Source organism: Streptomyces sp. NPDC031474 (assembly GCF_055581185.1).
On the sequence record NZ_JBVIJX010000035.1, the window covers coordinates 1 to 50,437 of the forward strand.

Here is a 50,437-nt window from a genome sequence, read left to right on the forward strand (position 1 = left end):
CCAACCGAACCCACGGATCTACCCACCTGAAGCAGACCGGCGGACCCGTGGGTTCAAGCTGAAGGACCTTCGGCTTCCTTGAACCCACGGGGATCCTGGGGTATCGCCGAGGTGAGCCCAAAAGGGGCCATGGGATGATCTTGGTTACTGCCCGAGGTTGCTGACGCGGTTCGCGTACTCGCGGCGGGCCTTGCGCTGGGCTGGGACCGCCAGGGTGCCGTCGAGGGGCTGGCATCGGGCGAGGAATTGGCGGTGGACCGCGGGCACGGCGGTGACGCGCAGGGTGTAGCCCTGCCCTCGCCGTACGGTGACGCCCTGGTCGAGCGCGGCCCGCTCTACATCCCCCAGGTCGCCAGCGCGGAGGAAGTCGGCGACCTTGCCCGGCATGTCGAGGACGACCGGCAGCTCCGGGGCTGGAGCGCCCGGGTCGGCGGCCGTGTACTCGGGCAGGAGGTCCGCGACGGCGGTACGGATGGCACCGCGGCTGACCTCCTGGTCGCGGGCGAGTGCGGCTATCGAGCGACCTTCCAGGTACGCGGCACGCACGTCGTCGGTCCTCGCGGCGACGACGGCCGGGCGGCGCCCACCCTTGTTGCCCTTGGCCTCGGCGGCGCGCAGTCCGTCGTACGTCAGCTCGCGCTGGAGGCCTCGCTGGAGTTCGCCGGCAGCGGCGAGGGTCTGCACCATGAACTTCACGGTGGACAGCAGCTCGCCGGTGCGCGGCTGGCGGGCGGTGAGGTCCATCGCGGAGAACGCGCCGTCGTGGATACGCAGGGCGAGGCGGCCCTAGTGCAGGAGGTCGAGCACGTCCAGGATGTGCCCGGTGCCGCGGACGAGGCGGAACATCTCGGAGATGTGCACGGTGTCGCCCGGCCGCGCGTAGGTGAGCAGCTCGCGGAACTTCGGCCGCTGGAGGGGATGGAGGCGGCTGGAAGTGCCCGGGTCCTCTTCGAAGACGACCGGGCCCTCGATCCCGGCCTCCTCCAGGACGAGGTTCTGCCGGGCCGTTGACTGCCGGTCGGTCGAGACCGCTTGTAGACCAGGTTCGCGACCGAGGGGCCCCTTCCGTACGGAGGAATGGACCCTATCTGTCGTCAAACCCTGTCAGCAATCGCCATCGGATCTGATTGGATTCGAGCCGCCGCGAACCCCCGGATTGCACGGGTTCATTGGACGCGTCGGCTGCCTGTCGGCAAACGATTGTTTGCCGACAGGCCGAGCACCCACCGGGAGGGCAACGCCGTCCGTAGCGGGCGGAGGTCAGGGGGTTGGGCGCAGGTGGTGGCGGGTCCAGGTTTCGAATGAGGTGAGGGGGATGCCCAGGGCCGTGGCGTACTGCGGTCGGGCCGGCTGGCCCGTCACGTTCAGGCGGTCGTGCGAGGCCCCCATGGGGGGCATGCCCGCAGCGAGCGCCTCGGCCTCCGTCATGTCCGGCGCGCTCAGCGGCACCCCCAGCACCCGCGAGAGCACATCGGCGATCTGCGTCATTGTCAGGTAGTCGCTCGCGAGCTCCAGCTCGACGCGGTGGAACCGATCCGGGTCGGCGACCGCCGCGGCCGCCGCCGCGCCGATGTCGTCCACCGCGGCGAGGGACAGGTGCGTCGTGGGCTTGAGGACGCTCACCACGCCGCCCGCCATCCCGCGAGGGAACAGGAACGCCATGGACGGGCGGAAGTTGTCCATGAAGAACCCCGGCTTGAGCAGCGTCCAGTGCGGGAAGCCGGCCTCGCGGACCCGGTCCTGGATCGCGGTCTTGGCCCCCAGCGTGGCCTCCGACGACGCCCACCGGCCCTCGGCCCAGCCGGGCTCCTCTACGTGCTGGCCGGCGCCGCTCACCGAGGTGTGCACGAACTGCGGCACCCCTGCGGCCAGCGCCCCCTCGATGAGGTTGACGCCCTGTCGTACCTCCCCCTCGAAGTCGAAGCCCGTCCCCGTGAATTGGGGCATCTGAACGGAGAAGACCGCCCTGGCCCCCTCCGCGGCGCGCTTGACGGACTCGCGGTCGTGGAGATCGCCGGTGACCAGTTCCGCGCCGAGCGCCTCCACGGCCTTCGCGCGGTCGGTCGCCGGGTCGCGCACCAGGGCCCGTACGGGAATCCCCGCCGCGAGCAGTGCGCGGGCCGTGGCACCGCCCTGCCTGCCGGTGGCGCCGGTAACCAGGACCGGCGCCTGTACCGATCCTGGGGCTGCGCCTGAGTCTGTGGGCATACGGGTGCTCCTCCGAGGCGTTGCGGCAAAAACGGCGGGGCCCGCCGTTTCCTCTCGACTAAGATACGGCGGGGCACGCCATTTAACAAAGGACGAGGTGAACTCCATGGCAGAACGCCAGCGCGCAGACGCCAGACGCAACTACGCGCGCATTCTCACCGTGGCCGAGGAAGAGGTCGCCGCCCACGGGGCCGACGCGTCCCTGGAGCAGATCGCCCGTACGGCGGGGGTTGGGTCCGCGACCGTGCGCCGGCACTTCCCGACGCGCCGCGCACTGCTCGAAGCGGTGTCGCACAAGCGGATCGCCGCACTGAGCGTCCGCGCGCAGGAGCTGACCGGCGAGGGCGACAGCCGGGACGCGCTGCTGGAGTGGCTGGGAGAGGTCGTCGCCTACTGCGTGGCCGCCAGCGGGCTGGCGGCGGCGCTGTCCTACGACGGGTCCGCGCCCGACTCCGTGCACGAGAACTCGTGCTCGGCCGCGCTGGAGCAGGCGGGGGTCCCGCTGCTGCGGCGAGCCGTGCGGGACGGCGCGGTGACGGCACAGGTCACGGTCGCCGACCTGATCACTCTCGCCGTCGGCATCGTCCTGGCCACGGAGCACCACCGCGACCCCGCCGCCGAGGCGGACCGGCTGTTCCGGCTGGCCGTGGAGGGGCTGAGTCCCTCGGGGAGGTCCTAGAGGTTCCCCATCGGCTCGTTGTCGATCTTCACGGGTGTCCCCCCAGATGCGCAGCACCTCGTAGTCGGTGAACTCGTGGACCAGGTGGTAGGCCATGGTCGGGCGAGGGCCCCGGCGCTGCCAGGTCTGGCCGGTACAGGCACCGGCCCGCCGTCACGAGGTTGTTCATCGTCTCGCCGTTCGCTCCGGCCGCGCCCGGCATCAGGCCGCCTTGCCGAGGCCAGCGGCGGTCAGGTCCTGCTCGCGCAGCGGGGTGAAGTCGACGTCGAGTTTCGGGTCGTAGGCGTCGGGCTGGATGCCGAGCTCGTGCGTGGAGTACTGGCCGAACCGGTTGATGTGCTCGGTCAGGTACGGCGAGATGTGGGCCAGGTCCTCCGGGTCGATCTCCCAGCCCTCTTCCAGCAGCTGGCGGACGATCTCCGCGATGTCCAGGGCGTTGTGGAAGATCACCGCGTTCGTGAGCAGAGCGTTGAACTTCATCGCCTTCTCCTGCTCGACGGGGTCGTTGTCGGCGATTACGCCGCGGTTGCCGAAGCCGATCCACTGGGAGAACCGGTTGAACGACTCGACCTTGTTCGTCGCCGCGGTCACCCGCCGGCGCAGCGGGGCGTCGGTGATATAGCGCAGGAGCTGGACGGTGCGGATGACTCGGCCGACCTCACGGAAGGCGGCGTAGGTGGCGTTCTTCTTGGAGCCCGAGCGCAGCCGCTTGAGCAGCGTGGAGGAGGAGATCGCGCCCTCGCGCACGGAGACGGCCACCCGCATCAGGTGACGGAACTGGGACTCGAATCAGGTCGAAGTCGATCGCGTTCTTGCCCGCCTCGCCGAACAGGGCGTCGATGTGCACGTACTCCGTGGTCTTGCTGGGCCGGTAGAACGTCATGCCCTTCCAGTTCCTGATCCTGGGCATCAAGTCGAAGCCCAGCAAGTGGGCGAGCGCAAAGACCGGCTGGGACTGGCCCTGGGTATCCGCGTGCACCGTGGTCGGCTGCACCTCACTGGTGTTCTTCAGCAGGCCCTCGATGATGTAGACGGCCTCCCACACCCCGCACGGGATGAAGTGCGTGAACAGCGCGATGTAGGTGTCCGAGACGTGGTGGTAGGCGATGCCGCCCGGCTTGCGGGCCCTGGCCAGGGCAAGGACAGCCGGGGAGACCCGGCCCTCCAGCCGCCGCGCGACCTCGTCGGCGGGCGCCGCCTCGTCCAGGCCCTCCAGAGCCGCCCGGACCTCGGCGGTCATCGCCTTGGCCTTCTCCAGCGCCTCCTGAGCGGGACCGCCCTCGTCGATGCTCTTGAGCACGGTGCGGTAGTTCCCGATCAGGGCCTCTACGATCTCCCGCTCGGCCAGCCGGATCTCCTCCAGCTCCGACTTGGCCTTCTTGGTCTTCATCGCCACGCGCTTGCAGAACATCGTCGCCAGGTCGTCGCGGACCCGCATCTGCGCCTTGTGCGTCAGACACGCAACCAGCGCGAGGCGCTTGACGGGCTGGTAGTCCCGCAGCTCCGCCACGTCGGCCGCGTCCGCCTCCCCGGCGAAGTCGGTGATCTTCCCGGCCGCGATGCCGTCCATCCACAGGCCCGTGTCGCCGAGCCCGTCCACCCATTCCAGCCGCTTGGCCAGGTTCTTGAAGTGTGACCAGGTCGGGCCCTGAGCGGGCTTCTTCAGCCGGTTGTACAGCGTCGTGCCGTCGCTCTCGCGCTCCTCCAGCAGCCGCAGCACCCCCGCCCGCTCCGGCGCGCTCATCCGGTCGTGGATGCCCGCGCAGATCGAGGCGTTCACCTCCTTGCGGTCGGTCGAGGCCATCGCGTCGAAGGTGGAGAACGCCGGCAGCTCCAGCCGGCCTCCACCACCTTCTCCAGCGCGATGTTGATCAGGTCCGCCGGCCGGTTCTTCGACGCGGCCTCCCTGCGGATCGACTCCTCGGCGATCCGCCCGGCCCTGCCCTGGTCGTAGGCCACACCGACCCGCTGCCGTACCAGGCCCCGGTGGTTCTTCATCGTCTTCGCCGCCCGGTACACCGGCAGCGTGCCCTCCGGCAGCTCCACCGCCCGCCGCACGAACTCCGCCACCGCCTCCGGGATGTCCTCCGCCCTCGGGAAGCACCCCATCCGCTGATACGACTCCAGCGTCAGCAGCCAGGCCAGCAAATGCTCATCACTGTCCGTACGGTCAGCGGCCCACTGTTGGCCCCTTTTGGGCTCACCTCGGCGATACCCCCTGCTGGACGCCGCCGGGGGCGATGAGCTTCCTCGGGTGGCGGGCTGGCGTAAGCCACGCTGGTGCGACGCGCTGGCCAGAGCGGCCGCCGCCGGGTCCGACTCGGCCGCCACCGCGCACTGGGCGGAGCTGGCCGAGTCCTGTGCCGGGCAGCTCCCGTCGCCCGGCCGACGGGCCTTCGCGCATCGGGCGCGCATGTGGGACCACGTCGCACGAGGCGACATCGACAGCGCCCTGCACAGCGCGCGGGAAGCCGATGCCGTCTGCCCTGACTGGCCGGTGTTGGCTGTCAGTTGCCGAACAGCTGCAGGGCGCTGAGCCAGATTGCCCAGGGGTTCACGCGCTCGGGGTAGCGCTGCTTCATCGCGTTGAAGAATTCCGCGGGGTTCGTGGACTGCTCGAGGACGACGGCGCCGGCGTCGAGATAGCGCCGCGTTTCGTCGATGTCCGATGCGGGATTTCCGCGTTGGGTGTCCTTGTGACCGGCCACCACGAACCGTGGCTTCAAGGCAGCGACCTTGTCGAGGGCCCGGTGCCACGCGTCCAGGCCGCCGTCTCGGCCTTCTCCGAGGTACTGGTGGAAGTTGTTGTAGACGACATCACCGGCTATGACCAGGTCCAGTGAGGGCACGTGCAGCACGCTGGTGTCGTCGGTGTCGGAGTGGCCGACCTCGTGCGCGACGAGCTCGTGCCCGTCGAGGAGCAGCCCGCCGGCGGGGAACACGGAGCCCTGGACAGTCAACGGAGGCTCGGGAAGGGCGTCGCCGAAGATGTCCCTGTACACGCCGGCCAGCACTCCGCCAGGTGTCTGGCGGGCGATGCCCGCGAGCACCGCGTCGCTCGCGACAACCGTCACGTCGGGGAACCGGCGGAGCAGGTAATTCGTGGTCGCGAAGTGGTCGAAGTGCGCGTGGGTCACATAGATGTAGCGCAGAGCCACATCATGGCTTTCCACCCATTTGATGAGCGTGTCGGCCTGCCCGCGTGTGACCGGCGGGTCGGTCAGCAGCGCCTCGTTCTTCCCGTAGATGAGCGCGTGCGACATCGATGACCACAGCGACGGCCCGTCGTCCGGCCGTGGCGGAGCCGCAACCGTGACCGGCTCCATGTCCGAGACGAAGACCTCATAGCGAAGATCGGTGCCGCTCATCGGATTTCCGCCCGTCCGCCTGCCGCCGCGAGGCTCTCCCGCCGCGGGAAATGCTTGCCGTACGCGGTGCCGGCGACGTGCATCGCAACACCGTCCTGGACCACACCGCTCGCTGCGGATGCGGGCGCATTGGCCGTCCGCCCCAGGCCGGGATTCCCTCTCTCCGGGTGAGTGATCACAGTCAATCCTCTCCATCGTTGTGACATAAGCATATGGCTGACACTTCTGTCAATGCAAGGGCGGAGCTCCCTGTCTTCGTAAAGAAGTCGTCGGCGTGGCGCATGCAAAATGCGTACACTTGTGTCATGGAGAAGTACGGGAAGGGCGATCCCGACGTCGGCGCCGCGCATGCGGGCAGCGACGGCAATAGTCGCTTCGGCGTCGCGGTGGCGCCTGGTGAGCTGCGGATCGTTCAGGACCTGCTGAACACCGCTTCCATCCGGGGGGCCGGTGGCGATGTTCCGGACCTCCTGGACGCGCCGGATAGCGCGGCGCGGTGGCTGGATGCCTACGGAGTCGCGGGCGACAGCCCGGGCATGGGCGATCTCCGCGCGCTGCGTGACGCGATACGGCGGTCGTTGGCCGAGCGCGACCACGGACCGGATCGCGACGACGGCGCCAGGCCGGCAGCCGTCGAATCAGTCGCCCGCGTTCGCCTCGAAGCAGACGGAACCGTGAGACTCGTGCCGGGCTCGGTAGGCATTCCCGCGCTCGGCCAACGGGTGCTCCTCGCGATCTACGACGCCCAACTCGCTGGAACGTGGCGTCGCTTGAAACTGTGCCGTAATCCGCTGTGCGCGGTGGCCTTCTGGGACAGCTCCCGCAACACCAGCGGTGTCTGGCACGACGTGCGCACCTGCGGCAACGTCGCCAACCTGCGGAAATCGCGTGCGCGGCGGGGGCGACCGGGCCGGAACCTCCCGACTGGTTGACCGGACCAGTGGGTGGGTGGGGCAGGTTCCGGGCGGCGGGCGAGGGGTGTCGGCGACGCTCCTGCCACGGGATGACGGTGTGCATCACGTGCAAGATCCCGAACAGGCAAAAGGGCGCGGCAGGTAAGCGGAATCAACCGTGCGCCCCCTCGCAAAGACCGGTCAAGGAGGCGCAGCTGGGGTATCCGCAGCGGACGCCGTACAGGGGCGGTGTTGCGGGAACAGTGGCCGGCCAGCCATCACGGGCGGCCGCCCGCTCCGGATTGCACGGAGCCTGCAAGGCCTGGCGGCGTTCGTTCCCGGCCGGTCGTTGAGCCTGGGAGGGTCGCGCGGAACTGGGAGGGGCGCTACTTCCGGCTTGGGAAGATGGCGGTCGGGATCAGTGCCACGGAGCTTTCGTCGACTTCGTTTCCGTCATCGTCGATGAACCCGACGTGCACCGGTCGTTCGGAACCCTCGACCTGGCGCAGGATGCTCGGCCCGTCCGGCCACGGCAGGTGCTTGTCGCCCCATTGCTGTAGAGCGAGCAGGACGACGAGGAGTTCCCGGCCCGCATCCGTGAGCACGTACGAGAAGCGAGCCCGCTCTCCTGGTTCCCGGTAGGGCACCTTCCCCATCACGCCGTATGTGACCAGCGTGTTCAGGCGTTCGGTGAGAACGTCCGGCGCCACACCGAGCCCGCTGCGGAACTCCGAGAATCGGCTCGACCCCGCCACGGCCTCGCGCAGGATCAGAAACGTCCAGCGCTCGCCCAGCACGCCCAGGCTGCGGGCGATGGCGCAGCTGTCATTCGGAATCTTGCCCATGCTGCAAGCCTACCCTGGGTTGCTTCTTCCAACCCAGAGGGTCTAGGTTGGAAAAACCTATCCAGCAGGGAGTTGTGCCATGCAGATCGAAGGACAGACCGCACTGGTCACCGGGGCGAACCGTGGCCTGGGCCGTCACCTGGCGAAGCAGTTGCGCGACCGCGGCGCGACCGTCTACGCAGCCGCCCGCAATCCCGCAGCCGTCGACCTCGACGGCGTGAAGCCGATCGCCCTCGACGTGACCGACCCCGCCTCCATCGCCGCAGCGGCAGAGGCGACCGGCGACGTGTCGATCCTGGTCAACAACGCCGGTTCGGCCACCTCCGCGTCGCTGCTGACGGGCGACCTGGCGGACATCCGCCTGGAGATCGACACCCACTACCTCGGCACCTTGGCGGTCACCCGGGCATTCGCCCCCCAGCTCGGCGCTCACGACAGCAGCGCGGTGCTGAACATCCTGTCGGTCGCCTCCTGGGTCAACTTCCCCGACTTCGGTGCCTATAGCGTCGCCAAGTCGGCCGCCTGGTCCATGACGAACGGGCTGCGCCAGGAACTCGCCCCGCAGGGCACCCAGGTCTCGGCGCTGCACGTCGGGTACATGGACACCGACATGTCCGCCGGCGTCGACGCGCCGAAGGCCGACCCCGCCGACATCGCACGCATCGCCCTCGACGGTGTCGCCGCCGGCACCCCTGAGATCGTCGCCGACGAGACGAGCAGGACCGTGCTCGCGGGTCTGTCCGGAGGCGTCGGCGCGCTCTACCCGCAGTTCGGGACGGGGAATCGCACGCCCGCTTACGTCGTCGTCAACTTCGATGTGCTCGACCAGGAGGCCGGCGCGGCCTACGCGGCCGTGGCCCAGCAGTCCATCCGCAACCACGGCGGCCACTACCTGGTCGGGGGACCCACACCCAAGCCCGTCGAAGGCACCTGGGACTCCTCCGGGTTCGTGATCATCGAGTTTCCCGACATGGACACGATCCGGGAGTGGTACGACTCCGCCGAGTACCGGCGGGCCCGGGAGATACGAGAAGGCAAGGCCCGGGTGACCATGCTGTTCGCCGAGGGCGCACCGCCTGAGGGCCTCTCCCGCCCCGCCTAGCCCTGCCACTGGACCGGAGAGCACTGCCGGGAAGGGCTCAAGGTGTCCGACGCGGTGCACGCCGAGGGTTGATTCGCCAAGATCGACCGCCTATCGGGCCCTACCCGCGTGTACACGTCCGGGCTGACGGCCGCCAGGCCGTCCCTGAACCAGTGGGGCCTGCCGATGACGGTCTCCGGGTGGAAGCAGGTCTTCGCCGATGCCAACGACCGGTGCCGTGCCCGAGGCGTCGGCGTTGCGGCGACGCCGCACATGCTGCGCCATTCCTACGCGGTGACCACGCTGGAGCTGTTGTGGCGGGGACATCCGCAGGCACTGGGCGAGATGAACGCGCAGCAGCGGCTGACGTATCAGCGGGTGTTCGGGGACCCGTTGAACTGGGTGCGGATCAGGCTGGGTCACAGGTCGGCGACCACCACGGCGATCTACCTGCACACTCTGCAGGAGCTGGAGATGCGTACGCGCCTGGAGCTGGTGCCGGAAGGGGCGTCGGAGCCGGCGGGCTTCAGCGAGGAGGGCTGGCTGGAGCGGTCGGCGGTGGCCGCGTGAGCAAGGATTCGCCGCGCGCGGGCCGTGGGCGTGCGGCGGCTGTACCCGAGGGGCTCTATCAGCCGCCACCGGCGGTGGAGGTTCCCGAGGACGGGGGATCGCCGGTAGCGCGATTCATCGGGGAGGACGGGCGCGAGTGCGTGTTCCGGTTCGAGGAGTTGCCGCTGCCGGGGATGCGCTTGGACTTCGCGCACGCGCTGGGGGTGCGGATCGGGCCTGGTGGCGGGTGCCGGACGCAGCGGGCGGCGAGCGGCCAGTGGCAGTCGATCAAACGGTTCCTCCTGCTCCTGGACCGCCTTCCTGTTCCGCCGCAACGGGTGGAGGACCTGCGGGCGCGTCACCTGGAGCGGTATCTGATGTCACGGCGGGAGACGTGCTCGGAGAAGTCTGCTCGCAGAGACCTCCAGGGGTTGCTGCGGATCGTGCGCGCCTTGCCTGGCCAGGACCGTCTGGAGCGGGCGGCAGCGGACTACGCCGGGCAGCGCGGCCACGGGGTGGATGCCCGGCAGGAGATGCGTCCGGGGTACTCGGACCGCGAGTTCCAGACCGTCATGGCCGCCGCCCGGTCGGACGTGGCGGCCATCCGTGACCGGATCTCGGCGGCCGAGAGCCTGCTGCGGCGTTTCCTCGACGCTCCCGATTCCCTGACTCCCGCCGAACGTGAGCAGGGCGTACGGCTGGAAGCGATGGCGCGTACGGGCCGGGTCCAGGTGGACTACCGAGGGCTTTCGGCGGGCGAGTATCCGGCGGCCTGCTACGCGCAGGCGCGGCAGCTGTTCGTCATCGACCCGGACCTCGCCCCGCTGTTGATCTACGCGGCAGGGCTGAGCGGCAGGAACCCGGAGACGCTCAAGGAACTGCCGGCCGAGCACCGGCTGCTGGAGGAGCGGGCTGTCTCGGTGACGCTGACCAAGCGCCGCCGGGGCAAGGCCAATTCCCGGGCGACCGTGCACTGGAGTGTCGATCCGGACCGGGATCTGAGGACGATGGGCGGCTTCTACCTGCTGCTGCACCGGATGACGGCGCGCAGTCGCGCGTTCTCCCATACCGCCGCGGTGTGGTCGATCTGGGCGGGCAGCGGTCGTGGCGGCGCCCGGCATGCCGCGACCGCACCCTGCGGGAGCTCGACGGTGAGGACCTGGACGACTATCACCGCGAGATCACGGCGCTTCGGCTGTCCGGCGGTGCCACCCGATGCAACCGGCGAGCAGTGCGGATGTTCTGGGCCTACAGGAACGTCCTGCCTGACCACCTCGGGCAGGACCCGCTGCGACGGCCCCTGTGGCAAGCATGGGGACGCGTTCACCGCCGCGCCGGCGGAGAGAATCTCACCGACCGCATCCCCGAGCAGGTCGTAGCACCGCTGCTGAGCTGGGCGATGCGCTGGGTCGACGACTTCGCCGACGATGTCCTGGCTGCCCGCGCAGAGCGTGACGCCATCGATGCCCGGCCGCCCGCCGACCCCGACCTGCCCACCGCGCCGGCGGAACTGCTGGACGCCTTCCGCCGCCGTCAGCGCCCCCTACCAGCGGCGCCCGCACGCCTGGCCTCCGCCCGCCGAGGTAAGCCCTTCCCCAGCACAAGCTACCTGGCTCGGCTTCTGGGCTGTCCCGTTCACCGCCTGGACGAGGCCCGGCCCCGACAGATGATCGCGGAGGCCGCCGACGACGTCGGAGTCGACACGGACTGCCCGCTCGCGCACGCTCCCCAGGGGCAGCTGGAGGGCCGGCCGTGGCTGGAGCGCATCTCGTACTACGACGTCGCCCGCATGGAGCGGCTGCTTCTGGTGTCCTGCTGGATCGTGATCGCCTACCTCTCCGGCATGCGCGACTCCGAGATCAAGCACCTCCAGCGCGGATGCCTGAGCGTCCAGCAGACACCGGACGGGCATGTCTACCGGCATCGGCTTGGCAGCCTCGCCTTCAAGGACGAAGACATCCACGGCGCGGAGGCCACCTGGACCGTCACCGCCCCCGTCGCCCGGGCCATCGCCGTCCTCGAACGCTTCCAGCCCCAGGACCAGCCCTACTTGCTCGCCCCCGCACCCAGCACCCGCCGCCGCAGCACATTCCCGGTGCCCAACAGCAACACCACCAACAAGGACATCGCCTTCCTGATCTCCTGGATCACCGCCTACTGCGGCGACCGCAGCCGCCCAGACGGGATCCCCTGGAACGGGGCCAGCTGTCTCGGCTGACCACGCGCCAGTTCCGGCGGACCCTGGCCTGGTTCATCGCCCGCCGCCCCGGCGGCGCCATCGCGGGAGCCCTGCAATACCGCCACCAGTGCATTCAGATGTTCGAGGGCTACGCCGGCACCAGCGACTCCGGCTTCCGCGATGAGGTCGAAGCCGAGCAAGCCCTCGCCCGTGGCCAGCTCCTCGCCGAGATGGGCGCCGACGAAGACCGCCCAACGCTGACTGGGCCAGCCGGCGCCGAGGCCGAAGCCCGGCTCGCCGAGTTCGCCCGGACACCGCCTTCGACGGCCAGGTCGTCACTGACGAAGCCCGCCTGCGCCGCATTGTGGCCCGCCACGACCCGCACGTGTACCTGGGGACCTTCGTCACCTGCGTCTACAACCCCGACCGCGCCCTGTGCCGCACTCCCGACGCCCCCGGCGACGGCCGGCCCGTCCTGGCCGACTGCCAGCCCCTGGCCTGCCGAAACACCGCCCTCACACCTGCCAACCGCCAGGCGCTGAACGGCCACCTGACCAAGCTGGAGGAGGCCCTGGCCAACCGCGATCACCTCGTCCCCTATGTCTGCCATCGCCTGGAGGAACAGCACCGGGAAACGGCCGCGTTCCTCGCTCGCCACGGCCCGGAGCCCGCCGAGTGAAACGTGCCCTGCCCGACGCCGACACCGTCAAGGCCGCCATCGACACCGTCCTCGAAGAAGCAGCCACCAGAGGACACCGCCCGACCGTCACCGCTGTCGAGCGGCACCTCGGCATCCCCCACGCCACCTTCCACCGCCACTACGCCGACCTGATCGACACCCGCTTCCGGCCCCACATCCCTGCGACCGCCCCACCGGTGGTCCAAGCAGAGTCCTCCGGGGCCGACGAGCGGCGGGAGGCGAATCTGGCCCGGCTGCGAAAGGAGAACACCGAGTTGCGCCGCACCCTCACCCTCTACGAGGAAGCCATCCGTAAACTCGCCCTCGAAAACGAGGCCCTGCGCACCGGCGCCACCGTCATCCCCCTCCAAGCCCGATTCCGGCGCACCTCGCAGCCCCTCCTGAACCGGGACCCATGGGAGGGCAAGGCTCAGCGTGCACGCCAGGGCGTGGTCCGCTCCCGTCGGGTGATCGTCGCCGCCCGGGGCCGCACCGCCATCCCCTCGGACGGTGGTGCACCGGCAAGAGCGACGGCAACGCTGACCGATCGGGGACCTGACGGGATGACGAATGTGTCCATCGCTGCCTGCCTGGACGAGGACTTCGCTCGCCGCCGCAATCACCGCGGCCGCGGCGCCTGCCGCGGCTGGGCTGGAACCTGCGCCTCGTCTCCGGCACCGCGATGATCACCGATGCCGTGCCGCTGGCCACCCGCGCCAAGAACCAGGGCATGGCCGACGTCTCCATCGCCATCGCCGACTCCACCGGGGGCTTCAGCTCCAGCCTCGTCGTCTCCGCCTCCGGCTACCCCGTCCTCGCCCTCACCGGCGGCATCCTCACTCTCGCCGTCCTCCCCGCGATCGCCACCAGTGCGAGCAGCCGGTGACCTGGCCTGCCCCATCGGGGAAGCCGGCCGCTGCCACGCCGGTGCGGTCACTTCCAGGCGCTGTTCGATGGCGCCGTCGCTGTTGGCTCCGTCTCTTGGGCGGCCGCTTGCTTGTGCTCGATGAGGGCCGTGGTACCGGCTACCACCGCAGAAAGAGCCACGGCGGCGGACAGCATGGCCGAGGTACGGCTGACGTCGCGCCGCAGGCCCGCAGCCAGGAAAGCGGCGGCATCGACCGAGTCCATGACGATGTTCACCGCAAGAAACTGCTGCTGCTGGGGTCGGGTGAAACTGTCCAAACGTTGCAGTCCAAGCCCGAGAGCAGCGTTGCGGATCGCGAACATCCGCGAATAGGGGATCGCGGGGGTACCGCTAGCCGTGAGCTGGAAAACCCGCGCGGCCAGCCGCGGGGTGAACAAGTGGGTGGCCGCGACGATGAAGCGCCCGGTCGTCAGCGCTCTGCGGGAAGGAACCAGGTGGAGGGGGAATTTGGACATGGAGAATCCTTTCAATCCGGAACGGGCCGGTCAGCTGTGTTTCATGGGGTTCAGAGCTCGGCGACGACGCGTCGCAGTGTGCCCGGCGCGATGCGCAGCATGGCGGGCATGACTTTCGTCTGACCGGGGAATGCCATGTTCCGCCTGCGCCGAAGAGCCTTCATCGTGACCGCCGCCACCTGCTCGGGAGTCAGTTTCTTCCCCGTGGCTTCGGCGTTCATGGGCGTGTCCGTGGACGGTGGGAGGACCTCGAGGACATGGGTGCCCTGCGGGGCGAGTTGACGGCGCAAGCCATCCGCAAAGCCGTGCAGGCCGGCCTTCACCGCGCCGTGGGTAGGCGCGCGAGTAGGCGAGACCAAAGCGAACCCCGAGGTGATGAACACGATCGCGTCGGGCTCTGGCCACCGCTCGAGCACTTCACCCGTCAAGTGGATGGGGGCACTGAGGTTCAACGCCACCTCGTCATCGAGAGTCGCGTTGGGGTTCTTGCCGGCGGCATAGTCCCGTTCCTCGAACGTACCGGCGTTGTTCACCAACACGTCCAGACGCCCGAAGCGATCAGCGATTGCTTGCAGCAACGCTGCCCGATCAGCTGCGTCCGTCACATCGGCCCGCACGGCCAGCGCCTGCGGGTGTACCTGCGTGAATCGGTCAAGCGCAGCCTGCGAACGTCCGCAGACGACGACGGACGCCCCGAGCTCCACGAAGGACTGCGCGAGGCTCAAGCCGATGCCTGAGGTTCCGCCAGTGATGAGTACGGTCTGTGACATGATGTCACCCTTCGTTATAGCGTACCGATTGGTACGAAACACGTTAGCACATCCGTACCGATCGGTACCGAAGGGGTAGGATGAAGAAATGCCCTCGACGACACCGTCCCCTCCTGGCAGGCCTCGCGCGTTCGACATCGACGAGGCACTCGATCGTGCAGTCCTGGTGTTCTGGTCAAAGGGGTTCGAGGGCGCCAGCCTTGACGACCTCACCGAAGCGATGGGTATCAGCCGTCCCAGCCTGTACAGGGCGTTCGGCAGCAAAGAAGACCTCTTCTACAAGGCGCTGGAGCGCTACACCGAGGGCTTGACCGCCTACTTCGCCCGAGCTCTGGCAGAGCCCACAAGTCGAGGAGTGGCTACGGCTGTGCTCCACGGGACGGTCGAGGCGGCAACCATGCCGGGACTCCCCACGGGCTGTCTTGGCGTGCTGGGTGCGTTGGCTACCGGGGATGAGAGCCGCCCGGTCCGAGACGCACTCATCGCATGGCGTGAGGATGGGATAGCCCACTTGACGCGCCGGTTTCAACAGGCGGTGGACGCCGGTGACCTTCCGCCTTCCACAGATCCTCATCTGCTTGCGCTCTACCTGAGAACAGTCGCCAACGGGATCGCCGTCCAGGCCGCGAGTGGTAGTTCCCGCCCTGAGCTGCTGCAAGTCGCGAACCTCGCGTTGGGCAGCTGGCCAAAGCCGTAGTCAGCTGGTTAGCCCGGGACCTGATGTCGACGCGGCAGACGTGCGCGGAGAAGTCAGCCCGCCGGAACCTGTACGAGGAGGCCATCCGCCGGCCGGCCCTCGAAACGACGCCCTGCGCAGCGGCGGCACCGTTCTTCCACTGCCACCCGCAGCACGCCCGCGCCGTCCTGAAGCCGAACCGGCCCCGGAGGCGTCTGGCGTGCGAAGGAACGCTGGGCGTGGCGCGCAGCCAACTATCGATGATCAACTGTTCATCAAGCCGTGCGTGCCGGCGGCATCCCGGCTCCCGCCCTTGTCGCGTCGGTGCCCCAGCTGGCCAGCAGTCGGAGTGCCTCCGCCGACGGGGAACCGGGTTCGGCGCAGTGCGTCGCCAGCGTCTGTTCGTGGTCGTTGGCCCGACGGCCATCGGGAACTCGTCGACGACCAGAACGTGGCGCGGGATCTTGCAGTACGCGAGTTTCCCGGTGGCGTAAGCGCGGAGAGTCCCGGTCGTCACCTCACCGGCGCCGCCGCAAAGCCTGCCCCAGGCGCAGCGTTCTTCGCTCACCCTTGTGCGCAGGCGGTCAGTGACCAGTGCGTGTAAGCGGGGACGTCGGGGCCAGTGGCGAATCGCCTTGCCGGGGCGCGGGTTACTGCCGCACGGCGCACGCACGTCGGGCGGCCGGCCTCGCCCGGCTCGGCCGTGGCCTGCCGGCGAGCGTGGTGGAGTTGGATGCGGCCGGTTTCAGGTGGGGCGGCGGATGGCCTGTACGGCGGTGTCGTAGAGGTCGAACATGTCGGTCTGTCCGCCCAGGCGTACCCATTCCTCGTTGGCTGCCTGCAGGCAGATGATCGCTGCGGCTGCGATCGCGCGGGCTTGCAGGGTGCGGCGGTCGGAGTCGGGCAGTCTCGGCTCGATCAGCGGTGCGAACAGGTCTTGCCAGCGGGCCTGCTTCTCGGCGTGTCCGGCGCGGAGGGAATCGTTGCCGAACAGGAGCGTGATGAACTCCAGGCGCCCTTCGACTGTCATGTCGATCTCCTCGAGCACCTGGAACGCCGCGCGCAGCGCCGTCCAGGCATCCTCGTCGGCCGGGCGCTCGGCGAGGCGCGCGGCGATCAGTTCGCCCTGTTCGTCCAGGCCGCTGAGCGCGAGGTCTTCCTTGTTGCGGAAGTAATTGAACAGGGTCCGCCGGGAGACGCCCGCGGCTGCGGCGACCTCATCGAGGGTCGTGTCGTCGTAGCCCTTGGCGGCGAACAGCTCGATAGCCGTCCGCGCCAGCAGTGATCGGACCACGGAGCGGGTTTGTTCCCGGATAGGTGTCGGTTTCTGCGCCATGCACCGATGGTACGTCGCATCACTCGATGCAGATAATTGCACTCAGTGCAAAAGCGTGCGTAGAGTGAATGTCATGAGCGAAATCGACTACCACCGCCAGACCGTCATCGTCACCGGCGCCAGTTCCGGCCTCGGCGCCGAATTCGCCCGCCAGCTGGCCCGCCGCGGCGCGAACCTCGTGCTGGTGGCCCGCCGGGCGGACCGGCTTGAGAGCCTGGCCGCCGAACTCACCCGCGCCCACGGCGTCACGGTGACCGCCGTCGCCCGCGACCTCGGCCTGCCCGACGCCGGCCGCACGCTGCGCGCCGAACTCGAGTCCCGCGGCATCGACGCCACCGGACTGGTCAACAACGCCGGCTTCGGCACCCACGACGCGTTCACCGACGAGGATCCCGACCGCCTGCAAAGCATGATCGCGCTGAACGTCAGCGCGCTGGTCGACCTCAGCCGCGCCTACATCGACCCGCTGTCCTCCGCCGACACCGGCGTCCTGATCAACGTCGCGAGCCTGCTGGGCTTCCAGCCGACTCCCTACCTGAGCGTCTACGGCGCCACCAAGGCATTCGTCCTCAGCTTCACCGAATCGCTGTGGGAGGAGACCCGCGGCACCGGCCTGCGCGTCCTGGCCGTGTGCCCCGGCGCCACCCGGACCGAGTTCTACGACGTCGCCGGCAGCCAGTCCGCCGACTACGGCACGAAGCGGGCCACCCCCGAGCAGGTCGTGAAGGTTGCCCTCGACACGCTCGACCGCCGATCCGCGCCCCCGTCGGTGATCACCAACGGCCGGTCGCTCGCCCTCGCCGGCAAGCTCCTGCCGCGCCGCTCGATGGTCCGGCTCATGGGCTGGATGGCCCGCCGCCAGCGCCCGCAGCACTTCGTCGCCCGCACAAACAGCCAAGGAACGCCGTCATGACCGTCACCGACGTCACCAGACAGCCCACCGACGCGGAGCGCTTCCATCACATCCTCCAAGCTCAGCGCGCCGCCTACCTCCGCGACGGAGCGCCCTCCCTGGTGCTCACCCCGAGCGGCAACGTCGAGCACCAAAACGCACTACCACCCATGCAGCGGCCAGGGCCTGGCCGAGGCGAACACCTCCGGAAGGAAGCCACCGATGGCTGATCACGACCTCGTTCTCGTCACCGGCGCAGGCGGCATGGGCCGCCTCGTCACCGAGCGGCTGCGCGCGCAGAACGTGCCGGTCCGCGTCCTGATCCGCCGCGAGGACGCCACGCGGCCGAGGTGCGGGCATGGGGCGCCGAGGTCGTCACCGGGGACCTGACCCGGCCCGAAACGGTGGCGGCCGCGCTCGACGGCGTCCGCCGGACGTACTTCGGGCTCAGTGTGTCCCCGGACCACCTGCTAGCGGCGACCGTCATGGCCACGGTCGCGAAGGCACACGGCGAACTCGACGTGCTGGTGGACATGTCGCAGATGACGGTGTCGCAGATGACCGCCACCAGCACCGCGGAATCCCACCAGCAGCGGCTGCACTGGCTGGCGGAGCAGGTGCTGGACTGGTCGGGCCTGCCCGTAGTGCACGTGCGCCCGACGACGTTCCTCGACAATCCGCTGTTCACCGCCCTCGCGGCGCGGTCGATCCGCGAGAACGGCACGCTGGCGCTGACGGGGCTGCACACGGTCAGGGTGCCCGTCGACGGTCCGCACGGCAGCCGGATCGTCATCACCTCCAGAGCCCACCGGCCTGTGCTCACCGACGCCCGGCTTTGGGACGCGGAAGGGCTCCGGGAGTTGTGGCAGCACCTGCGTCTTTCACGTCCACCACGTCCTGTCCGTCCTGCTCATCGCGCTCGGCTGCATCGCGTACATCGCCCTGATAGTGAACCTGCCCTTCCTCCTGTGACCGACCCCAGACCCGTTGCGCAGGCGGCACTGTCACGGGCGGCCAAGGAAGACCGGATTCGTCAACGCCGCCATCACCCCCGGCAGCCGCCAGCGGTTTGACGAGGGCAAGGGGTGGGCTGTGGTGGTTGAACGCCTCGCTGACGCGTTCAGATCTCACAGCAGGGCTTTGGGCACTGGCTGCCCGCTGCCCACTGCCCACTGCCCGCTGCCCGTCAAATGGCGGAGCCGGCGGCCCGCAGCTCTCGCACCAGAGCGCGCACGACGGCGGAGCCGGCGAGCTCCGGGGTGGTCACATAGCCGATACGGCGCGTCGGGCGCTCCGGACCGAGATCGGTGATCTCGATCGAGTCCGGTGCTCCGACCAGGGAGAGCGCGGGCATGATCGCCATTCCGTGCCCCCCGCTCACGAGCGAGAGCACTGCTCCGTCGTCCTCGGCCTCGATCATGGCCCTCGGGATCCAGTCCTGCGCGCCCCACCAGGCGCGGGTGTACGAGCCGCAGTTCTCGACCCAGTCGACCAACGGCAGCGAGCACGGAGCCGGGTGTCCGGCCGGATGCACCAGGGAGTAGCTCTCTTCGAAGAGTCCGCTCGCCAGCAGCCCCGCCGGCAGCCGCGCTGCGTCCAATGTGGCAATGGCGAGATCCGACCGCCCGTCGGCCACCTCGCCCGCCGTGCCGCGCCCGAGCTCACGGACGATCCGTACCTGCGGCTCGATCCCGGGATACCGCGCGCGCAGCCGCTGCAGGACGGGCGGCAGCAGGTGCAGCGCTGTGCTGCGGAAGGCCGCGATCCGCAGCGGGCCCTCCGGCCCCTGCGTCGCCTCGGACGGGGCGGCTTGCCGCGCCTCGGCGACGAGCACGTCCAGCAGCCGCAGGATACGGCGCGCATGCGCCACAGCCTTCTCCCCCGCCGGAGTGGGTCTCGCACCGCTGCGGCCGCGTTCGAACAGAACGGCGCCGATCTTACGTTCGCTGCCGCGCACCGAGTGGGAGATCGCGGACTGTGTGAGGCCGAGCGTTTCGGCCCCGGCCGAGAAGCCACCGGCGTCCGCAACCGCCACCAGGATGCGCAGTTCGTGCGGAGCGAGATCGGTGTCGGTCGTGCCGGCCACAGGGCGCTCACCTCAGGGTATGAGAACTACTCATGGAACAGGGCGTCACATGAGGCCAACCGCCTGCCCGAGGGCTCCATTCCCGTCCTACGGTCCCGTCATGACCGAGAACGCGATCACCGTCCAGCAGACCGCCCGCCCCCACGGCTTCCCCACCACCAAGGATTTCGCCTTCGTCGAGTCCGCGATTCCCGATCCTGCGGTCGGCACCGCGCTCGTGGAGAACCTCTACTGGTCCGTCGACCCGTACCACCGCGAGATGATGGACGACGTGCCCGGCGGCTTCGCGCTCCACACACCGCTCGAGGGCCGCACTCTCGGGCGCGTCGTCGCCTCGCGGACGGCGGAGCTGACCGGGGGCGAGATCGTGTTCCACCGGCAGGGCTGGCGCACGCACTCCGTGGTCCGACCCGAGGAGATCCGCAAACTCCCCCGCTTCGACGGGGTCCCCCTGACGGCCTACCTGAGCGTCCTCGGCGGCACCGGACTGACCGCCTACGTGGGCCTCACCCGCATCGTCCGGCTCCGCGAGGGCGACGACCTCTTCGTCTCCGCCGCAGCCGGCGGCGTCGGCACCGCCACCGGCCGGTTCGCCCGGCTGTTGGGCGCCGGCCGACTCGTGGGCAGCGCGGGCTCGGCGGCCAAGGTCGACCACCTGACCCGGGAGGTGGGCTACGACGCGGCGTTCGACTACCACGACGGCCTCGCCGCTGAACTGCTCGCCAAGGCTGCACCGGACGGCATCGACGTCTTCGTCGACAACGTCGGCGGCGAACAACTGGCCGCCGCGGTGGGCGCACTGCGCGAGTTCGGGCGCATCGTCCGGATCGGCACCATCAGCCGCTACAACACCCCGGACGCGCCCCCGCCGCACGTCAACTACTCGGACATCGTGGAGAAGAGCCTCCGCATGGAGGGCTTCCTGGTCAGCAACTACCGCGATCTGCAGGACGAGCTGTACGAGTTCGCGGTTCCCCATCTGCAGAGCGGCCGGCTGGCGCTGGACCAGACGGTGGTGGACGGGTTCGAGCACATCGTGGACGCATTTCTGGGCATGCTGCACGGCAAGAACACCGGAAAGATCATCGTGCGGGACCGTGCGTAGGCCTGGTCCGGCCGTCGTGCGCGTGCCGCATCGCCGGCGCCGGTCCCCAACTGGTCCCCAAGAATGATCGAGGGCCGGTTTCGGATACCTCCGAAACCGGCCCTGACCTGCGACTTCGTAAAGTCGGGACGACAGGATTTGAACCTGCGACCCCTTGACCCCCAGTCAAGTGCGCTACCAAGCTGCGCCACGTCCCGAGGCGTTTCCGCGGCGGTGAGCTGCGAGAACGCGTAGGTGAACCTTACCGTACGGGGGTGGGTGCGGCGGTCGGCGCCGGGGTGACGGGGGCCGACGGGCGGGCCGGGCGCCGGGCGGGGACCAACAGGGCGGCGAAGGCCGCGCACAGGCAGAGCAGCGTCAGCAGGATGAAGCCGTGGGTGTAGCCGGAGTCGTAGGGCAGACCCGAGGGCTGGAGGCGGCCGGTGACCAGGACGCTGGTGACGGCGGCGCCGATGGAGCCGCCGATGGTACGGATGTTGGCGTTCATGCCGGTGGCGGCACCGGTCTGCGCGGGAGGGACGCTGCCGACGATCAGGTTGGCCATCGAGGCGAAGGCGAGCCCGATGCCGAGGCCGAACACGCCGGCCACGAGGGCGACTTGCCACTGCTCGTCGTGCCAGAGAGTGAGGAAGCCCAGGGCGAGCCCGCCGAGTGCGGCACCCGTCGTGAGCAACGCCTTCGCGCCCACACGGGGTTCGAGGCGACCGCTGAGCACACCGGAGACGAACATCGCGACGAGCATCGGCAGCATCAGCAGTCCGGAGGCGGTGACGCTCGCGCCGAAGCCGTACCCGGCCGTGCTCGGGGTCTGGACGAAGCCGGGCAGGAAGGACCAGATCGCGTACATGCCCGCACCGAACAGCAGGGCGGCGAGATTGGTGGTCCACACGGCCGGCAGCCGCATGATGCGCAGGTCGATGAGCGGGGAACGGGATCGGGCCTCGACCGTCAGCCACAGCGCGAACAGGGCCACGGCCAGGGCGAACAGGCCGATCACGCGCGCCGATCCCCAACCCCAGCTGCCCGCCTGGCTCAGCGGCAGCAGCAGGGTGACCAGCCAGCCCGACAGAAGCACCGCGCCGAGCCAACTGACGCTGCCCTCGGCCCTGTTGGGCGACTCGGGGACGTAGCGCAGGGCGATCAGGGCGGCGGCGGCGACGATGCCGACGGGGATCCAGAACAGCCAGCGGAAGTCGAGCGCGGAGACGATCGGTCCGGCCGCGACCATGCCGACACCGCCGCCCGCGGCGATCACGGCGGACAGGTTGCTGATGCTGCCGGCCACCTGGGACGGAGCGAACTCGTCCCGGATGATGCCGAACGACAGCGGGAACAGGGCGCCGCCGACGCCCTGGATCACGCGGGCGACTATCAGGACGCCGATGGTCGGCGCGAGCGCGGCGAGCAGACAGCCCACCAGAACGGCGACGAGGACCGCGACGAGGGTGCGCTTCCTGCCGATCAGGTCGCCGACACGGCCGAGGATCGGCGTGAAGACGGACGCGGACAGCAGATACGCGGTCATCACCCAGGTCCCGGTGGACTGCGAGGTGTGCAGAGCGTGCTGGACGGTCGGCAGGGCCGGCGCTATCAGCGACTGGAGCATGGAGAACACGCCCGCACCGGTCGCGAGGACCGCGAAGGTGAGGCGGGTGGACGTGCGTGGCATGGAGGAGCCTCTCGAAAAGAGGGGAAGAGGGCCTCGGACTGTTAAAGTGGAGGCACTCCTCCACTGTAACGGAGGCAACCCTCCGGTTCAACCGAGTCCGCCCAGGAGGCAGCAGTGCCGCCCCAGCAGTTCCCCATCAGTGAGATCGTCGCGGTGCAGCGCCCCACCCGTAAGGACGCCGCCCGCAACTACGACGCGCTGCTTGCGGCGGCGCGCGAGGCGTTCGCCGAGCACGGCTCGGAGGCCTCCCTGGAGGACATCGCCCGGCGAGCAGGGGTCGGCATCGGCACGCTGTACCGGAACTTCCCGACCCGCCGGGCACTCTTCGAGAGCGTCTACGCCGACGAGGTCAACGCGTTGTGCCGGACGGCCGTGGAGTTCGCCGACCTGGAACCGTGGGAGGCGCTCACCTCGTGGCTCGACCGGTTCGCCACCTACATGGTCACCAAGCGGGCGGTGCGCGAGGCGCTGGACGGCGAGTCGGAGATCTTCCAGGCATGCCGCGAGTCGCTGTACGGGACGTGCGGTCCGCTGTTCGAGCGGGCGCAGCAGGCCGGCGTCGCCCGCGCCGACATGGACTTCGGCGATCTGCTGCGCCTGGTCGCCGGTGTCACGGCGACCGCGTTCATGGACGACGCCCAGCGCGACCGCGTCCTGGCCATCGCCCTGGACGGGGTGCGCGCCGGGCGCTGAGAGGCCGCGGCCGGTCCACGAGCGAAGCGGACTCCGGACAGCGCCGCCCGCCCGCACCCGGCACCCCGCGCGTGCCACCGACCGGACGGCCGCGAGCCCGCACCGCGCCCCCGGGGCGTGGCCCGCCGGAAAGTCAGCCTCCGGCACGGACGACCGTGAACCCGCGCGCCGGGCCGGCACCCCGTCGCTCCACCGCACCCGCCTTTCCCTTCCGCAGCCCCTGGAATCATCGCGGCCGGGCCCCGGGGCGGCGAGTGCCGCCGCGCACGCGGTCGTGGGCGCACGCACCGGTGGCCGGCGGCGGCGTCCCACGGGACGGCTCCACAAACCCTTCCCAGTCACTCCACGACCGACATGCAGAATTTCCCGTCCCCTTACGCCGCGCCGGGAATGTGCGTTCCGATTCGGACCATGCAGTCCAAAGGAACCCATTTCTTGCGGTCGTTCATGTTTCCACCACGTGAGTCCGAGGTGAACAGGACAGCCTCCGAAAGGAATTCAACCGATTTCCTACGCCCTGGCCCTCCCGCCACGACTGACCGAATCATTGCGGCTGGGTACCAGCCGTTCGTTCGATCGTTGACCAGTCAGTAACAAGCGCACTACCTTTCAACGCGTTTCGAGCACGCGCTATAGAACGGCGTTCCGCGGTGGTCCTCTCCCCGCCGGAATCCGGTGAGCCGCCTTTGCTGTCCCGAACCCCCCACCGTGCAGTCTCACCCTTGATTCGGAGAATCATGACGTCCGCTGTGCGCTCCGAGGACATGATCATCGGCATCACTCCTTTCGGCGAACCCGATGCCGGGCTCGCCCTGGCCGTCGGCCGGGCCGGCGGTCTCGGTGTACTCGACCTGGGCTCCGGCGACCGAAGAACCCGCGAGGCCCTCGCCCGCCTGCGCAGAGCGTCGCCGGGCGACTTCGGCGTCCGGGTCGGCGCATCCTGTCGTCTCACCCCCGCCGACCTGGGCCCCGACGGCCCGCACACCGTCGTTCTGACCGCGGACGCCGTGGAGTCGCCGGCCGGCGCGGACTCCGCCGTCCCGTGGTCGATCGCCGGCCTCGCGGCGCGCCACCGCGTGCTGGTGGAGGTCACCGACCTGGCGGGCGCGCGGCACGCCGTGCGCGCCGGGGCGCACGGCCTGCTCGCCCGCGGCGCCGAATGCGGCGGCCGGATCGGCGAGTTGAGCACCTTCGTGCTGCTCCAGCAGCTGCTCGCCGCGCCCGAGGTGACCCTGCCGGTGTGGGCGTGCGGAGGCATCGGCCCGCGTACGGCCGCCGCCGCGGTGGCCGGCGGGGCGGCCGGTGTAGTCCTGGACAGCCAGCTCGCGCTGCTCGCCGAGTCGGCGCTGCCCGAGCCGGCCGCCGCGGCGCTGCGCACCCTGGACGGCTCCGAGACCGTCGTCCTGGCAGGTCATCGCGTTCTGCTGCGGCGCGGCCCGGACGCCCCGCGTCTCGCGGGGGACGCCGGCCCGCAGGCGGTGGCGGCGCTGCTCGGCGCGCAGGACCCGCGCACCCAGCTGCTCCCGGTGGGCCAGGACGGTTTCCTCGCCGCCCGGTTCGCCGACTGCTGGGGCGACGTACGGCGGACGGTGCGCGGGATGCGGGACGCGGTCCTGGACGCCGTAGGTGACGACGCGGCGGTGCGGGCGCTGGGGGCCGAGTCGCCGATGAGCCGGGCGCTCGGAACCCGGCTCCCCGTGGCACAGGGGCCGATGACGCGGGTGAGCGACGGGGCCGCGTTCGCCGCGGCGGTGGCGGCGGACGGGGCGCTGCCGTTCCTCGCGCTGGCGCTGGCGGACGGCGCGCGGACCCGGGAGATGCTGGCCGAGACCCGGGACGCGGTGGCCGGCCGGCCCTGGGGGGTGGGCGTGCTCGGCTTCGCGCCGGAGGACGTGCGCACCGCCCAGCTGGAGGCCGTACGAGAGCTGCGGCCGACGCACGCGATCATCGCGGGCGGACGGCCCTCCCAGGCGCAGGCGCTGGAGCGGGACGGCATCCGCACGTTCCTGCACGTGCCGTCTCCGGGGCTGCTGCGGCAGTTCCTCGAAGCCGGGGCGCGCCGGTTCGTGTTCGAGGGCTCGGAGTGCGGCGGGCACGTCGGACCGCGCGGCAGCTTTCCCCTCTGGGAAGCTCAACTTGCCGTCCTGGCCGACTACTTGGACGGCGTCGACGCGACGGACGTCGAGGTGTTCTTCGCGGGCGGAGTACACGACGAGCGGTCGGCTGCGATGGTCGCCGCGCTCGCCGCGCCGCTGACCGCGCGCGGAGCGGCCGTCGGCGTGCTGATGGGAACCGCTTACCTGTTCACCGAGGAGGCGGTGGCGCACGGCGCGATCCGTCCGCTGTTCCAGCGGCAGGTCATGGACGCCGAGCGCACCGCGCTCCTGGAGTCGGCGCCGGGTCACGCGACACGGTGTGTGCCGAGTCCGTTCGCCGCCGGCTACCGCGACCAGGAGGCGCGGTTGCGTGCCGAGGGCGTGCCGGACCGGCGGATCTGGGAGGAGTTGGAGCGGCTGAACGTCGGCCGGCTGCGCCTCGCCAGCAAAGGCGTCACCCGGGACGCCGACGGCTTCCTCGCCCCCGTCGACGAGCAACGCCAGCTCGCCGAGGGGATGTTCATGGCCGGGGAGGTGGCCGTACTGCGTTCGGCGACCACGACGCTCGCGGCACTGCACGCGTCGGTGACGGCCGGTGCGGTCGAGCATCTCGCCCTGCGGGCCGCCGAGTTGGGCCTGGAGAGGGAGGTGCGGGAGCCGGCCGCCCCGGCCCCGCTGGACATCGCCGTCGTCGGCATGGCCTGCATGTTCCCGCAGGCGCCCGACCTGCCGACCTTCTGGGCGAACGTCGTCGGGGGCGTGGACGCGGTCGGCGAGGTCCCGGCCGACCGATGGGATCCGGCCGTGCACCACGGCGAGTCGACGCCGTCCAAGTGGGGCGGCTTCCTGCCCCGCATCCCCTTCGACCCGCTGCGCTACGGCATCCCGCCCGCCTCCCTCGGCAGCGTCGAGCCGGTGCAGCTGCTGTCCCTGGAGGCGGCCCGGCGGGCCCTGGAGGACGCCGGATACGGCGACGGGGGAAGGAAGTTCGACCGCTCCCGCACCTCCGTGGTCTTCGGCGCGGAGGCGGGCAGCGACCTGTCGAACGCGGCCACACTGCGAGCCGTGCTGCCCTCGTACTACGGCCACGTCCCGGCCGCCCTGGACGACCAGCTTCCGCGGCTCACCGAGGACTCCTTCCCCGGCATGCTCGCCAACGTCATCTCCGGGCGGATCGCCAACCGGCTCGACCTCGGCGGCGCCAACTACACCGTCGACGCCGCCTGCGCCTCCTCGCTGGCCGCGGTGGACGTCGCCTGCAAGGAGCTGGTCGGGGGCACGTCCGACGTGGTGCTGTGCGGCGGCGCCGACCTGCACAACGGCATCAACGACTACGCCCTCTTCTCCTCCGTGCACGCCCTGTCCCCGACCGGCCGCTCGCGTGCCTTCGACGGCTCGGCGGACGGCATCGCGCTCGGCGAGGGCGTCGCCTGCGTCGTCCTCAAGCGCCTCGCGGACGCCGAACGCGACGGCGACCGGATCTACGGCGTCATCAAGGGCCTCGGCTCCTCCAGCGACGGCCGCTCGCTCGGCCTCACCGCCCCCAGGCCCGAGGGCCAGCGCTCGGCCCTGGAGCGGGCCTACCACAACGCGGGCGTCTCCCCGGCCGACGTCGGGCTCGTCGAGGCGCACGGCACCGGGACGGTGGTCGGCGACCGCACCGAACTGAGCATCCTCAGCGAGGTGTTCGCCGAGGCGGGGGCGCAGCCGGGCGGCTGTGTGATCGGCTCGGTCAAGTCGCAGATCGGGCACACCAAGTGCGCCGCCGGACTCGCCGGACTGATCAAGAGCCTGCTGGCCCTGCACACGGGCGTCAGGCCGCCCACGCTGCACGTCGAGACCCCCAACCCGGCCTGGGACGCGGACAGCAGCCCCTTCGCCTTCCACAAGGAGGCCCGGCCCTGGGCGGTGCCGCCGCGGGAACGGCTCGCCGGGGTGAGCGCGTTCGGCTTCGGCGGCACCAACTTCCATGTGGTGCTGAGCGCTTACGCCGACGGGGTGCCGCCGGTGCGCGGACTGGACGCCTGGCCCGCCGAACTGTTCGTGTTCCGCGGTCGGGACGAGGCCACGGCCCGCCGTGCGATGGAGGAGCTCCTCAAGGCCGCGCAGGCGCAGGGCGGGCCGTGGCGTCTGCGGGACCTGGCGCTCGGCGCCGCACGACGCTCGGACGCGAGCGCGGATCCGGCACGGGTCGCGCTGGTGGCGACGGACGTGGACGACCTGACCGCGAAACTGCGACGGGCGCTCGCCGACCCCGCCGACCCCGCCGAGCCCGCTCGCGCGCGGGGGATCCACCGGGCCGGTCCCGACGATCCCTGCGACGGCAAGGTCGCCTTCCTCTTCCCCGGGCAGGGCAGCCAGCGCACCGGCATGCTCGGCGAGCTGTTCGTCGCCTTCCCGGAGCTGCGCCCCTACCTGGAGCTCGGCCGCGCCCACGCCGACGTCCTGTACCCGCCGGCCGCCTTCGACGACGCGGCAGGCGACCGGCAGCAGGCCGCGCTGACCGACACCCGCGTGGCACAGCCCGCCCTGGGCATCGCGGGCCTCGCCGCACACGCCGTGCTCACCGCGGCCGGGGTACGGCCGGACATGGCCGCCGGGCACAGCTACGGCGAACTGGTCGCCCTGTGCGCGGCCGGCGCACTGACCCCGGAAACCCTTGTGGACCTGAGCGCGGAGCGGGCAACGGCCATCCTCGAAGCAGCCGGGGTCAAACCCGCCGACGAGCCGGACGGGTCCGGGAGTGCGGACGGCGGGGCCATGGCTGCGGTCGCGGCCGGGGCCGAGGAGGTGGCGCAGGTACTGAAGACGGGAGCCGCGCCGGACTCCGTGGTCGTCGCCAACCGCAACTCACCTACGCAGACGGTGATTTCCGGACCGACCGTCGCCGTCGCCGAGGCCGTGCGGCTCCTGCGCGCGGCCGGTCTGGGAGCCAAGCGCATCCCGGTCGCCTGCGCCTTCCACAGCCCGCTGGTCGCGGGCGCCGCCGACCGGTTCGCCGAAGCGCTCGCGGCCCGGCCGGTGCACGCGCCCGAGTTCCCGGTGTGGTCCAACCGGACGGCGACCCCCTACCCCGCCGACGCAGACGCGGTACGGGCCGAACTCGCCGCCCAGATCGGCGCGCCGGTCGCCTTCGTCGAGCAGGTCGAGGCGATGTACGAGGCGGGGGCGCGCATCTTCGTCGAGGCGGGCCCCGGGTCGGTGCTGACCCGGCTGGTCGGGCAGATCCTCGGCGACCGCCCGCACCGCACGATCGCCTGCGAGCCGCGCCCCGGCGGCGGACTGCACGGCTGGCTCGACGCCCTGGCCCGGCTCGCCGTCGCGGGGCTGCCGGTGCGCAGCGGATGGCTGCTGCGCAGCCGGGACGCGGTGGACGCCGTCCGCACCCCCGTGCCGAAGCGGCCCGGCTGGACGGTCGACGGACAGCTGGTCCGCACCGCCGCCGGCGCCCTCCTCCCCGGTGCGCTCGCACCGGCCCGACGAGTCGTGGACCCCGTCGAAAGGACCGTGACGACTGTGACGACGAACCCCCCGCACGGCGTCCCCTCCGACCGGGACGCGCTGATCTCCGAGTTCCTGCGCACCAGCCGGGAGATGATCGCCGCCCAACGGGACGTGCTGCTCACCTACTTCGGATCCACGCCGGGCGCGCAGATCGCGGCACCCGTGATGGTGACCCCGCAGGTCGTCGAGGCAGTGCCTCAACTCCCCGCCGGACAGCCCGAGACGGCCGCACACGTACCCACTCCCGCCCCGACCCCCGCGTCGGCTGCCGCCGAGCCCGCCGGGAGCACGGACGTCCAGCAGCTCGTCCTGGAGATCATCAGCGAACGCACCGGCTATCCCGTCGACATGATCGAGCCCGATCTCGACCTGGAGGCGGACCTCAGCATCGACTCCATCAAACGGGCCGAGATCGCCGGCGAGTTGGCCAAGCGACTGGGCGCCGGCGACGGCGCGGATCTCACGTCGATGGGCGACGACGAGCTGGAGGAGCTGACGAAGGCCCGCACCGCCGCCGCGGTGACCGACTGGCTGACGGCCCGGCTGAGCGGACCGGCACCCGCACAGGCACCCGCACCGGCCCAGGCACAGGCACCCGCCCAGGCACAGGCACAGACACCGGCACCGGCGGAGGAGGTGACCGGCGAGCCGCCCAAGCGGCACGTGCTGCGGCCGGTCCTGCTCGACGACGTCGCCGCCGCTTCGCCGACCGCCTTCTCCGGCACCCGCTGGATCCTCCTCGGGGACGCCCCCGAGATCGCCGCCCGGCTGGTGTCGCACGGCGCCGACGTCGTCGTACGCGCCCGTGATCACGTTCTGGGGGAGGCGGACGGGCCGGTGGACGGCGTGCTGTACCTCGGCGCCCTTCCGGCCGCCGAGGACACGCCCGTCCTGCCCGACGCGTTCCCGGTGCTGAAGGCGGCCCTGGCGCGCGGTCCGCGGTGGCTGCTGGCCGTCCGCAGCAGCGGCGACGAGACGCCCGATGCGCGGACCGCGGGGCTGCGCGGGCTGTTCCGTACCGTGGCGCGCGAGTATCCACAGACCCTCGCCCGGCTCGTCGACCTCGCCGACGCCTCGGCGGCCGCCGTCGCGGACGCGGTGGTCGCGGAGGCCGTCGCAGCGGACCGCACCCCGGTCGTGCTGCGGACGGCGGCCGGCCGGCACGGCTTCGAGCTGGCGCAGGCGCCGCTCGGCGCGCTCGGCAGCACGGGCGCCGGACCGGCCGGGGACGGAGCCGCCGAGGCCGCCGCGCTCGGGCTGGACCGGGACTCGGTGGTGCTGCTGGCGGGCGGCGCGCGGGGCATCACCGCGCAGTTCGCCGCCGCGCTCGCCGGCGCCGCCCGCTGCCGTCTGGAACTGCTCGGCCGTACCCCCGCGCCGGACGGCCCCGAGGACGCGGACACCGCCGCCGCGCGCACCCCGGCCGAACTGCGCGCGGCGCTCGCCGCCCGCGGCGGTCTGAAGCCGGCCGCGATCAACCGCGCCGCCGAACTCCTGCTGGCGCAGCGGGAGATCGCGGCGACGCTGAGCGAACTCACCGCGCTGGGCAGCCGGGTGCGTTACCGCTCCGTCGACTTCCGGGAGCCCGAGGCGGTGCTCCAGACGGTGAAGGAGATCCACGCCGAACACGGCCGGCTCGACGGGGTGGTCCACGCGGCCGGTGTGATCGAGGACCGGCTCGTCGCCGAGAAGAGCGCCGAGTCCTTCCAGCGGGTCTACGGCACGAAGGCGACCGGCGCGGACGCCCTGCTCACCGCGCTGGAGGAGCTGCCCACGGCGCCCGCGTTCACCGTGCTGTTCGGCTCGATCTCCGCGGTCCTGGGCAACCGCGGCCAGGTGGACTACGCCGCCGCCAACGACGCGCTGGAGACCCTCGGCGCGGCCTTCGCCGCCCGCACGGGGCACCGTGCGGTGACCGTGCACTGGGGTCCGTGGGCGCCCGCGGCCGGTCACGCGGGCATGGTCGGGGTGGAGCTGGCGCACGAGTACGCCCGACGGGGCATCCGGCTGATCGATCCCGAGGAAGGGACCGCGGCGCTGCTGCGGGAGCTCGCCTGGGGCGAGGAGTCGGCCACCGCCGTCGTCTACACCGCCTCCGGCTGGTGAAGGCCACGGCTACATCACCCCAACCGGCCTACGAGCCCGATGGGTTGATGGTTCATCAGGTTCCGGTCGCCATCGTCGGGATGGCGGTGCTGTTGCCGGGCGCCGCCGACCTCGACGCGTACTGGCGGAACCTGCGGGACGGCGTGGACGCGATCGGCGAGGTCCCGGACGGGCGCTGGGACGCGACGTACTACCGTCCCGGCAGCGCGTCCGACCCGGCTGTCGCGGACCGGGTGTACGCACGCCGCGGCGGGTTCGTGGACGGGCTGGCGGAGGTGGAGGTCACCCGGTTCGGGATCATGCCGAACTCGGTGGCCGGCACCGAGCCCGACCAGCTCATCGCCCTGCACGTGGCCTCGGCCGCCCTGGACGACGCGGGCGGCACGGACCGCCTCCCCGACCGAGGGCGCGTCGGCGTCGTTCTCGGCCGGGGCGGCTACCTCACCCCCGGCCTGGTCCGGCTGGACCAGCGGGTGCGCACGGCGGGCCAACTCGTCCGTACGCTGGGAGAGTTGCTGCCCGACCTGACCGGGGATCAACTCGACCGGGTGCGGACGGCGTTCACGGAGCGGCTCGGGCCGGACAGTCCCGAGTCCGCGATCGGCCTGGTGCCCAATCTCGCCGCCTCCCGGGTCGCCAACCGGCTGGATCTGCGCGGACCGGCGTACACCGTGGACGCGGCCTGCGCCTCGTCGCTCGTCGCCGTGGACCAGGCGGTGGGCGCCCTCGCGTCGGGGCGCTGCGACCTGATGCTCGCCGGGGGCGTCCACCATTGTCACGACATCACGCTGTGGAGCGTCTTCTCCCAGCTCCGCGCCCTCTCCCCCAGCCAGCGCATCCGCCCCTTCCACCGGGGCGCCGACGGCATCCTGATCGGTGAGGGGACGGGTGTCGTCGTCCTCAAGCGGCTGGCGGACGCCGAGCGCGACGGCGACCGGATCTACGCGGTGATCCGGGGCACCGGAGTGGCCAGCGACGGGCGGGCGGCGGGGCTGGTCAACCCCGATCCGGGTGGGCAGGCGCAGGCCGTGCGGCAGGCCTGGCGGGCCGCCGGGCTCGACCCGGCCGCGCCCGGCTCGATCGGCCTGCTGGAGGCGCACGGCACCGCGACTCCGGCGGGCGACGGCGCCGAACTCACCACGCTGGCCGAGGTGTTCGGGCCAGGTGACGGTGACGCGGTCCTGGGGTCGGTCAAGTCGATGATCGGGCACACCATGCCCGCCGCGGGAGTCGCCGGGCTGGTGAAGGCCGCGCTCGCCGTCCATCACCGCACCCTGCTCCCGACGCTGCACTGCGACGATCCGCACCCCGCCCTGGCCCGCACCCGGTTCCGCACCCTGGAGAAGGCCGCCGACTGGGAGACCGCCGCCGGACAGCCCGTGCGCCGGGCCGCCGTCAACGCGTTCGGGTTCGGCGGGATCAACGCGCACGTGGTGCTGGAGGAGGCCCCCGGCGCCCGCGGGATTCGCGCGACCGGCCCGGCACGTCCGGCCCGTCCGGTCGTGGACGTCGCCGAACCCGAGCGCGTCCTGCTGCTCGCCGCAGACTCCCCCACCCGCCTCGCCACGCTCCTGGACGTCGACGACAGCGCCGTACGGGCCGCCGGGCTCGACCCCCGCCATTCGCACCCGGACGCGGGCCCGGCCCGGCTCGGCATCGTCGACCCGACCGCCAAGCGCCTCGCCCTGGCCCGCCGCACGATCGCGCGGCAACGGTCCTGGCACGGCCGCAGCGACGTCTGGTTCCGGCCGAGCCCCCTGCTGGGCGCCGGCCACGGCAGGCTGGCGTTCCTGTTCCCCGGACTGGAGGGCGACTTCACCCCCCAAGTCGACGACGTGGCAGCCCACTTCGGGCTGCCCACCCGCTCGCTCGACGGGGACCGGACCGGCGACGTGGGCAGGCACGGCTTCGGTGTCGTCGCCGTCGGTCGGCTCCTGGACACCGCGCTGCGCCGCAGCGGCATCGTGCCGGACGCGGTCGCCGGGCACAGCGTGGGCGAGTGGACGGCGATGGCGGCGGCCGGACTGTACGCCGGGGAGGAGGTCGACGCGTTCATGGCGGGCTTCGACCCGGACTCGGTGACGGTCCCCGGCCTCGCCTTCGGCGCGATCGGCGCGTCCGCCGAACAGGTCCTGGCCGCCCTGCACGACGAGGGCCGGGCGGAGTCGGGCCTGGTGCTCTCGCACGACAACGCTCCCGGCCAGTCGATGGTGTGCGGCCCGGAGGCGGCGGTGGAGGACTTCGTGCGGGCCTTCCGCGCCCGGGGCGTCCTCAGCCAGGTGCTGCCCTTCCGGTCGGGCTTCCACACGCCGATGCTTCAGCCCCACCTCGGCCCGATCAAGGCGGCTGCCGACCGGTTCCGGCTGCGTCGGCCGCACACCCCGCTCTGGTCGGGGACGACGGCCGCGCCGTTCCCCGCGGACGAGGCGGGGATACGGTCCCTGTTCCTCCGGCACCTGCTGGAACCCGTCCGCTTCCGGCAGCTGGCCGAGGCCCTGTACGCGGCCGGCCACCGGGTGTACGTCCAGGTGGGCCCCGGTCAGCTCGGCTCCCTCGTCGGCGACACCCTGGGCAGCCACGACCACCTCGTCGTCGCCGCCAACTCACCCCACCGCACGGGCCTCGCCCAGCTCCGCCGGGTGGCCACCGCACTGTGGACGGCGGGAGCGACGGTGGCGCCCTTGCTGACACCCGCCGGTCTCACGACGGCTCAACGGCCGCCGGTGAGCCTGGACCTGGGCGGATCGCTGGTGTCCCTCGCACCTCACGACCTCACCGCACTGCGGGCCGAGCTGCGCGCCGCCGCCCCGGCCCGTACGACGAACGCCGGCGCGTCTTCGCCGCTGGACGCTCTCGTCGAACGCTCCCCCATTGCAGCCGAGTTGAGCGCCCTGCTCCACGAGACGGCGGACACGGCCGCCGCCCTGATGACCACCCGGGCCTCGACTCCCGTACGGCCACGCCCGATCGGCCCGAGGCACAGCACCGTCCGCGTCTCCCCCGACACCATGCCCTACCTCCTGGACCACTGCTTCTTCCCCCAGCGGCCCGGCTGGCCCGACATCGCCGACCGGTGGCCGGTCGTTCCTGCGACGACGATCGTGCAGCACATCATGGACGCGGCGCTGGACGCGACCCGGGAGTCGTCCCCCGGCAGGTTGGCGGTCGCCGTGCACGGCGCGCGGTTCGAGGAGTGGCTCACCGCCACCCCCGCCGTCGACGTACCGGTGACCGTGACCCCACAGGGCCCCGAGAACCCGGACCGTCTGGCTGTCTCCTTCGGTCCCCGGGCCCGCGCCACCGTGGAACTCGCCGCGGAGTATCCCGCCCCGTCCCCCGCCCCGTGGCCCACCGATCCCGGCGCCGAGCGCACCCCGGAGCACACCGCCGCCCAGCTGTACGCCGAGCGCTGGATGTTCCACGGCCCGGCGTTCCAGGGCGTCACCGAGCTCACCGCGATCGGCGACCGCCACGTCCGGGGAGTCATCACCACCCCGCCCGCGCCCGGCGCGCTGCTGGACAACGTCGGCCAGATCCTCGGCTACTGGATCATGGCGACCCGCACGGAGCGGACGGTCGTCTTCCCGGTCGGGATGCGGGAGATGCGGTTCCACGGGCCACATCCGACGCCGGGGACCGAAGTGGGCTGCCTGGTGCGGATCACGGACCTCACCGACACGTTCCTGGAGGCCGACGTCCAGCTGACGGTCGGGGGCACGGTGTGGGCGGAGCTGCACGGCTGGCAGGACCGCCGCTTCGACAACGACCCCACGACCAAACCGGTCGAGCGGTTCCCGGAGCTCCACACCCTGTCCGAGACCCGGCCGGGCGGCTGGCAGCTGCTGCACGAGCGGTGGCCGGACCTGGCGTCCCGCGAGCTGATCATGCGCAACTCCCTCGGCGGCGTGGAGCGCGCGCAGTACGCGGAGCGCGCGCCGCGCGGACGCCGGCAGTGGCTGCTGGGCCGGATCGCCGTCAAGGACGCGGTCCGGCAGTGGCTGTGGGACCAGGGCGAGGGCCCGGTCTTCCCGGCAGAGCTGCGAGTGCACAACGACGCGGCGGGCCGCCCGTACGTCACCGGCGTGCACGGCCGTGTCCTGCCCGCGCTGGACGTCTCGCTGGCCCACTGCGCGGAGGCGGGCGTCGCGATCGTCCGGCCGCACACGCCGGGCCCCGGACCCGGGATCGACATCGAGGAGGTCACCGACCACACCTCGCAGACCGTCGCCGCCGCGCTCGGACCGGACGAACTGCGCCTCCTGCACACCCTGTTGGAGCCAAGCGGCGAATCCGAGGCGCTGTGGTTCGCCCGTTTCTGGGCGGCGAAGGAGGCCGTCGCCAAAGCGGAGGGCACCGGATTCGGCGGCAGGCCACGGGACTTCACGGTCCTCGACACGACCCCGGGCGGCGACCGGCTGACCGTCGCGGGCCGCCTGGCACCCGCCTACCTCGTGCACTGCGCCCCGGCCGCCAACCCGCCCCGGCTGCCCGACCGTTCGTACGCGGTCGCTTGGACGACGGGACACCCGACCCCGAAGGAGTACGACGCCCGATGACTTCCCCCACCCCCCACACCTCCGTCACCGCCGACGAGGAGGCCGTCCTCGCCGACCTCACCGGCATGCTCGCGCGGCTCCTGGAGGACGAGTACGGCCTCGACGACGTCGAGATCGGCATGCGGACGACCTTCAACCGCGACCTGGAGCTGGAGAGCATCGACCTGGTCACCCTGGCCGGTCTGCTCCAGGAGCGGTACGGCGACCGGGTCAACTTCGCCGAGTTCCTGGCCGGCATGGAATTCGACGAGATCATCGAGCTGACCGTCGGCCGGCTCGTCGAGTACGTCGTGACGAGCCTGAAGGGCGCGGGGGCGAGCTGAGCCATGGCGATGGTCGACACCGGCGCCGTCCGGTTGCACGTACAGCGGATCGGCCCCCGGGAGGGCCGGCCGGCCACCGCCACCGTGGTGCTGGTGCACGGTCTGCTCACCGACAGCCTGGCCAGCTACTACTTCACCGTCGCGCCCGCGTTCGCGGCCGCCGGCCTCGACGTCGTCATGTACGACCTGCGCGGCCACGGACGCAGTGAACGCCCCGCCGCCGGCTACACGTTGGACGACAGCGTCGACGACCTTCAGGCGCTGCTCGACCGGCTGGCGGTGACCGGCCCGGTGCATCTCGTCGGCAACTCCTACGGCGGCACGATCGCGTTCGGCTACGCGGTCCGGCATCCCGAGCGGGCGGCGAGCGTCAGCCTCATCGAGTCCGAACCGGCCACCGCCGCCTGGGCGGTGAAGCTCGGCGGGATCCTGGACCGGGTCGTGACGCAGCTCGCGCACAACGAGCAGGACGCGATCGCGTGGATCTCCGCGAACCGCAGCCACAACACCGCCCGCCTGGCGAAGGGCGCGGCCCGGCTCGCCCGCGAGACCAGCCTCGGCCGGGACATCCCGGCCAGCCGGGTACTGACGGACGATCAGATCGCGGCGGTGCGCTGCCCGGTGCTGGGCCTGTACGGCGGCGACTCCGACCTCGCCGCACTCGCGCCCTGGTTCCAGGCGGTGCTGCCGGACTGCCGGACCGTGGTGATCCCGGGGCACGAGCACTCGGTTCTCGTGGAGGCCTCGGGGACGGTCGGCGGGCACATCCTGCACCTGGTCGAGGAGGCCGGGCGGGTGGCGGCGGAGGCGGCCGGGTGAGCCGATTCCTGTTCGTCGTCCCGCCGTTGACCGGGCACATCAATCCGACCGTCGGCGTCGCCGCCGAACTCACCGCGCGTGGTCACCTGGTGGCGTGGGCCTGCCCCGATCCGGCGCTGGTGGGCCGGCTCGCGGGCCCCGGGGCCGGGGCGGTCTTCGCATGTGCCGGAACCCCGCAGGGTGAGCGGCCGGCCGGCCTGCGCGGTCCGGAGGCTCTGAAGTTCCTGTGGGAGTGGTACCTGCTCCCGCTGGCCCGGGCCATGGCGCCGGGGGTGCGGGCGGCCGTCGAGGCGTTCCGGCCGGACGTGGTCGTCGCAGACCAGCAGGCTTTCGCCGGCGCGCTGGTCGCGGAACGGCTGGGTCTGCCCTGGGCGACCTCGGCGACCACGTCGGCCGAGTTCACCGACCCCCTCGCCGGGCTGCCCAAGGTCGGTCAGTGGCTGGCGGAGCGGCTGGCCGAACTTCGAGCGGCCGTCGGGGATCCGGCGGGCACCGCCGACCCCCGCTTCTCGCCGCAGCTCGTCCTCGCCTTCAGCACACCGGAGTTGGCGGGCCTCTCGCACTCCGGGGTCCGCTGGGTCGGTCCCTCGATCACGGCCCGCCCGTCCGCCGTCGGCTTCCCCTGGGCGTGGCTCGACCCCGGCCGGGTCACCGTGCTGGTCACGCTCGGCACCGCGAACACAGACATCGGCGGCCGGTTCCTCGACATGTGCCGAAGCGCACTGCGGGAGCGCGCCGACCGGGTGCAGGGGGTGATCGTCGATCCCGGCGGCACGCTGGAGCCGCGCGCCGACGACAGCGGCAACGACTACGGCAACGGCAACGGCAACGGCGATGACAAGGACGTGCTGATCGTGCCGTCCGTGCCCCAACTCGCCCTGCTGGAACGGGGAGTCGGCGCCGTGGTCTGCCACGCGGGGCACAACAGCGTGTGTGAGGCGCTGTGGCACGGGGTCCCGCTCGTCGTGGCTCCCATCCGCGACGACCAGCCGGTCGTGGCCGGGCAGGTCGTGGACGCGGGGGCCGGGGTGCGGGTGCGGTTCGGCCGGGTCACCGCGCAGAAGCTGGGCGCGGCGCTGGACGCCGTCCTGGACGACCCCGCCCACTCCGCGGCGGCCGAGCGGATCCGTACGGCGTTCCGCGCCGCGGGCGGCGCCTCCGCCGCCGCGGCCCATCTCGACGGACTGGCCAGGGAGTTCAGATGAGCGAAAAGAGCCAAGACACCGAGTCCACCGCCGCAGCCGAGCGCATCGCGGCGCTGCGCCCCGGCTACCAGGCGGACATCGCGGCCGGCCTGGACCGCTTCTTCGAGCCCCGCAGCACCGTCTGCCCCTGGTGCGGCTCGGACGAGCTGACCACCCGGCTGCGCACCACCGACCTGCTCCAGCACAAGCCGGGCCGCTTCGTCCTGGACCGCTGCGGGGCCTGCCGGCACACCTTCCAGAACCCCCGACTCAGCGCGGAAGGCCTGGAGTTCTACTACCGGGACTTCTACGACGGGCTCGGCGAGAAGAAGCTCGGCGACACCTTCGGAAGCCGGACGAAGATGTACCGCGGGCGGGCCGAGTCGATGCTGCCGCACGACCCCGAGCCGAAGACCTGGCTGGACGTCGGCACCGGACACGGTCACTTCTGCGCTGTCGCCCAGGAGGTGCTGCCCGGAACCACGTTCGACGGGCTCGACTTCACCGACGGCGTCGAACTCGCCCAGCGGGAGGGCCGGGTGGAGCACGGCTACCGGGGCAGTTTCCCCGACCTCGCGCCCGGGCTGGCCGCCGGCTACGACGTGGTGAGCATGTTCCACTATCTGGAGCACAGCACCGACCCCGACCGTGAGCTGCGCGCCGCACGCGAGACGGTCCGCCCCGGCGGCCATCTGCTGATCGAGGTGCCGGACCCCGAGAGCCGCTACGCCCGCCTCCTCGGCCGCTGGTGGCTGCCCTGGCTCCAGCCGCAGCACCTGCACTTCGTGCCGGTGGCCAACCTGCGGAAACGGCTCACGAGGCTGGGTTTCACGGTGGTGGCGGAGCAGCACGCCGAGCCGCACGACCCGGTCGATCTGCTGGCCGCCGTCTGGCTGGCGCTGGACCACGCGGCGCCCCGCGACGACGCGCCCTGGCTGCCCGAGCGGCCGGGCGCTCTGCGCCGCACGCTGCGTGCGGCCCTGCTCCTCGCCGGGATCCCGGCGCTGATCGCGGGCACCCTGCTCGACCGGTTCGCGGTGCGGCCGATGTCGCACCGGCTGGGCGTGTCCAACGCGTACCGGATCGTCGCCAGACGGGACTGACGGGGTGGGTGTGCATGCGGGCGCCGCCGTGCTAGCTTCCCCCTGTTTCCATCGACAGGAATCCTGGCGATCGACGGTACGGCACGACGAACGGAACCCGCATGTCCATCATGGCCAGACCCGCGGTGGCCGCCCGCGCCGCCACGACGATGCAGAGCCTCAACCGGCTGGCGAGCCGACGCTCCGGCGGCCCCGGCTCCACGGCCGCCTGGCAGGCTCGCTTGCCCGAATACCCGCGCGACGTACGGGAGTTGACGATCCCGACGTCCGTCGCCCCGGCTCCGGTCACGGTGTACGCACCGCCGACCGGGACGGCGACGTGCCCTCCCGTGCACATCAACTTCCATGGCGGCGGCTTCGTCATCTCGATGCCGGAGATGGACGACGCGCTGTGCCGGCTGCTCGCCGTGGAGGCGGGGGTGGTCGTGGTCAACGTCAAGTACGTCGTCGCCCCGCAGTACCCGTTCCCGGCCCCGACCACGCAGGCGTACGACGTCGTGCGGTGGGTCGCCGAGCACGGCGCCGAGCAGGGCTGGGACGGCGGGCGGCTCACCGTGGGCGGACAGAGCGCGGGCGGCGCGCTCGCCGCGGCCGTGGCCCGGCAGGCCCTGGAGCAGGGCGGTCCGTCGATCGCGAGCCAGGTGCTGCACTATCCCCCGCTGGATCTCACGACCCCCGCCAGGGACAAGAAGGCCGCCGTCGCCAAGCCGATGCTGCGCCCCTGGATGGGGGAGATCTTCGACTCCTCCTATGTGCCGGATCCCCGCGAGCGCGCCCACCGGCTCGTCTCGCCCGCGGGCGCCGCGGACACCGCCGACCTGAACGGCATCGCCCCGGCCCTGGTGATCACGGCCCACGACGACCTGCTCAGGAACGAGGCGACGCGGTACGCCGAGCGGCTCGACGCCGCGGGCGCCCTCGTCGCACTCCACGACGTCGCCGGAGCCGACCACGGCTACGACGCCAAGGACGACGTAAAGGCCCGCGCCACCTACCACCTGATCGCCCGTCACCTCAGACAGGCCACGGAACCCGAGGCGCCCGACGCCTGATGCGGGCCGTGCGGACCACGGCGGTACGACGGGCGGCGGGCAGGCCGTCGGGAGTGGTCCCGAGGCTGCTTTCCACATCGAGGAATCCGGTGGGGGCCGTGTTGAGGACGGTCGGCATGCCGTTGTCCACGCAGGTCACGGGGGTGCCGTCGATCTCGTCCCGGACGTTGCCGGTGGGCAGCAGCGGGCGTGCGCCCGGCGGGAACTCGATCACCACGGGCGCGGCCCGCCCCGGCACGGCCGAGATCTCGGTGTCCCCCCGTGTAGTCGACGCGGGCCCCGGGCGTCGGGAAGGTCACCGTCGCGTAGTCGCCGGAGTTGACCAGGGGGGCGGGCGCTCAGTCCCCGAGCGGGGGCGCCGTCGTGCCCCTGATCTCCAGCACGGGCGCGGCCAGCTGTACGCGTCCCGCTCCCCCGTGCCCCTCGAACCGGTCCAGGAGGCAGCGGGCGGCCCGGCGTCCGACCTCGTGGCCGGCGTTGTCGACCGTGGTCAGCCAGAGGTGCCGCAGCCGGGACGTGCTCGTGTTGTCGTAGCCGACCACGGACAGGTCCCGGGGGACCCGCAGGCCCATCTCCTCGGCCGCCGAGAGGGCGCCGACGCAGGCGATGTCGTTGACGGCGAACACGGCCGTGGGCCGGTCCGGACGGCTCAGCAGCCGTACCGCGGCCCGGTGACCGCCCTCCTCGGCCATGTCGCTGAGCTCGACCACGGCCTCGCCCGCCCCGTGCGCCCGCAGCGCCGCCTCGAAACTGCGCCGGCGCAGCTCGCCGACCGCGCCGTAGCCCGCGATGTGCGCGATCCGGCGGTGGCCCAGCCCCAGGAGGTGCTCGGCGACCAGCCGCGCGCCCTGTTCGTCGTCGCCCGCGACCACGTCGACCCCGGCCGGGACGGGCTCCCGGGCGCCCGCGACGACGACCGGAATCCGCTCGGCGACCGCGCCCAGCGCCGCCGGGTCGGGCAGCGTCCCCACCACGACCAGGCCGTCGGCGCCGAGTTCGAGGAAGGGACCGGCCGGGTCCTGCCCGACGCGGCGGTTCAGCCGGGCGTCCGCGAGCAGCATGTGCAGACCGGCGGCGTGCAGCAGCGAGTTGAGGCCGTCCAGAAGATCGACGTACCAGGGGTTGCGCAGGTCGTGCAGGAGGACGCCGATCGTGCGGGTGCGCTGCTCGCTGAGGCTGCGGGCGGCCGCGTTGGGCCGGTAGCCCAGCTCGCGCACGGCCCGCAGGACGGCCTCCCGCTTCTCGGCGCGCACCTGACCGGAGCCGCGCAGCACGAGGGAGACCAGCGACTTGGACACTCCGGCCCGGTCGGCGACGTCACGGATGGTCGGCGGCCTCATGGTGTGGACCGTTCCATGCAGCTGAGCGGTTGTCAAAGGATCCCGAAGGGCTTGACACCCCCGGCGAACCGCCCCCAGGGTGGCGTGGACAGTAAATGGACCGGTCCAAAGAGGGGCTGTCATGGTGAGTTCGGTGGGTTCAGCGGAGTCGGCAGGTCCGGCGGAGTCGGCAGGTCCGGTGGGTCCGGTGGGTCCGGTGGACTGGGGTTCGATCGGCGTCGCCGTCGTCGGGTTCGGCTGGATGGGCCGGGTGCACACCCAGGCGTACGCCCGCGTCCGGCACCACTATCCACGGCTGGCCCTGCCTCCGGAGCTCGTGACCGTCGCCGAGGAGGTGCCCGGCCGGGCGGAGGAGGCCGCCGACCAGTTCGGCTTCGCCGCCACCACCCGGGACTGGCGCGAGGTGGCCGCCGACCCCAGGGTGCGGGCCGTGAGCATCACCGCGCCGAACTTCCTGCACCGCGAGATCGGTGTCGCGATGGCCGAGGCCGGCAAGCACATCTGGATCGAGAAGCCGGTGGGCCTCACCCCGGGGGACGCCCGGGCCGTGGCGGACGCGGTGGCCAAGGCAGGCGTCCAGGGCACGGTCGGCTTCAACTACCGCAACGCGCCCGCCGTGGAGACGGACCGCGACCTGATCGCCTCCGGTGACCTCGGCACGGTCACCCATGTCCGCATCCGTCTCTTCAGCGACTACGCGGCCCACCCGGACGGCGCCCTGACCTGGCGGTACGAGCGGGAGCGGGGCGGCAGCGGAGTACTGGGCGACCTGGCCTCGCACGGCGTCGACCTGGCCCGCTTCCTGCTCGGCGACATCACGTCCCTGACGGCCGACACCGCGGTCTTCGTGCCCGAGCGGGCCCGCCCGACCGGGGCGACGGCGGGCCACAGCCGCGCCGCCGGCGGCGAGCTCGGCCCGGTCGAGAACGAGGACTACGTCACCTGTCTGCTGCGCTTCGCCTCCGGCGCGCGGGGTGTGCTGGAGGCCTGCCGGGTCTCGGTCGGTGAGCAGAACAACTACGGCTTCGAGGTGCATGGCACCAAGGGCGCGGTGTTCTGGGACTTCAGGAGGATGAACGAACTGGGCGTCAGCCGTGGCACGACGTATCAGGACCAGCCGGTCAGCACGGTGTACGTCGGGCCGGGCGACGGCGAGTTCGGCGCGTTCCAGCCGGGCGCGGCGAACGCCATGGGCTACGACGACCTGAAGGTCGTGGAGGCGTACCGCTTCCTGCGCTCGATCGCCGAGGGCGCCCCGCACGGGGCGACGCTCGCGGACGCGGTGCACAGCGCGACCGTGCTGGAGGCGATGACCCACTCCGCCCTGAGCCGCTCCTGGGTGGACGTCCACCCGTAGGGGTGGCCCTGGGAACACCCCCGGTCCGGTCCTCAGGCCCAGGGACCGCGCGCCCCGGAAACGGCAGGCTTCAAGGGTCGACGAACGAGCGCACGAACACCCGGACGCCGACACCGATTCCGCCACACCGAGAACTCGGGGGACCCCATGTCCGAAGTCATCGCCCGCCGACTGACCGGCCTCGCCGCCGTCGCCGCCGCGGTCGCCCTCATCGTCCAGGTGCCGCTGTACTTCGTCTACGACGGCCCGCCGCCGGACGGCAACGTGCTGTCCCGGCTGCTCATCGGAATCGTCGCGCTGGCCTGCCTGGTGGTGTTCGTGACGGCGTTCCGCGAACTGGTGAGGCGGGTCGCCCCCGACCATGAGTGGGTCGGCTCGATCGCCTTCTCCACCGGCCTCGTCTACGCCACCGTCACCCTGGTCTCGATGGGCCTGGAGGCCGGCGCGGTCATCGCCGTCGACCATCCGATCGACCCGACCATCGACGTCAGCGGCACCTACATCCTGTACGGGTCGATCTCCCGCCTCATGCTGGCGCTGTTCCTGACCTCCCTCGGGTACGCCGTCTCCCGGACCCGCCTGCTGCCGCGCTGGACCGGCCGCTCGGCGTACGTTCTGGCCGGGATCAACCTGGCGTTCGTGCCGTCGCTGTTCTTCGGCAACGACCCCGCGTTCTTCTACGCGGCGAACGGCTGGGGCACGACCGCGCTGATGGGGGCCGTCCTCAGCTACTGGCTGCTGGCCGTGGGCGTCTCGACGTACCGCAGCGCGGCCCGCGTCACCCCGACCGCCAAGGCGCCGGCACTGCAGCACTGAGCAGTGCAGCACCGCGCAAGACAGCACCGCACAGAGCAGCACCGCGCAGTGCACAGCCCGCGCCCCAGGTGGCGGCCCGCGTCAGCCGGCCGCCGCCTGGGGCGGCATGTTGTACGGGGTGACCACCTGGATCGCCGACGGCAGCAGGGGCCCGGACGGCGGCAGCGCGCCGTGGGCCCGCATCACCGTGTGACAGGCCTCGCGCACATCGTGGCGCAGGTCGTGGTGGAGGACCGCGGACAGCCGGTGCTCGCGCAGCAGCCGCGTGTTGTCGTGGTCGAGGTCGTGCGCGACGAACACCGCGCACTCCCGGCCGAGGTCGGCGAAGGCGCGCAGGGCGGCGATGTTGCCGCCGCCGATGGAGTAGACGGCGCGGATGTCCGGATCGCGTTCCAGCGCGGCCCGGACGAGGTCGTACTGGGTGGCGTCCAGCCCCTGTCCCTCGGTGATCTCGACGAGTGCGCGCTCGGGATGACGGGCCCGCATCACGCTGCGGAAGCCCATCTCGCGCTCCTCCTCGTTGCGGAAGAACCCGCTGCTCAGGCTCGTGAGCACATTGCCGGGCCGGTCGCCGAGCCACTGGCCCATGAGGTAGGCGGCGGTGGCGCCTGCGGCCCGGTCGTCGATGCCGACGTAGGCGAGGCGGGCGCTGGCGGGCAGGTCAGTGACGAGGGTGACGACCGGGATGCCGGCGGCGACCAGCCGGCCGACGGCGGCGGTGATGTCGGGGACGTCCGGGGCCTTCAGGATCACCCCCTGGGAACCGCGCCGGGCTATCCGGTCCAGGGTCGCGACCTGCTCCTGGACCGGGCCGGTCTCCCGGAAGTGGAAGCGGGAGCGCAGCACGGCCGGGTGCAGGGACGGCAGCTCGGCCTCCAGGGCGGCCCGGACGGCGGTGGTGAAGCGCTCCGGCGCCTGCATCACGATGTCGACCATGAAGGTTCGGCCGACGAGTCTGACCTGGGTGCGCTGACGGTCGAGGTCGGCGATGGCCCGCTGGACCTCCTGCGCGGTGGACTCGCGCACCCCTCCCCTGCCGTTGAGAACCCGGTCGACGGTGGCCTCGCTGAGACCCGCCTGACGTGCGATCTCACGGATGGGGAAGGGGTGGCCCACGGAAGGCTCCTGGGAGGTCTGCCGGACGGTTCGCCGGGAGGTCTGCTTGAGGGGTTTTTGATGGCTGTCTGCTGGTTGCTCGATGGTTTTGTCATGACAAGAATGGCAGCGCTGAGCCGCCATTGTCATCGAAGGGACAAGGATGTCCTTCACCTCCGCGCAGGGCCATGCCGGGGACCGCGTCTGGCTGACCGAGCAGGACTGCGACCTCGACGTCTTCCGCCCGCTCGTCGAGCGCGAAACCGACCTCACCGACTTCCCGCACGCCACCGCCGTCGAGAAGAACGTCCTCGTCTACGACAGTGAGCGGCTGCGCGCCGGCGGAGCGGACCGCGCGGTGCGCGCCGAGCTGGTGCGGGCCCTGACCGACGGCCCCGGTGTCGTCGTCTTCCGGGGCGCGTTCCCCGATCCGGCGGTCGTCGACCGGACCAGCGCCGTCTTCGACGCGCTCATCGCCGAGCAGCATGCCTCGGGTGCGACCGCCGGCGACCACTTCGCGAAGCCCGGCGCCAACGACCGCGTCTGGAACGCCCTGGAGAAGGCCGCCCTGTACGACCCGGAGGCATTCGCCGAGTACTACGCCAACGACGTCCTCGCGCTGGTCTCCCGGGCCTGGCTCGGCCCCGGCTACCAGGTGACCTCCCAGGTCAACGTGGTGAACCCGGGCGGCGCGGCGCAGCGCCCGCACCGCGACTACCACCTCGGGTTCCTCTCCGACGACGCGGCCGCCGCCTACCCGGCGCACGTCCACCGGCTCTCCCCGGTGCTCACGCTCCAGGGTGCGGTCGCACACTGCGACATGCCGGTGGAGTCCGGTCCCACGCTGTACCTGCCGTACTCGCAGTCCTTCGAGCCCGGCTATCTGGCGTGGCGGCTGCCGCAGTTCCAGGAGTACTTCGACGGCCACCACGTCCAACTGCCCCTGGCGAAGGGCGACGCGGCCTTCTTCAACCCGGCCGTCCTGCACGCCGCCGGCACCAACCGCACCGCAGGCGTACGCCGGATGGCCAACCTGCTCCAGGTGTCCTCGGCCTTCGGGCGGGCGATGGAGACCGTGGACCGGGAGGCGGTGGCGAACGCGGTCTTCCCCGTGCTGCTGAAGCGCCGGGCACAGGGCGCCGGCGAGGAGTGGCTGGAGCACGTGATCGCGGCGAGCGCCGAGGGCTACCCCTTCCCCACCAACCTCGACAGCGACCCGCCCGTCGACGGCCTGGCCCCGCCCTCGCAGGCGGACGTGGTCCGGCGTGCGGTGCGCGAGGAGTGGACCCCGCAGGCGCTCCGCGAGGAGCTGCGGGCCGGCGCCATGCGGCGCACCAGCTGAAAGGAACCTCTGCACATGGGACTTCTCAACGACAAGGTCGTCCTCGTCAACGGCGGCAGCCAGGGCGTCGGCGCGGCCATCGCGCGGGCCGCGGTCCGTGAGGGCGCGCTCGTCGCCGTCACCGGACGGCGACCGGAACCGGGCGAGGCCCTGGTGGCGGAGCTGACCGCGGCGGGTGGCAAGGCGCTCTTCGTGCGGGCCGACCTGGCGGACGCAGAGCAGGCGAAGACGTCGGTGGCCGAGACGGTCGCCGCGTACGGCCGGGTCGACTGCCTGGTGAACTCGGCCGGGCTCACGTCGCGGGGGACGCTCCTCGACACCACGCCCGAGCTGTTCGACCAGCACATCGCGATCAACCTGAAGGCGCCGTTCTTCGCCATGCAGGCTGCGGTGGCGGACATGCTGGCCCGCCAGGCGCCCGGCACGATCGTCAACATCATCACCTCCTCGGCGCACGGCGGTCAGCCGTTCCTCGCGCCGTACGTCGCAGCCAAGGCCGGACTGGTCGGTCTGACCCGCAACGCCGCGCACGCCCACCGCTTCGACCGGGTCCGGATCAACGGCCTGAACATCGGCTGGACGGCCACCGAGGGCGAGGACGCGACCCAGAGGTCCTTCCACGGCGCCGGGGACGACTGGCGCGAGCAGGCCGCGGCCCGGCTGCCCATGGGCAAGCTGGGCCAGCCGGACGAGATCGCCGACTTCGTGGTCTTCCTGCTGTCCGACCGGTCGGGCGTGGTCACCGGTTCGGTGATCGACTGGGACCAGAACGTGCTCGGCGGACTCGACTAGCCCCGCTTCTCCCCCGTCCCCCCGTAATGCCTCTGTACGACTCGCTAGGAGCTGTGACCCCCATGCGCATCGGAATCCTCGGCCTCGGCCGCATCGGCGCCTTCCACGCCGAGACCCTCTCCGGACTCGACGCCGTCGAGTCGCTCGTCGTCGCCGACCCGTTCGCGGAGGCCGCCAAGAACGCGGCCGAGCGGTTCGGCGCCGAGGTCGCGGACTCCCCCGAGGCCGTGCTGGCCGCCGGCGTGGACGGTGTCGTGATCGCCGCGGCGACCGACGCCCACCCGGGCCTGATCCTGGCCGCCGTCGAGGCGGGCGTCCCCGTCTTCTGCGAGAAGCCCGTCGCCAGGACGATGAGCGAGGGCGTGGCCGTCCTCAAGGCCGTCCAGGGCTCCGCCGTCCCCATCCAGATCGGCTACAACCGTCGCTTCGACGCAGGCTTCGTCGCCGCGCGGGCGGCGGTGCAGGCCGGCGAACTGGGCAAGCTGCACACGGTCCGCTCCACCACGCTGGACCCGGCCCCGCCGCCCGCCGCGTACATCGCCGCGTCCGGGGGCATCTTCCGGGACTGTTCCGTGCACGACTTCGACATCATCCGCTGGGTCACGGGCCGCGAGGTGACCGAGGTGTACGCGGTCGGCGGCAACCGGGGCGCCGACTACATCAAGGAGGCGGGCGACGCCGACACCACCGGCGCGATCCTCACCCTCGACGACGGCACGATCGCCGTGGTCTCCAACTCCCGCCACAACGCCCGCGGTTACGACGTGCGGATGGAGATCCACGGGTTCGCGGACTCGATCGCCGTGGGCCTGGAGGACAAGCTGCCGCTGCGCTCGGTGGAGCCCGGGGTGACCTTCCCGGCCGGCACCCCGCACGACTTCTTCATGGACCGCTTCACCGCCGCCTACCGCGCCGAACTGACCGCGTTCACCGAGGTCGTGGCCGGCTCCCGCCCCTCTCCCTGCACGATCGAGGACGCCCTGGAGGCGGGCTGGATCGCGGACGCCTGCACGCTGTCCCTGCACGAGCACCGGCCGGTGACGATCGCGGAGGTGCGGACCTCCTGAGCCCGCGGCGAAGGGCGACCGGGGCACGCTGTTCCCGGTCGCCCTTCGCCACGCTCACCGGCCGCGGCGAACGGCTCTCACAGGCCGTAGCGAACGGCCACTTCGTCGGGGTCGAAGTGGTCGCGCGACGGGTCCTTCGCCACGGCGGGCTGTTCCTCCACCATGTCCTGCGGGCTGATCCGCTCCGGCAGCGCGCCGAACCGGGCCCGGCGCTGGGCCTCCGTGGTGTCGGGCTTGTCGTCCTCGTGCATCTCACCCTCCCCTTTTCCTGCTCCACACCTTGCACTTGTCCGAACGTTCTCAGTGCGCCGCCGGTTCCGCCGGCAGGTTGAAGACGTGGTTCGGGGAGACGATCGTCGTGATCGCGTCGCCGAACAGGGTGCTCGGCTCCTGGTTCTGGTAGTTGATGTCGGTGTTCAGCACGACGACGAGGGTCGCCCGCGCCGACGGCAGATAGATCGTCAGGGTCTCGTAGCCGGGCAGCGAGCCGTTGTGGCCGATCCAGCCCTGCACGTTGAAGATGCCGAGACCGTATCCGGCGCCCGGGATGGGGGTGGCCGGTGTGATCAGGCGCTGCTTCTGGGTGGCGGCGCTGACCATCCGGTGGCCGTCGGGCAGGACGCCGGTGGCCACGGTGCGCGCCCAGATCCGCAGGTCGTCCAGCGTGGAGATCATCGCGCCGGCGGCCCAGCCCCAGGAGGGGTTCCAGTCGGCCGAGTCCTCGACCTTCCCGGTCGCTGTCTGGTTCGTGTAACCCTGGGAGTGCGGGGTCGGGAACTCGTTGCCGGTCGGGAACAGGGTGTCGTGCAAACCGGCGGGATCCAGGATGTGGTCGTGGATGTAGTCGTTGAGAGGCGCGCCGCTCATCTTCTCCACGACCAGGCCGAGCAGGATCAGGTTGGTGTTGCAGTAGTAGAACTTCTCGCCCGGCTGGAAGAGCACGGGGTGCTTGAAGGAGTAGTCGAGCAACTGCTGCGGAGTGAACGGCCGCTTGGGATCGGTCGTCAGGGCCTTGTAGAAGCCCGGGTCGGCGGAGTAGTTGAACAGTCCGCTGCGCATGCCGGCCAGCTGCCGCAGGGTGATCCTGTCACCGTTGGGCACGCCGTCGATGTACTTCCCGATGGGGTCGTCGAGGCCGATCTTCCCCTCGTCGACCAGCTGGAGGACGGCCGTGACGGTGAACGTCTTGGTCTCGCTGCCGATCCGCACGAAGAGGTCCGGGGTCATCTTCTGGCCGGTGCTCTTGTCGCTGACGCCGAAGGACTTCACGTAATGGCCCTTGTCGGGCGTCCAGATGCCGACGCTCACCCCGGGCACGTTCGCCTGCTTCATGACCCGCTGGACGGCCGCGTCGACCTGCTGCCGCACGGCGGGGGTGAGTGCGACGACGCCGTCCCCGGAAGAGGACGGCGAGGGTGGTCCGGCGGTGGTGGCGGTCTCGGCGGCCGAGGACGGCAGTGCCGTCGCCCCGCCCGCGGTCGGCACCACCAACGCCCCCACCGTGGTGGCGACGACGATCCCCTGGCGCAGTCGCATGTACGGGTGTGTCATCGGCCCTCTCCCGCATGAGGAGGTTTGCGCCGCACAGCCGCACCAAGGGGGCACGGGCCGCATGCGGCCCATCACCACCACCATACGAGCGCGGGCGCGCCGCCGCCCGTCGGCGACGGCGCCACGCGCCCGGCCGGCGACCGCTCACGCCCCGCAGGACCGCAGGAACTTCCGGGTGCGCACGGCGATCGGCAGCGGGGCGTCCGGCTCGCACGGGTACATGTCCTGCTCGACGATCGCGAACAGCTCCACGCCCAGCCGCTGCGCCGCGACCAGCACCGGCTCCAACTCCGGTACACCGGACGGCGGTTCGCACATCACCCCGCGCTGGACGGCGGGCCCGAACGGCACCTCGTCGCGGACGACGTCGGCGAGGATCTCCGGGTCGACCTGCTTGAGGTGGAGGTAGCCGATGCGTTCGCCGTAGGTCTCGATCAACTGGACGCTGTCGCCGCCGCAGTAGGCGTAGTGGCCGGTGTCCAGGCAGAGGTTGACCAGTTCGCTGTCGGTGGAGTCGAGGAAGCGTTCCACATGGGGCTCGGTGTCGAGGTGCGTGTCGGCGTGCGGATGGACGACGAGGTCCAGGCCGTACGTCTCCTTCACCTCGTGGCCGAGCCGCTCCATGCCCTTGGTGAGATGGGCCCACTGTTCGCCCGTCAGCTCCGGCGGCTCCAGGATCTCGGCCGTCTTGTCGTCCCGCCAGAAGGACGGGATGACGACGAGATGCCGGGCGCCCATCGCCTGGGTGAGCGCCGCCACTTGACTCACGTGCGCCCAGGTGGACTCCCACACGGACGGGCCGCGGTGCAGGCCGGTGAAGACCGTGCCCGCCGAGACGCTCAGCCCCCGCCTGGCCACCTCGTCGGTGAGGCGGACCGGGTCGGTCGGCAGATAGCCGTAGGGGCCGAGCTCGATCCAGGAGTAGCCGGCCTCGGCGACCTCGTCCAGGAAGCGTTCCCAGGGCACCTGTCGGGGGTCGTCGGGGAACCACACGCCCCAGGAGTCGGGGGCCGAGCCGATGCGGATGCGGTCGAGAACGTCTGCCATGTCAGGGCGTCCCCTCCGCCGGGCCCGCCACGGGAGCGGTGAGGTCCTTGGCCTCCGGGAGCTCTTCCACGTCGACGCCGCGGACCTGGGACAGCTCGTGCTTGAGGGCTGCGAGTTCGGCGCCGCCGGCCATGTGGTTGGTGAGTTCTTCGAGGCTGACCTGGGCGCGGGAGGCGGTGAGTTCCATGGTGCCCAG

The 50,437-nt window shown here is 71.6% G+C and carries 45 protein-coding genes, 1 tRNA gene and 5 pseudogenes; 29 read left to right on the top strand and 22 right to left on the bottom strand.

Annotated features, from left to right (window positions below; all coding sequences use genetic code 11):
• Positions 1-144 precede the first annotated feature (144 nt).
• From ACZ5SK_RS44385 to ACZ5SK_RS44395, 3 genes are all read right to left on the bottom strand, one after another.
• On the bottom strand, positions 145-744 hold the full coding sequence (locus ACZ5SK_RS44385; protein WP_468577778.1) for a hypothetical protein: 600 nt from the start codon (positions 742-744) through the stop codon (positions 145-147).
• A gap of 42 nt (positions 745-786) precedes the next feature.
• Positions 787-1,098 (bottom strand): recombinase family protein, encoded by a 312-nt coding sequence (locus ACZ5SK_RS44390; protein ID WP_468577780.1) that lies wholly within the window; start codon positions 1,096-1,098, stop codon positions 787-789.
• 162 nt (positions 1,099-1,260) lie between these two features.
• A complete protein-coding gene (locus ACZ5SK_RS44395) occupies positions 1,261-2,208 on the bottom strand; it encodes an NmrA family NAD(P)-binding protein (RefSeq protein WP_361710764.1) in 948 nt (315 codons plus the stop codon).
• 106 nt (positions 2,209-2,314) lie between these two features.
• Here ACZ5SK_RS44395 and ACZ5SK_RS44400 point away from each other — a divergent pair, with 106 nt between their 5' ends.
• The gene (locus ACZ5SK_RS44400; protein ID WP_361710766.1) at positions 2,315-2,887 is read left to right on the top strand and encodes a TetR/AcrR family transcriptional regulator; all 573 of its coding nucleotides are present in this window, start codon (positions 2,315-2,317) and stop codon (positions 2,885-2,887) included.
• Positions 2,888-3,088: 201 nt separating this feature from the next.
• Here the strand turns inward: ACZ5SK_RS44400 and ACZ5SK_RS44405 are convergent, their stop codons facing one another.
• From ACZ5SK_RS44405 to ACZ5SK_RS44420, 4 genes are all read right to left on the bottom strand, one after another.
• Positions 3,089-3,646, bottom strand: a complete 558-nt coding sequence (locus tag ACZ5SK_RS44405; RefSeq protein WP_457495843.1) for a Tn3 family transposase — start codon at positions 3,644-3,646, stop codon at positions 3,089-3,091.
• Positions 3,546-4,691: a Tn3 family transposase gene (locus tag ACZ5SK_RS44410; protein WP_457495844.1), complete on the bottom strand. Its 1,146-nt coding sequence runs from the start codon at positions 4,689-4,691 to the stop codon at positions 3,546-3,548. The genes ACZ5SK_RS44405 and ACZ5SK_RS44410 overlap by 101 nt, the downstream gene beginning before the upstream one ends.
• The gene (locus ACZ5SK_RS44415; RefSeq protein WP_468577783.1) at positions 4,664-5,329 is read right to left on the bottom strand and encodes a DUF4158 domain-containing protein; all 666 of its coding nucleotides are present in this window, start codon (positions 5,327-5,329) and stop codon (positions 4,664-4,666) included. Before ACZ5SK_RS44415 ends, ACZ5SK_RS44410 begins: the two co-directional genes overlap by 28 nt.
• A gap of 65 nt (positions 5,330-5,394) precedes the next feature.
• On the bottom strand, positions 5,395-6,255 hold the full coding sequence (locus ACZ5SK_RS44420; protein WP_361709839.1) for an MBL fold metallo-hydrolase: 861 nt from the start codon (positions 6,253-6,255) through the stop codon (positions 5,395-5,397).
• A gap of 305 nt (positions 6,256-6,560) precedes the next feature.
• Between ACZ5SK_RS44420 and ACZ5SK_RS44425 the strand changes: the two genes are divergently transcribed.
• Entirely contained in the window at positions 6,561-7,187 is a 627-nt protein-coding gene (locus ACZ5SK_RS44425) for a CGNR zinc finger domain-containing protein (protein ID WP_361709836.1), read from the top strand.
• Between the two features lie 347 nt (positions 7,188-7,534).
• Here the strand turns inward: ACZ5SK_RS44425 and ACZ5SK_RS44430 are convergent, their stop codons facing one another.
• The gene (locus ACZ5SK_RS44430; RefSeq protein ID WP_334575064.1) at positions 7,535-7,993 is read right to left on the bottom strand and encodes a winged helix-turn-helix transcriptional regulator; all 459 of its coding nucleotides are present in this window, start codon (positions 7,991-7,993) and stop codon (positions 7,535-7,537) included.
• Between the two features lie 79 nt (positions 7,994-8,072).
• On the opposite strand from ACZ5SK_RS44430, the pseudogene ACZ5SK_RS44435 reads away from it, so the two are divergent.
• The 8 genes and pseudogenes from ACZ5SK_RS44435 to ACZ5SK_RS44470 all read left to right on the top strand — a co-directional run.
• Positions 8,073-8,762 (top strand): annotated as a pseudogene (locus ACZ5SK_RS44435) (SDR family oxidoreductase); the annotation flags it as partial.
• 33 nt (positions 8,763-8,795) lie between these two features.
• Positions 8,796-9,095, top strand: a pseudogene (locus tag ACZ5SK_RS44440) (DUF1330 domain-containing protein); the annotation flags it as partial.
• A 108-nt stretch (positions 9,096-9,203) separates the two neighbouring features.
• Positions 9,204-9,644 carry a hypothetical protein gene (locus ACZ5SK_RS44445; RefSeq protein ID WP_361709833.1) on the top strand — a complete coding sequence of 147 codons (441 nt, stop codon included), beginning with the start codon at positions 9,204-9,206 and terminating at the stop codon, positions 9,642-9,644.
• Positions 9,641-11,002 carry a hypothetical protein gene (locus tag ACZ5SK_RS44450; RefSeq protein WP_361709830.1) on the top strand — a complete coding sequence of 454 codons (1,362 nt, stop codon included), beginning with the start codon at positions 9,641-9,643 and terminating at the stop codon, positions 11,000-11,002. Before ACZ5SK_RS44445 ends, ACZ5SK_RS44450 begins: the two co-directional genes overlap by 4 nt.
• A gap of 20 nt (positions 11,003-11,022) precedes the next feature.
• The gene (locus ACZ5SK_RS44455) at positions 11,023-11,841 is read left to right on the top strand and encodes a hypothetical protein (RefSeq protein ID WP_457495848.1); all 819 of its coding nucleotides are present in this window, start codon (positions 11,023-11,025) and stop codon (positions 11,839-11,841) included.
• 346 nt (positions 11,842-12,187) lie between these two features.
• Entirely contained in the window at positions 12,188-12,481 is a 294-nt protein-coding gene (locus ACZ5SK_RS44460; protein ID WP_361709823.1) for a hypothetical protein, read from the top strand.
• On the top strand, positions 12,478-13,167 hold the full coding sequence (locus ACZ5SK_RS44465) for a hypothetical protein (protein WP_361709820.1): 690 nt from the start codon (positions 12,478-12,480) through the stop codon (positions 13,165-13,167). The genes ACZ5SK_RS44460 and ACZ5SK_RS44465 overlap by 4 nt, the downstream gene beginning before the upstream one ends.
• A pseudogene (locus ACZ5SK_RS44470) lies at positions 13,128-13,367 on the top strand (MFS transporter); the annotation flags it as partial. The gene ACZ5SK_RS44465 and the pseudogene ACZ5SK_RS44470, both read left to right, overlap by 40 nt.
• A 47-nt stretch (positions 13,368-13,414) precedes the next feature.
• Here ACZ5SK_RS44470 and ACZ5SK_RS44475 read toward each other — a convergent pair.
• Both ACZ5SK_RS44475 and ACZ5SK_RS44480 read right to left on the bottom strand, forming a co-directional pair.
• On the bottom strand, positions 13,415-13,864 hold the full coding sequence (locus tag ACZ5SK_RS44475) for a hypothetical protein (RefSeq protein ID WP_457495849.1): 450 nt from the start codon (positions 13,862-13,864) through the stop codon (positions 13,415-13,417).
• Positions 13,865-13,914: 50 nt separating this feature from the next.
• Positions 13,915-14,634, bottom strand: a complete 720-nt coding sequence (locus tag ACZ5SK_RS44480) for an SDR family NAD(P)-dependent oxidoreductase (RefSeq protein ID WP_457495850.1) — start codon at positions 14,632-14,634, stop codon at positions 13,915-13,917.
• An 88-nt stretch (positions 14,635-14,722) separates the two neighbouring features.
• On the opposite strand from ACZ5SK_RS44480, the gene ACZ5SK_RS44485 reads away from it, so the two are divergent.
• Positions 14,723-15,331, top strand: a complete 609-nt coding sequence (locus ACZ5SK_RS44485) for a TetR/AcrR family transcriptional regulator (RefSeq protein WP_361709814.1) — start codon at positions 14,723-14,725, stop codon at positions 15,329-15,331.
• Positions 15,332-15,585: 254 nt separating this feature from the next.
• On the opposite strand, the pseudogene ACZ5SK_RS44490 reads toward ACZ5SK_RS44485, so the two are convergent.
• A pseudogene (locus ACZ5SK_RS44490) lies at positions 15,586-15,723 on the bottom strand (transcriptional regulator); the annotation flags it as partial.
• A 332-nt stretch (positions 15,724-16,055) separates the two neighbouring features.
• Positions 16,056-16,646, bottom strand: a complete 591-nt coding sequence (locus ACZ5SK_RS44495) for a TetR/AcrR family transcriptional regulator (protein WP_334575083.1) — start codon at positions 16,644-16,646, stop codon at positions 16,056-16,058.
• A gap of 73 nt (positions 16,647-16,719) precedes the next feature.
• On the opposite strand from ACZ5SK_RS44495, the gene ACZ5SK_RS44500 reads away from it, so the two are divergent.
• The 4 genes from ACZ5SK_RS44500 to ACZ5SK_RS44515 are packed head-to-tail and all read left to right on the top strand — an operon-like array spanning position 16,720 to position 18,611.
• Positions 16,720-17,559, top strand: coding sequence for an SDR family NAD(P)-dependent oxidoreductase (locus ACZ5SK_RS44500; protein ID WP_334575084.1), 840 nt, complete (start codon positions 16,720-16,722; stop codon positions 17,557-17,559).
• Entirely contained in the window at positions 17,556-17,768 is a 213-nt protein-coding gene (locus ACZ5SK_RS44505; RefSeq protein WP_334575085.1) for a hypothetical protein, read from the top strand. The genes ACZ5SK_RS44500 and ACZ5SK_RS44505 overlap by 4 nt, the downstream gene beginning before the upstream one ends.
• The gene (locus tag ACZ5SK_RS44510) at positions 17,761-17,928 is read left to right on the top strand and encodes a hypothetical protein (RefSeq protein WP_334575086.1); all 168 of its coding nucleotides are present in this window, start codon (positions 17,761-17,763) and stop codon (positions 17,926-17,928) included. The genes ACZ5SK_RS44505 and ACZ5SK_RS44510 overlap by 8 nt, the downstream gene beginning before the upstream one ends.
• A complete protein-coding gene (locus ACZ5SK_RS44515; RefSeq protein WP_334575088.1) occupies positions 17,889-18,611 on the top strand; it encodes an NAD(P)H-binding protein in 723 nt (240 codons plus the stop codon). Before ACZ5SK_RS44510 ends, ACZ5SK_RS44515 begins: the two co-directional genes overlap by 40 nt.
• Before the next feature lie 113 nt (positions 18,612-18,724).
• Here the strand turns inward: ACZ5SK_RS44515 and ACZ5SK_RS44520 are convergent, their stop codons facing one another.
• Complete coding sequence (locus tag ACZ5SK_RS44520; RefSeq protein WP_361709808.1) at positions 18,725-19,624, bottom strand: LysR family transcriptional regulator; 900 nt, start codon at positions 19,622-19,624, stop codon at positions 18,725-18,727.
• Positions 19,625-19,724: 100 nt separating this feature from the next.
• Here ACZ5SK_RS44520 and ACZ5SK_RS44525 point away from each other — a divergent pair, with 100 nt between their 5' ends.
• A complete protein-coding gene (locus tag ACZ5SK_RS44525) occupies positions 19,725-20,729 on the top strand; it encodes an NADP-dependent oxidoreductase (protein WP_334575090.1) in 1,005 nt (334 codons plus the stop codon).
• A gap of 123 nt (positions 20,730-20,852) precedes the next feature.
• On the opposite strand, the gene ACZ5SK_RS44530 is transcribed toward ACZ5SK_RS44525, so the two are convergent.
• Together ACZ5SK_RS44530 and ACZ5SK_RS44535 are read right to left on the bottom strand one after the other, a co-directional pair.
• Positions 20,853-20,926: transfer RNA gene (locus ACZ5SK_RS44530), tRNA-Pro, on the bottom strand.
• A gap of 44 nt (positions 20,927-20,970) precedes the next feature.
• Positions 20,971-22,398: an MFS transporter gene (locus ACZ5SK_RS44535; protein WP_468577789.1), complete on the bottom strand. Its 1,428-nt coding sequence runs from the start codon at positions 22,396-22,398 to the stop codon at positions 20,971-20,973.
• A gap of 114 nt (positions 22,399-22,512) precedes the next feature.
• On the opposite strand from ACZ5SK_RS44535, the gene ACZ5SK_RS44540 reads away from it, so the two are divergent.
• The 8 genes from ACZ5SK_RS44540 to ACZ5SK_RS44575 all read left to right on the top strand — a co-directional run bounded on the left by ACZ5SK_RS44540 (position 22,513) and on the right by ACZ5SK_RS44575 (position 39,834).
• The gene (locus tag ACZ5SK_RS44540; RefSeq protein WP_334575093.1) at positions 22,513-23,091 is read left to right on the top strand and encodes a TetR/AcrR family transcriptional regulator; all 579 of its coding nucleotides are present in this window, start codon (positions 22,513-22,515) and stop codon (positions 23,089-23,091) included.
• A 737-nt stretch (positions 23,092-23,828) separates the two neighbouring features.
• Positions 23,829-30,797: an SDR family oxidoreductase gene (locus ACZ5SK_RS44545; protein WP_334575094.1), complete on the top strand. Its 6,969-nt coding sequence runs from the start codon at positions 23,829-23,831 to the stop codon at positions 30,795-30,797.
• A gap of 47 nt (positions 30,798-30,844) precedes the next feature.
• Positions 30,845-35,353, top strand: coding sequence for a beta-ketoacyl synthase N-terminal-like domain-containing protein (locus tag ACZ5SK_RS44550; RefSeq protein WP_457495855.1), 4,509 nt, complete (start codon positions 30,845-30,847; stop codon positions 35,351-35,353).
• Entirely contained in the window at positions 35,350-35,676 is a 327-nt protein-coding gene (locus ACZ5SK_RS44555; protein ID WP_099935434.1) for an acyl carrier protein, read from the top strand. The genes ACZ5SK_RS44550 and ACZ5SK_RS44555 overlap by 4 nt, the downstream gene beginning before the upstream one ends.
• A 3-nt stretch (positions 35,677-35,679) precedes the next feature.
• Positions 35,680-36,495, top strand: a complete 816-nt coding sequence (locus ACZ5SK_RS44560; RefSeq protein WP_334575097.1) for an alpha/beta fold hydrolase — start codon at positions 35,680-35,682, stop codon at positions 36,493-36,495.
• Entirely contained in the window at positions 36,492-37,700 is a 1,209-nt protein-coding gene (locus ACZ5SK_RS44565; protein WP_334575098.1) for a glycosyltransferase, read from the top strand. The genes ACZ5SK_RS44560 and ACZ5SK_RS44565 overlap by 4 nt, the downstream gene beginning before the upstream one ends.
• Positions 37,697-38,782: a class I SAM-dependent methyltransferase gene (locus ACZ5SK_RS44570; RefSeq protein WP_334575099.1), complete on the top strand. Its 1,086-nt coding sequence runs from the start codon at positions 37,697-37,699 to the stop codon at positions 38,780-38,782. Before ACZ5SK_RS44565 ends, ACZ5SK_RS44570 begins: the two co-directional genes overlap by 4 nt.
• Positions 38,783-38,883: 101 nt before the next feature.
• Positions 38,884-39,834 (top strand): alpha/beta hydrolase fold domain-containing protein, encoded by a 951-nt coding sequence (locus tag ACZ5SK_RS44575; protein WP_334575100.1) that lies wholly within the window; start codon positions 38,884-38,886, stop codon positions 39,832-39,834.
• On the opposite strand, the gene ACZ5SK_RS44580 is transcribed toward ACZ5SK_RS44575, so the two are convergent.
• Together ACZ5SK_RS44580 and ACZ5SK_RS44585 are read right to left on the bottom strand one after the other, a co-directional pair.
• The gene (locus ACZ5SK_RS44580) at positions 39,797-40,072 is read right to left on the bottom strand and encodes a hypothetical protein (protein ID WP_334575101.1); all 276 of its coding nucleotides are present in this window, start codon (positions 40,070-40,072) and stop codon (positions 39,797-39,799) included. The genes ACZ5SK_RS44575 and ACZ5SK_RS44580 overlap by 38 nt on opposite strands.
• Before the next feature lie 100 nt (positions 40,073-40,172).
• Positions 40,173-41,174, bottom strand: coding sequence for a LacI family DNA-binding transcriptional regulator (locus tag ACZ5SK_RS44585; protein WP_468577793.1), 1,002 nt, complete (start codon positions 41,172-41,174; stop codon positions 40,173-40,175).
• A 187-nt stretch (positions 41,175-41,361) separates the two neighbouring features.
• Between ACZ5SK_RS44585 and ACZ5SK_RS44590 the strand changes: the two genes are divergently transcribed.
• A complete protein-coding gene (locus ACZ5SK_RS44590) occupies positions 41,362-42,531 on the top strand; it encodes a Gfo/Idh/MocA family protein (RefSeq protein ID WP_468577795.1) in 1,170 nt (389 codons plus the stop codon).
• Between the two features lie 147 nt (positions 42,532-42,678).
• Positions 42,679-43,347, top strand: a complete 669-nt coding sequence (locus ACZ5SK_RS44595) for a hypothetical protein (RefSeq protein WP_334575106.1) — start codon at positions 42,679-42,681, stop codon at positions 43,345-43,347.
• An 81-nt stretch (positions 43,348-43,428) separates the two neighbouring features.
• On the opposite strand, the gene ACZ5SK_RS44600 is transcribed toward ACZ5SK_RS44595, so the two are convergent.
• Positions 43,429-44,463 (bottom strand): LacI family DNA-binding transcriptional regulator, encoded by a 1,035-nt coding sequence (locus ACZ5SK_RS44600; RefSeq protein ID WP_468577797.1) that lies wholly within the window; start codon positions 44,461-44,463, stop codon positions 43,429-43,431.
• A gap of 142 nt (positions 44,464-44,605) precedes the next feature.
• Here ACZ5SK_RS44600 and ACZ5SK_RS44605 point away from each other — a divergent pair, with 142 nt between their 5' ends.
• The 3 genes from ACZ5SK_RS44605 to ACZ5SK_RS44615 all read left to right on the top strand — a co-directional run bounded on the left by ACZ5SK_RS44605 (position 44,606) and on the right by ACZ5SK_RS44615 (position 47,643).
• A complete protein-coding gene (locus ACZ5SK_RS44605) occupies positions 44,606-45,784 on the top strand; it encodes a phytanoyl-CoA dioxygenase family protein (RefSeq protein WP_361709780.1) in 1,179 nt (392 codons plus the stop codon).
• A 15-nt stretch (positions 45,785-45,799) separates the two neighbouring features.
• A complete protein-coding gene (locus ACZ5SK_RS44610; protein ID WP_361709777.1) occupies positions 45,800-46,576 on the top strand; it encodes an SDR family oxidoreductase in 777 nt (258 codons plus the stop codon).
• A gap of 62 nt (positions 46,577-46,638) precedes the next feature.
• Positions 46,639-47,643 carry a Gfo/Idh/MocA family protein gene (locus ACZ5SK_RS44615; protein ID WP_361709774.1) on the top strand — a complete coding sequence of 335 codons (1,005 nt, stop codon included), beginning with the start codon at positions 46,639-46,641 and terminating at the stop codon, positions 47,641-47,643.
• Positions 47,644-47,720: 77 nt separating this feature from the next.
• On the opposite strand, the gene ACZ5SK_RS44620 is transcribed toward ACZ5SK_RS44615, so the two are convergent.
• The 4 genes and pseudogenes from ACZ5SK_RS44620 to ACZ5SK_RS44635 all read right to left on the bottom strand — a co-directional run.
• A complete protein-coding gene (locus tag ACZ5SK_RS44620) occupies positions 47,721-47,894 on the bottom strand; it encodes a hypothetical protein (RefSeq protein WP_334575112.1) in 174 nt (57 codons plus the stop codon).
• A gap of 49 nt (positions 47,895-47,943) precedes the next feature.
• A complete protein-coding gene (locus tag ACZ5SK_RS44625; RefSeq protein WP_361709771.1) occupies positions 47,944-49,194 on the bottom strand; it encodes a serine hydrolase domain-containing protein in 1,251 nt (416 codons plus the stop codon).
• A gap of 144 nt (positions 49,195-49,338) precedes the next feature.
• Positions 49,339-50,241: a sugar phosphate isomerase/epimerase family protein gene (locus tag ACZ5SK_RS44630; protein WP_334575115.1), complete on the bottom strand. Its 903-nt coding sequence runs from the start codon at positions 50,239-50,241 to the stop codon at positions 49,339-49,341.
• A 1-nt stretch (position 50,242) separates the two neighbouring features.
• Positions 50,243-50,437: pseudogene (locus ACZ5SK_RS44635) on the bottom strand (sugar ABC transporter ATP-binding protein); the annotation flags it as partial.

Bases quoted from the DNA above. Each gene is read 5' to 3' on its own strand.
- ACZ5SK_RS44385 (WP_468577778.1), bottom strand. From the start codon at position 744: ATGGACCTCACCGCCCGCCAGCCGCGCACCGGCGAGCTGCTGTCCACC.
- ACZ5SK_RS44395 (WP_361710764.1), bottom strand. From the start codon at position 2,208: ATGCCCACAGACTCAGGCGCAGCCCCAGGATCGGTACAGGCGCCGGTC.
- ACZ5SK_RS44400 (WP_361710766.1), top strand. From the start codon at position 2,315: ATGGCAGAACGCCAGCGCGCAGACGCCAGACGCAACTACGCGCGCATT.
- ACZ5SK_RS44410 (WP_457495844.1), bottom strand. From the start codon at position 4,691: ATGGCCTCGACCGACCGCAAGGAGGTGAACGCCTCGATCTGCGCGGGC.
- ACZ5SK_RS44415 (WP_468577783.1), bottom strand. From the start codon at position 5,329: ATGTCGCCTCGTGCGACGTGGTCCCACATGCGCGCCCGATGCGCGAAG.
- ACZ5SK_RS44420 (WP_361709839.1), bottom strand. From the start codon at position 6,255: ATGAGCGGCACCGATCTTCGCTATGAGGTCTTCGTCTCGGACATGGAG.
- ACZ5SK_RS44425 (WP_361709836.1), top strand. From the start codon at position 6,561: ATGGAGAAGTACGGGAAGGGCGATCCCGACGTCGGCGCCGCGCATGCG.
- ACZ5SK_RS44430 (WP_334575064.1), bottom strand. From the start codon at position 7,993: ATGGGCAAGATTCCGAATGACAGCTGCGCCATCGCCCGCAGCCTGGGC.
- ACZ5SK_RS44455 (WP_457495848.1), top strand. From the start codon at position 11,023: ATGCGCTGGGTCGACGACTTCGCCGACGATGTCCTGGCTGCCCGCGCA.
- ACZ5SK_RS44475 (WP_457495849.1), bottom strand. From the start codon at position 13,864: ATGTCCAAATTCCCCCTCCACCTGGTTCCTTCCCGCAGAGCGCTGACG.
- ACZ5SK_RS44480 (WP_457495850.1), bottom strand. From the start codon at position 14,634: ATGTCACAGACCGTACTCATCACTGGCGGAACCTCAGGCATCGGCTTG.
- ACZ5SK_RS44485 (WP_361709814.1), top strand. From the start codon at position 14,723: ATGCCCTCGACGACACCGTCCCCTCCTGGCAGGCCTCGCGCGTTCGAC.
- ACZ5SK_RS44495 (WP_334575083.1), bottom strand. From the start codon at position 16,646: ATGGCGCAGAAACCGACACCTATCCGGGAACAAACCCGCTCCGTGGTC.
- ACZ5SK_RS44500 (WP_334575084.1), top strand. From the start codon at position 16,720: ATGAGCGAAATCGACTACCACCGCCAGACCGTCATCGTCACCGGCGCC.
- ACZ5SK_RS44505 (WP_334575085.1), top strand. From the start codon at position 17,556: ATGACCGTCACCGACGTCACCAGACAGCCCACCGACGCGGAGCGCTTC.
- ACZ5SK_RS44510 (WP_334575086.1), top strand. From the start codon at position 17,761: ATGGCTGATCACGACCTCGTTCTCGTCACCGGCGCAGGCGGCATGGGC.
- ACZ5SK_RS44525 (WP_334575090.1), top strand. From the start codon at position 19,725: ATGACCGAGAACGCGATCACCGTCCAGCAGACCGCCCGCCCCCACGGC.
- ACZ5SK_RS44535 (WP_468577789.1), bottom strand. From the start codon at position 22,398: ATGCCACGCACGTCCACCCGCCTCACCTTCGCGGTCCTCGCGACCGGT.
- ACZ5SK_RS44545 (WP_334575094.1), top strand. From the start codon at position 23,829: ATGACGTCCGCTGTGCGCTCCGAGGACATGATCATCGGCATCACTCCT.
- ACZ5SK_RS44550 (WP_457495855.1), top strand. From the start codon at position 30,845: ATGGTTCATCAGGTTCCGGTCGCCATCGTCGGGATGGCGGTGCTGTTG.
- ACZ5SK_RS44555 (WP_099935434.1), top strand. From the start codon at position 35,350: ATGACTTCCCCCACCCCCCACACCTCCGTCACCGCCGACGAGGAGGCC.
- ACZ5SK_RS44560 (WP_334575097.1), top strand. From the start codon at position 35,680: ATGGCGATGGTCGACACCGGCGCCGTCCGGTTGCACGTACAGCGGATC.
- ACZ5SK_RS44570 (WP_334575099.1), top strand. From the start codon at position 37,697: ATGAGCGAAAAGAGCCAAGACACCGAGTCCACCGCCGCAGCCGAGCGC.
- ACZ5SK_RS44575 (WP_334575100.1), top strand. From the start codon at position 38,884: ATGTCCATCATGGCCAGACCCGCGGTGGCCGCCCGCGCCGCCACGACG.
- ACZ5SK_RS44585 (WP_468577793.1), bottom strand. From the start codon at position 41,174: ATGAGGCCGCCGACCATCCGTGACGTCGCCGACCGGGCCGGAGTGTCC.
- ACZ5SK_RS44595 (WP_334575106.1), top strand. From the start codon at position 42,679: ATGTCCGAAGTCATCGCCCGCCGACTGACCGGCCTCGCCGCCGTCGCC.
- ACZ5SK_RS44605 (WP_361709780.1), top strand. From the start codon at position 44,606: ATGTCCTTCACCTCCGCGCAGGGCCATGCCGGGGACCGCGTCTGGCTG.
- ACZ5SK_RS44610 (WP_361709777.1), top strand. From the start codon at position 45,800: ATGGGACTTCTCAACGACAAGGTCGTCCTCGTCAACGGCGGCAGCCAG.
- ACZ5SK_RS44615 (WP_361709774.1), top strand. From the start codon at position 46,639: ATGCGCATCGGAATCCTCGGCCTCGGCCGCATCGGCGCCTTCCACGCC.
- ACZ5SK_RS44620 (WP_334575112.1), bottom strand. From the start codon at position 47,894: ATGCACGAGGACGACAAGCCCGACACCACGGAGGCCCAGCGCCGGGCC.
- ACZ5SK_RS44625 (WP_361709771.1), bottom strand. From the start codon at position 49,194: ATGACACACCCGTACATGCGACTGCGCCAGGGGATCGTCGTCGCCACC.
- ACZ5SK_RS44630 (WP_334575115.1), bottom strand. From the start codon at position 50,241: ATGGCAGACGTTCTCGACCGCATCCGCATCGGCTCGGCCCCCGACTCC.